The following is a 40,399-nucleotide window of genomic DNA, read 5'->3' on the forward strand; positions in this document are numbered from 1 at the left end:
GTACGCCCTCGACCGCGACGATCTCGATCTCTACGGTGCCCACGTCGTGGTCGACTTCTCGGTGCGGCTTCGCGACACGCTGAAGTTTGACTCGATCGAGGCGCTCGTCGAGCAGATGCGCCGCGACGTCGACGAGGCCCGCCGCCTGACCGCCGGCTGATCACCCCGGGGGCGCGGGGGCGCGGCCCGCGCATCGAGCGCGGTGGTGCCGCGGCGGTGGTAGCCTGACGTGTCGGCTCGGTTTCGGCGCGCTGCGCGCTGCCCACCGGCACTAACGGCGACTGTAGGCGCACACGGTCGTTCGTGGACATTCGTCCAGTCACGTGCGCCCGTAGAAGATCTAAGGAGAGCCGTGTCGCTCGACACCGCCGCCAAGAAGACGATCATCGCCGAGTACGGCACCGGCGATGGGGACACCGGGTCCCCCGAGGTGCAGATCGCGCTGCTGAGCAAGCGCATCAGCGAGCTCACCGAGCACCTCAAGACCCACAAGCACGACCACCACAGCCGCCGCGGGCTGCTGCTGCTGGTCGGCCGCCGGCGCCGCCTGCTCAAGTACCTCATGAGCAAGGACATCACGCGGTACCGCACCCTGATCGAGCGGCTTGGCCTGCGTCGATAGTGTGGAAGGGAGCGGCATCGCGCCGCTCCCTCTCTCATATCAGGGCAAAGGCCACCTTGATATGGAGGAACGCGGTCGGCGCGTCGTAGCGCGACCGGGCCCTTATTGAGCAGACTGGCCTGATGTGAAAGACAACTGAACAGCCGAAGAAGTGCCCCGCGTCCGCACAGCGCTGAACACGCGCGTCCCCGTGACGCCTGCGGGCCGGTCCTCGGTAGTGGCTTCCGGATGTCGACGGCGAGGTCGCCGTACAGCCCGGGTGCTTCGATCGAAGACCGGCGCTGCACATGACGGGGAGCCGGCAGGCACGATGCCAGGCACGAGCGAGCCGACCGCGAAGACGCCGGGCCGCTCGGCGAGTGCCTGAGCGTGCGAGACAGCACGGACGCGGGCGACCGACCCAAGAGGAGGTCCCCCGTGGAGGGTGTCCACAGCACGATAGCCGTTATCGACAACGGCTCGTTCGGCACGCGTTCCGTCCGGTTCGAGACCGGGCGGCTCGCGCGCCAGGCGGCGGGAAGCGCCGTCGTTTACCTTGACGACGACACGATGGTCCTGTCCGCCACGACCGCGTCCAAGCATCCCAAGGAAGGCCTGGACTTCTTCCCGCTCACCGTCGACGTCGAGGAGCGGATGTACGCCGCGGGCCGCATTCCCGGCTCGTTCTTCCGCCGCGAGGGCCGGCCGTCCGAGGACGCCATCCTCACCTGCCGCCTGATCGACCGCCCGCTGCGCCCGTCCTTCGTCAAGGGCCTGCGCAACGAGGTCCAGGTCGTGGCCACGGTGATGGCCCTCAACCCCGACCACCTGTACGACGTGGTCGCGATCAACGCGGCCAGCCTGTCCACGCAGCTCGCCGGGCTGCCCTTCTCCGGCCCGATCGGCGGCGTCCGCGTCGCGCTGATCAACGGCCAGTGGGTGGCGTTCCCGACCCACTCCGAGCTGGAGGGCGCGACCTTCGACATGGTCGTCGCCGGCCGCGTGCTGGAGGACGGCGACGTCGCGATCATGATGGTCGAGGCCGAGTCCACCCGCGACACCCTCAGGCTCGTCGCCGAGGGCTCCGTCGCGCCCACCGAGGAGACGGTGGCCGAGGGCCTTGAGGCGGCCAAGCCGTTCATCAAGGTGCTGGTCGAGGCGCAGAGCAAGATCGCCGAGGTCGCCGCGAAGGAGACCGCCCAGTACCCGATCTTCCTGGACTACCAGGAGGACGCGTACGAGGCCGTCGCCGGCGCCGTGAAGAGCGAGCTGGCCTCCGCGCTGACCATCGCCGGCAAGAAGGAGCGCGAGACCGAGCTCGACCGGGTCAAGGCGCTGGCGCTGGAGAAGCTCGGGCCCGACTTCGAGGGCCGCGAGAAGGAGATCTCCGCCGCGTTCCGCTCGCTCACCAAGAAGCTCATGCGCGAGCGCGTGATCAACGAGGGCGTGCGCATCGACGGCCGCGGCACCAAGGACATCCGCCAGCTCAGCGCCGAGGTCCACGTGGTCCCGCGGGTCCACGGCTCGGCCCTGTTCGAGCGCGGCGAGACCCAGATCCTGGGCATCACCACGCTGAACATGCTGCGCATGGAGCAGATGATCGACACGCTCAACCCGGAGCGCACCAAGCGCTACATGCACAACTACAACTTCCCGCCCTACTCCACCGGTGAGACCGGCCGCGTGGGCTCGCCCAAGCGCCGCGAGATCGGCCACGGCGCGCTCGCCGAGCGTGCGCTGCTGCCGGTGCTGCCGAGCCGCGAGGAGTTCCCGTACGCCATCCGCCAGGTGTCGGAGGCGCTCGGCTCCAACGGCTCGACCAGCATGGGCTCGGTCTGCGCCTCCACCATGGCGCTGCTGGACGCGGGCGTCCCGCTGAAGGAGATGGTGGCCGGCATCGCGATGGGCCTCATCGGCGAGGGCGACCAGTACGTCACGCTGACGGACATCCTCGGCGCCGAGGACGCCATGGGCGACATGGACTTCAAGGTCGCCGGCACCCGCGAGCTCATCACCGCCCTCCAGCTCGACACCAAGCTGGACGGCATCCCGGCCGAGGTCCTGGCCGGGGCGCTCAAGCAGGCCAGGGCCGCGCGGCTGGCGATCCTGTCGGTCATGCAGGAGGCGATCGACTCCCCGGCCGAGATGAACCCGACCGCGCCGCGCATCATCACGATCAAGGTCCCGGTCGACAAGATCGGCGAGGTCATCGGCCCCAAGGGCAAGATGATCAACCAGATCCAGGACGACACCGGCGCCGAGATCACGATCGAGGACGACGGCACGATCTACATCGGCGCCACCGACGGCCCGTCGGCGGAGGCCGCGCGCAGCACGATCAACTCGATCGCCAACCCGCACATGCCGGAGGTCGGCGAGCGCTACCTGGGCACGGTCGTCAAGATCGCCGCCTTCGGCGCGTTCGTCAGCCTGCTGCCCGGCAAGGACGGCCTGCTGCACGTCTCCCAGATCCGCAAGCTGCACGGCGGCAAGCGCATCGAGAACGTCGAGGACGTCATGAACGTCGGCGACAAGATCCAGGTGGAGATCGCCGAGATCGACTCGCGCGGCAAGCTGTCCCTGGTGCCCGTCGAGGTCATCGAGAAGGAGGACGCGGCCAAGGCCGAGAGCGGCGGCGGTGACGGCGACGACGACGGCGGTTCCCGCCCCGAGCCGGACTTCCGTGAGCCGCGCGAGGCCCGCGAGCCCCGTGAGGACCGCGGTGGCGACCGGCCGCGCCGCACCCGCACCCGCGGCGGACGGGACGATCGCAACTCGTGACGACCACGACTCTGCACCCGGGCAGGGACGGCGCCGGGGTGGTACGCCGCACCGTCCTCCCCGGGGGTCTCCGGGTGGTGACCGAGACCATGCCTACCGTCCGCTCCGTGGCGGTCGGCATGTGGGTCGGCATCGGATCGCGTGACGAGGCCCCCGAGCACACGGGGGCCACCCACTTCCTCGAACACCTGCTGTTCAAGGGCACTCCGACCCGCGACGCCCTGGAGATCTCCGCGGCGATCGAGGGCATCGGCGGCGAGATCAACGCCTTCACCGCCAAGGAGTACACCTGCTACTACGCGCGGGTCCTCGACGAGGACCTGCCGCTGGCGATCGACGTCCTCGCCGATGTCGTCACCTCCTCCCTGGTCACCGCCGAGGACGTCGAGTCCGAGCGCGGCGTGATCCTGGAAGAGATCGCCATGCACGACGACGACCCGTCCGACGCGGTGCACGAGGCGTTCTCCGCCCAGCTGTACGGGGACGTCCCGCTCGGGCGGCCCATCCTCGGCTCGGTCGAGTCGATCAACACGCTGTCGCGGGACCGCATCGCCGAGTACTACCAGAGCTACTACCTGCCCCCGCACACCGTGGTCTCGGTGTGCGGCAACGTCTCGCACGAGCGGGTCGTCGAGCTCGTCGCCACGGCGTACGAGCGGGCGGGCGCGCTCGGCGGCACGGCCCAGCCCGTGGCCCCGCGCCTGTCGGGCGAGGGCGCCGCGCCGCGCTCCGGCGTGCGGCTGGTCGACCGGCCCACCGAGCAGGCCAACCTGGTCCTCGGCACCACCGCGCTGTCGCGCACGGACGACCGGCGCTTCGCCCTCGGCGTCCTCAACGCGGCCCTGGGCGGCGGCATGTCGTCGCGCCTGTTCCAGGAGATCCGCGAGAAGCGCGGGCTGGCCTACTCGGCGTACAGCTACACCACGCAGTATGCCGACACCGGCCAGTTCGGTGTCTACGTCGGCTGCCTCCCCGGCAAGATCGACGACGTCCTGAAGATCTGCCGCGAGGAGATCTCCCGGGTCGTCGCCGAGAGCATCACCGAGGAGGAGATCGCCCGGGGCAAGGGCCAGATGCGCGGCGGGCTCGTGCTCGGCCTGGAGGACACCGGGTCGCGCATGTCCCGCATCGGCAAGAGCGAGCTCGTGTACGACACGCTGATGTCGGTCGACGAGGTGCTGGCGCGCATCGAGGCCGTCACCCCCGAGGAGGTCGACGCGATCGCGCGCGAGATCCTCTCCCAGCCGATGACGCTCGCCGTCATCGGCCCGTACGGCGACAAGGACTTCAGCTCCTTCATCGCCTGAACGGATCGCCTGCCCCTGCCGGTCCCGGGACGCAGGTCCCGGGCCGGTGCGGAGCCGATCGTGGTCGCGTCCGGGCGTGGCCGCACCCGCCCGGGTCTTCTCCGGAAGGCCCGGGTTTGGCGCTACGCTTGGACGTCGTGATCAGGGTTGGAGTTCTGGGCGCCCGCGGGCGCGTCGGTGTCGAAGTCTGCAAGGCCGTCCACGCGGCCGAGGACATGGAGCTCGTCGCGGCGGTCGACGCCGGCGACCCCATCGAGTCGCTCACGGCGGCCGAGGTGGTGGTCGACTTCACCCACCCCGACGTGGTCATGGACAACCTGCGGTGGTGCATCGAGCACGGCGTCCACCCGGTGGTGGGCACGACCGGCTTCGACGCCGCCCGCCTGGAGGTCGTGCGCGGCCTGCTGGCCGCCAACCCCGGCGTGAACGCGCTGATCGCCCCCAACTTCGGCATCGCCGCGGTGCTGATGATGCACTTCGCCCAGCAGGCCGCCCGCTACTTCGAGTCGGTCGAGATCATCGAGCTGCACCACCCGAACAAGGCGGACGCCCCCTCGGGCACCGCCCGGCGCACGGCCGAGCTGGTCGCCGAGGCGCGGCGCAAGGCGGGCCTCGGCGCGATGCCGGACGCCACGAGCTCCGAGCTGCCCGGCGCGCGCGGCGCCGACGTCGAGGGCGTGCACGTCCACGGAGTGCGCCTGGCCGGGCTGATCGCCCACCAGGAGGTCCTGCTCGGTGGCGACGGCGAGATCCTCACGATCCGCCACGACACGATGAACCGCTCCTCGTTCACCCCCGGCGTGCTGCTGGGCGTCCGCCGCGTCCGCGAGCTCCCCGGCCTCACCGTCGGCCTGGAGCACCTCCTCGACCTGTAACGCGTTCGCGGCGCCCGAACCCGCCGAACGGGCTAGAGCGCGAGACCGATCGTGAACAGCAGGCCGAAGGCGAGCTGGAGCCGCCCGGTGTGCTGGAGCGTGGCGATCAGCGCCCGCCCGTTCCCCCCGTCCCGTACGGCCCTGGCCGGCAGCAGGGCGAGCGGCAGCGCCAGCACGGTGAGCGCGGCGAACGGCCGGGCGAAGGCCAGGCCCAGGGCGATGACGAACGGGAGCAGCAGGCAGACGACGTAGAGCACGCGCGTCCGGGTGTCGCCGAGCACGACCGCCAGCGTGCGCTTGCCCGCGGGGCCGTCGGTGGCGATGTCGCGCAGGTTGTTCACGACCAGCAGCGCGCAGGCCAGCAGCCCGACCGGCACGGCCGCCGCGACCGCGAGCCACGGAAGCCGTTCCATCTGGACGTACGTGGTGCCCGCCACCGCGACCAGGCCGAAGAACACGAACACCGAGATCTCGCCGAACGCCCGGTAGCCGTACGGCCGTGAGCCTCCGGTGTAGAACCAGGCGGCGGCGATGGCCAGCGCGCCGACGATCAGCAGCCACCAGGCTCCGGTGGCCACGACCAGCGTCAGGCCCGCGACGGCCGCCGCCAGGAAGCACCCGAAGGCGGCCAGCAGCACCGAGCGGGGGGTGGCGACCCGCGAGCCGACCAGCCGCAGCGGGCCCACCCGGGCCTCGTCGGTGCCGCGCACGCCGTCGCTGTAGTCGTTGGCGTAGTTCACGCCGATCTGCAGGACCAGCGCGACCAGCAGCGCCACCGCGGCCCGCCACCAGTTCACCGCGCCGTACGAGATCGCCACGCCCGTGCCCACGGCGACGGGGACCACCGCCGCGGGGAGGGTGCGGGGCCGTGCCCCCGCCAGCCACTGAGCGGGTGTCGCCAACGTCGTTCCCTCTTCCGCCGATTCGGTCCGCGGCCGGAGGGCGGGGAACCCCCGTCCCAGGCCGGATTCGCCTATGCAGGGTATTTCATGACCTTCTGCCGACCCGCTCGCGGGCCGGTCGTACGACCGCGGGGTCGTCGGGGGTGATCAGCTGATGTCCGTGGCCAGGCGGATCATCTTCACCGGGCGGCCCATGTCCAGGACGCGCTCGGCCTCGTCCGGGGCCCACCCCGCCGACGCCAGGAACCCCAGCCGCGCGTGGTCGTCGGCGAAGACCCAGGTGACGACCGAGGCGTAGCCGTCCTCGCGCAGGTGGTCGACGGTGGCGTTGAGCAGCCTGCTGCCGTGGCCCCGGCGCGTGTGGTCGGGGTCGACGAGCAGGGTGAGCAGCTCGGCCGTGGTGGACGGATCGAGGTCCGGGTCCTCGGCGGGGGCGTGGGAGGCCAGCCCGACCACCCGCTGCCCGCCGGGCTCGCCGTGGCTCTCGGCGAGGGAGGTCAGAAGGTCCTCGGTCTCGACGGCCACCAGGAGGCGGTGGCGCGGCGAGGGCGGTGCGACGACGGCTTCCTCCCACTGGCGGCCCCACAGCTCCTGAGCCGCCGGCCCGGTCATCTGCTCAAGCGGCTCCTCGGGGATGAACCGGCCGTAGCCGCTCTTCCACGCCCTGATCTGGGTGGCCGTCACCGCCGGGACGTCTTCACGCCGCGCGGCCCGCACCCCCACGTCTGCCATACCGGCAGGCCTCCTTTCCTCGGCCTCCACACCGTATCCGGGTCCACCCGGCTACGAGGAACCGCCACCGATGATCGTCCGCCCGGGGGAACGCGCGTGATGACGTCGCCGTAGCGGGATGGGAGGCTCCGGTGAACGTTCGCGGAACGCCTCCACCCCACGAGCAGCCGGCACCCGCGCCGCCGGGTCGATCCGGGGCGCCCCCGTTGACCGCCGGGGATCTGTTCAGGTGTTCAGGACGAGCCCGGGGTGGTTCGCTGGCGGCGGGCGCGGTAGGCGCGGGTCTTGGTGCGGTTTCCGCACACCCGCATCGAGCACCACGAGCGCGAGCGGTTCTTGGAGGAGTCGATGAACGCCCACTGGCAGGTGCTGTCGGCGCACACCTTCAGGCGCGGCCAGGAGCCGTCGGCGTGCGCTCGCAGAACGGCCGTCGCGATCAGCCCCAGCCCTCGCGCCGCGCCGTCGGCGAGCGGCTCCGGCACGGGCGCGCCGTCCACCAGGGTGATCCGCAGGGGGAGCGCCGCGAGCGCGGCCTCCAGCCGGGCGGAGGCGGCCTCGGGGGCCGGGGCGAGGGCCGGGTCCGGGGGAGCGGGTGCCAGGCCCGCAGGGGCGGTCAGGTCCGCCGGGTCTACCGGGTCCGCCGGGGCGGGTACGGGCGGCGGGGTCTCAGGGGAGGAATGCTCGTGCCGCAGGGCGGTGCGCAGCCCTTCGCGCAGGTTGACGGCCAGCGCCCAGTCATCGTCCACGGCGCGGTCGGACTCGGAGATCAGCCCGTGTTCCCGCAGCCAGATGGCGAGCTCGGCGGGGGAGGCCAGCTCGTCGGTGTCGCCCTGGACGTCGTAGGTGTTCACGAAGTCGCGGAGCAGTTCGGCCGGCGCGTCCATGTCACCACTGTAAGCCAGTAGAGGGTTTCGCCTGGTATCGACGCCCTCGCCCCACTGTCACGGCCCGCATCGTCACGGGCGGGGACGGCAGCGCGCCGCCGGGCCTCGGGACGGGAACGGGAAGTCCCGCCGCGCCTCGGGACAGGGACGGCGAGCCCGCCGGCCGCAGGACAGGGGGACGGGCACCTCGTGCCTCGGGACGGGGGGACGGAGAGTGTCGCCGCGGCGTCAGGGCAGGTGGGCGTCCAGGGCCGTGCCGAGGCGGCGGACGCCCTCGGTCAGCTCGGCGACGTGCGCCGCCGCGATGTGCGTCACGCGGACGTGCGGCCCCGGAGGCTCGGCGGGGTGGTAGATCGCGCCGGGGCTCACCAGCACCCCGGCCCGCTGGGCGCTCTCGACCAGGGCGGTCTCGTCGACCTCGCGCGCAAGACGCACCCACAGGTGCAGGCCGCCCTGCGGGACCGGCCGGACCTCGGCGGACGGCAGGTGGCGGGCCAGGGCCGCCGCGAGCGCGTCCCGCCGCACCGCGATCTCCGCCGCCACCCCGGCCAGGTGACGGCGCCAGCCCGGCGAACCGAGGAACTCCAGCGCCGTCTCCTGCAACGGCCGGGCCACGAAGAACGACTCCACGAGCTGTGCGGCCTTGAGCCGGCGCGCCGCCGGGCCCCGGGCGATGACGGCGGCCACCCGCATGCTCGGTGCGGTGATCTTGCTGAGCGAGTTGACGTGGACGACCGTCCCATGGGTGTCCAGGGTGACGAGCGAGGGCGGCACGGCGCCCGTCGTCAGGTAGCGGGCGTAGTCGTCCTCGATCACGAACGCGCCCGCGGCCCTGGCGACGGCGAGGATCTGCTCCCTGCGCGCGGCCGGGACCACGGCGCCGGTGGGGTTGTGCAGGGTCGGCTGGCAGTAGAAGACCCGCGCGCCGGTGACCGCGAACGCCTCGGCCAGCAGCTCCGGCCGCACGCCGTCGCGGTCCATCGGCACGGCGACCGCGCGCAGCCCGGCGGCCCGCGCCGAGGCGAGCGCGCCCGGGTAGGTCGGGGTCTCCACGAGCATCGCCTCGCCGGAGGCCGCCAGGGCGCGGAAGGCGTGGGTGAGCGCGGCCTGGCCGCCGCTGGTGATCAGCACGTCCGCCTGGGTGACCCCGCCGCCGACCTCGGTGGCGAACCAGCGGCGCAACTCGGCGAGGCCGTTCAGCGGCGGCAGCGCCCAGGCGTCCGGACGGCGCACGGCGCGCGCGGCCGCGTTCGCCAGGGCCCTGGACGGGCGCAGGGCGGGGTTGAGGTAGCCGCCGGTGAGCGGGATGACCCCCTCGGGCGGCGGGGTGAGCAGGCCGCTGACGGCCGTGTCGTCCACGGACCTGTCGCCGAGCGAGACCGTCTGCCAGGACACGTCCGTGGCGTCCCCCGCCGTCGCGGAGGGCGGGGCGGCGGCGAACGCGCCGATGCCCGGCCGCGTGACCACCCTGCCCTCGGCCGTGAGCGCCGCCAGCGCCCGCGAGACGGTGACCGGGCTGACGCCGTGCCGCCGCGTGAGCTCCCGGCTGGACGGCAGCCGTCCCCCGGGACCGACCCGGGCGGCCTCCTCCCGCAGCAGCCCGGCGAGCCGGGCGATACTGCTATCGTCATCCATGAGAGAGCAGAATAGCGCTATCGTTCCCTCGGCAGTATCGCCGCATACGCCCGGTCGTGCGGAGGGCGAGCGCGCGGCGCCCGGTCCCGAGGGGCGACGGCCCGCGACGCCGGACGGCCCGGAAGATGCGGCAGCCCGTGGTCCTGAAGAGGCGGGGAACGGCGGCCTCGAAGGGACTGGAGGCGGGCGGCCCGCCCGGGCGGGCGATCCGGCCGGCCGTGACGCGCGGCGCGGCGGGGGCGTCTGGCAGGGCACGGCGCTCGCCGGGCTCGGGGTGCTGGCCTTTTCCGGGAGCTTTCCGGCCACCGAGTTCGCGATGCGGGGCTTCGACCCCTATCTGGTCGCCATCGGCAGGGCGGCCCTCGCCGCGCTGGTCGCGGGGGTCTGCCTGATCGCCGCCGGAGCCCCGCTCCTGCCGCCCCGCGCCCACCTGCGGTCGTACGCGGTCATCGGGCTCGGCGTGGTCTTCGGGTTCCCGCTGTTCAGCGGGCTCGCGCTGGACTCGGGGGCGAGCGTGTCGCACGCCGCCGTCGTGATCGGCCTGCTCCCGGCCGCCACGGCCGTGTGCGCCGTCCTGCGCGCGGGGGAGCGCCCACGCGCGCTGTTCTGGGCCGCCTGCGCCGCCGGGGCCGTGTCGGTGACGGTCTTCACGCTGAGCCGGGGAGGCGGGCGCCCGTCCCTCGCCGACCTGCTGCTGCTCGCGGCCCTGCTCTGCGCGGCGGCCGGGTACACCGAGGGCGGCAGGCTGGCCCGGCACACCCCGGGCTGGCGGGTGATCTCGTACGCGCTGGTGGTCGCGGCCCCGATCTCGGTGCCGGTCACGGTCGTGCTGGCCGTGGTCACGCCCTGGCATCCGACGGTGGCGGCTGTGGCGGGGTTCGCCTACGTGGCGCTGGTGTCGATGTTCCTCGGATTCATCCCGTGGTACGCCGGGCTCGCCCTCGGCGGCATCGCGCGCGCCGGTCAGACCCAGCTCCTGCAGCCGCTCGTGTCGCTGCTGTGGGCGTGGCTCCTGCTCGGAGAGCACTTCGAGCTCGCCACGATCGCCGGAGCGCTCGCCGTCCTGCTGTGCGTGGCCACAACCCAGCGCACGCGCGCCTGAACGCGCCCACAGGCCGTAAACCACCCCCCGCCCCCACCGGAATGCCACCAACCCTCAAAACCGCTTCCCAGCCCCGCACAGCGCCCTCGGAACCTCGTACCGTGACACCGCCGGTCAACGAGACCCCCGTGGCGGATCACCGTACGAGGCGCCGATTTCACCGACGTCCCTTCCCGCCGCCGCGGCGCCGTGAAGAGCCACTCCGTGCGGACGGGGGGAGAAGGGCCAGGCCACGCGGGCGGGCGGAAGGTCGGGCTCCCTCAGGCCCCGAGGGGGACGGAGTAGACGAGGCGGAAGCGGTCTCCGGGGACGACGATGTCGCTGGTCTCGACGGGGCGGTCGCCGGCCCAGTGGGTGCGCTCGACGTGGAGGACGTGGACGCCGGTGGGCAGGTCGAGCAGGTCGCTCTCGGTGGGCTGGGGGACGCGGGTGTGGACGCTCTCGCGGATGTCCGTGATCTTGACTCCGGCGGCGGACATGCGGGCCAGCAGGCTCTTGCGTCCGTTGGTGCCCTCCTCGGGGGCGGCCTGCCCCTTGCCGAGCTCGGCGGGCTCGTAGGAGGTGGCGAGCTGCATCGGCCTGCCCTCGGCGCGGAAGACGTAGCGCGTGCGGATCACCGGGTCGCCCGGGTCGAGTCGCAGGCGCCGGGCGAGGTCGCGCCCGGCTCGGACGGGCTCGCTGCGCCAGTCCCAGGTGGCGCGGTGGCCGCCCGCCTGCATGTCGGCGGCGAACGGGGCGTCGTGGTCGGTGTGGCGGGAGCGCTGGAGGGGATAGAGCACGGACTTCTCGCGGACGTAGTGGCCCGAGCCGACCCTGCCGATGATCAGCCCTTCGGCGGCCAGCACCCGTAATGCGTGGCGGGCGGCGGTCTCGCCCACGCGGAACCGCTGGGTGAGCTGGGCGCGAGACGGGATCGGCGCCCCGGGCGGCAGGGTGCCGTCGACTATCTGCGCCCGCAACTCTTCGACAACACGGAGGTACACCGGGTCGTTGCCAGTCATCCGTCCATCCCTGGGGGCGTTCGAGATCGTTTTCTTATCTTGCCGTAATCAGGAGACAACACGGAGTAATGGCGACGGGTTGGGGTCCCAACTTTACGGGCGGCCGTTCGCGGCAACCGGGCGGCGGCGCGGGCCGGTGCGCGGGCGCCTCGGTCGGCGGAACCGGCCGGGACGGCCTGCTCCGCCGGGGGTCTGGCGGAGTTCCGGAGGGACCTGCGGTGACGCGGCGCGCGGAGGGGCGCCGGGAGGCCGCCGGAAAATTCTCCTCAGAGTCGTGTAACACCCACGTAAGCCACGTCGATAGACGGACAGAGGTCGTCGATGTGTGTACCCCCGAGCACATATCGGCGGCCTCTATCCATCTCCCGGCATGGCCGGGCAACTACCGGCGAAGCCACTTAGACCCCACCGAACGCCCCTCGCGTGCGGAACCGGGGTGGCGGGGTCCACCGATCCCGCCGGATCCGGGTACCGTTCCGTCTATGGCATCGCCAACAGGAACCTCCGACGCGCCTTTCGGCCGCTTGCTGACCGCCATGGTCACCCCCTTCACGACGGACGGCGCCGTCGACGCCGAAGGCGTCCAGCGTCTGGCGACCTACCTTGTCGACGAGCAGGACAACGACGGCCTGGTAGTGAGCGGCACGACCGGAGAGTCCGCCACCACCACGGACGCGGAGAAAGAGCTGATCCTGCGCCTGGTGCTGGAAGCCGTCGGCGACCGCGCGACCGTCGTGGCCGGTGCCGGCACCAACGACACCCGTCACACGATCGAGCTGGCCCGGGCCGCCGAGCGCGCGGGGGCCCATGGCCTGCTGCTGGTGACGCCGTATTACAACAAGCCCCCGCAGGAGGGGCTGTACCAGCACTTCACGACCGTGGCGGACGCCACGGGCCTGCCGGTGATGCTGTACGACATCCCCGGGCGCACGGGCACGCCCATCGCCACCGAGACGCTGCTGCGCCTGGCCCACCACCCGCGCATCGTCGCCGTCAAGGACGCCAAGGGCGACCTGTTCGCCGGCGCGCAGGTAATGGGCGCCACGGGCCTCACGTTCTACTCCGGTGACGACGCCGCCAACCTGCCCTGGCTCTCGGTCGGGGCCGCCGGGTTCGTCAGCGTGGTGAGCCACGTCGTAGGCTCCGAGCTGGCCTCCATGATCCGGCTCTTCCGCTCCGGCCACGCCGAGGGCGCCCGTGACGTCAACCGTCGCCTGCTGCCCGTCGTGACCGGCATCATGACCCGCACCCAAGGGGTGATCATGACGAAGGCGGCCCTCGGGCTGCTCGGCAGGGACGCCGGCCCCGTGCGGCTCCCGCTCGTGGACGCGACCCACGAAGAGGTGGCCGCCCTGAGGGAGGACCTGCTCGCGGGCGGGGTCAAGCTGCCCGGCTGACGCCCGGGAGGCGCCCGCGAGGGGCCGTGAAGGGCGCCACGATGACGTGACCGCCGCGCGTCCGTCCGTCCAGACGGCACGGACGCGAGCGGCGGGGACAGGCAGGACCGCTACAGGCCGCGCAGTCGGCGCGGTGGGGAGGAACAGAGGGGTTTTGAGAATCGGAGACAGAAACCGTGGCCCGCGAGGCGCCGGACGGCTCGGCGAGGGAGCCGTGCGCGGGCGGGCCGCCGGATACGGGGGTAAAGCATGAGTCATCCGCATCCCGAGCTCGGGCCGCCTCCGGCGCTTCCGGAGAACGGCCTGCGCATCGTCGCGCTCGGAGGGCTCGGCGAGATCGGCCGCAACATGGCGGTGTTCGAGTTCGACGGCCGGCTGCTGGTGGTCGACTGCGGCGTGCTGTTCCCCGAGCCCGAGCAGCCGGGCGTCGACCTGATCCTGCCCGACTTCACCTACATCAGGGACCGCCTCGACGACATCGAGGCCGTCGTGCTGACCCACGCCCACGAGGACCACATCGGCGCCGTGCCCTACCTGCTGCGTGAGCGCGCCGACATCCCGCTGGTCGGCTCCCGGCTCACGCTCGGCCTCATCGAGAGCAAGCTGACCGAGCACCGCATCCAGCCGGTCAAGGTCGAGGTCGCCGAGGGCGTGCGCCAGCGGTTCGGGCCGTTCGAGTGCGAGTTCTTCGCGGTCAACCACTCGATCCCCGACGCGCTGGCCGTCGCGCTGAGGACGCCCGCGGGCATCGTCCTGCACACGGGCGACTTCAAGATGGACCAGCTCCCGCTCGACGGCCGCCTCACCGACCTCGGCGGGTTCGCCCGGCTCGGGTCCGAGGGCGTCGACCTGCTGATGTCGGACTCGACGAACTCCGAGGTGCCGGGCTTCGTGCCGAGCGAGCGCACGATCAGCCCGGTGATCGACGAGGTGGTCCGCAGCGCGAGCAAGCGCATCATCGTCGCCTGCTTCGCCTCGCACGTCCACCGCGTGCAGCAGATCTTCGACGCCGCCGAGGAGAACGGCCGCAAGGTCGCGCTCATCGGGCGGTCGATGGTCCGCAACATGGGGGTCGCGCGCGAGCTCGGCTACCTGCGCGTGCCGCCTGGCCTGCTGGTCGACTCCCGCGAGATCGAGGAATGGCCGCCGGAGGACGTCGTGCTCATCTGCACGGGGTCCCAGGGCGAGCCGATGGCGGCGCTGTCGCGCATGGCGAACCGCGACCACCCGATCCGGGTGGCCGACGGCGACACCGTCGTGCTGGCGTCGTCGCTGGTGCCGGGCAACGAGACGGCCGTCAACAAGGTCATCAACGGGCTCACCCGCTGGGGCGCGCGCGTGGTGCACAAGGGCAACGCCACCGTGCACGTCTCGGGTCACGCCGCAGCCGGCGAGCTGCTGTACGTCCTCAACCTCACCAAGCCGTCCAACTTCATGCCGGTGCACGGCGAATGGCGCCACATGCGCGCCCACGCCAAGCTCGCCGCGCTGACCGGCGTCCCCGACGACCACATCGTCATCGCCGAGGACGGCGTGGTCGTGGACCTGGTGGACGGCCGGGCGAAGATCGTCGGCAACGTGCAGTGCGGCTACGTCTACGTCGACGGCTCCTCGGTCGGCGCGGTCACCGACGTCGCGCTCAAGGACCGCCGCATCCTCGGGGACGAGGGCTTCATCTCGGTGGTCGTGGTGGTCGACTCGACCACGGGCAAGGTCACCGGCGGGCCGGAGGTCTACGCGCGCGGGTCGGGCATCGAGATCGAGGCGTTCGACGCGGTCATCCCGCTGATCGAGAGCGCGCTGGAGGACACCGCGGCGGACGGCGTCGCGGACCTGCAGCAGATGCGCCGGGTGACCCGCCGCATCGTCGGGCGCTGGGTCAGCGACACCTACCGCCGCCGGCCGATGATTATTCCGGTGGTCGTGGAGGTCTGACGCGGCGTAGGTTTCACGTGCCGGAACCCGAACCCGCGCACGAGGAGCCGTATGCCTGAGAACCAGGCCGGATCGCCGGTGAACGCCCCCGCCTCCACGGCCGGCGTCACCGGCACAGCCGCCAAGGTCGTCTACACGAAGTACGACGGGTCGCTCCACTGGCACCACGACGGGTGGCTGCTGGGGGAGGACGAGCACGGGGCCTGGCTCGGATGCCCGCCGCGCACGCGCGCGGCCCGGGGCGCCGAGCCGCCGGTCGTCTGGGAGGAGGCGTTCGTGATGCTGTTCCCGCGCGACGCCTGGTGGACCGCGACCTTCAACGACCGGCCGGCCAGGTGCGCGATCTACTGCGACATCACGACCGTGCCGCGATGGCTCGACGGGCAGGTGACGATGGTCGACCTGGACCTGGACGTGCTGCTGATGCGCGACGGGCGCCTGTTCGTGGACGACGAGGACGAGTTCGCCGAGCACCTCGTCCGCTACGGCTATCCGAGCGAGGTCATCGGCCGGGCGGAGAGCTCGGCCGCCTGGCTGATGGCCGCCATCGCCGCGGGCACCCCGCCCTTCGACGGCACCCACGAACGCTGGCTCTCCGGGGTCCGTTGAGCTAGGGCGGTCCCTCTCTCCGCGCGATCGGAGGGCGCGCCATGGGCACCGCGAATGGGCACAGTCCTTACCAGCGTGGACGGGCCGAAGAGAAGGCGGGGTCGGTCGTGCGCATGTAGCCTCCGTCGTCCCGGGTCCGGATGCCGCACTTCAGGTAGTTCTCGTGCATCACCGCCAGGGCGTCGCGGTCCAGCTCGACGCCGAGCCCCGGCCCGCGGGGCACCTCTACGGCGCCGTCGTGGAACCGCAGCGCCCCGGGCGCGACGACGTCCTGCCCCGCGAGCCACGGGGTGTGGGTGTCGCAGGCGTACGCCAAGGTCGGCACGGCCGCCGCGAGGTGCGTCATGGCGGCCAGGCTGATGCCGAGGTGGCTGTTGGAGTGCATCGACAGCTCCAGCCCGAACGTCGCGCACAGCCTGGCGAGCTGCGTGGAGCGCACGAGCCCGCCCCAGTAGTGGTGGTCGGCGAGCAGCACGCCGATGGCCCGGCGCTCGATCGCGGGCGGCAGGTGCTCGAAGGCCACCACGCACATGTTGGTGGCCAGCGGCATCCCCGCCTCGGCCGCGACCGCCGCCATGCCGTCCAGGCCCGGGGTCGGGTCCTCCAGGTACTCCAGCACGCCGGCGAGCTCCCGCGCGACCATGAGGGAGGTCTCGGGGGTCCACGCGGCGTTCGGGTCGATGCGGATCGGCAGCTCGGGGAAGGCGTCGCGCAGCGCGTGCACGGCCTCGATCTCCTCGGCCGGGGGACGCACCCCTCCCTTGAGCTTGAGCGAGCGGAAGCCGTACGCGTCCACGAGCAGCCGGGCCTGGGCGACCAGCCCCTCGGCGTCGAGCGCGGCCCCGAAGCCGTCGGGCTCCGCGCCGGGGTGGCCGGCCCATTTGTAGAACAGGTAGGCGCTGTAGGGGACGGAGTCGCGGACGGCGCCGCCGAGCAGGTCGGCGACGGGCCTGCCCGCGGCCCTGGCCTGGATGTCCACGCAGGCGACCTCGAACGGGGAGAAGACGCGGTCCAGGGTCTTCTCCTTGGTCGCCGTCCTCGCCGTGGCGTGCCGGGTGGTGACCTGGGCGCCCACCGAGGCGGCCACCTGGGCGTAGATCGCGTGATGGGCGTAGGCGTCGTGGCCGGGGAGCAGGCGCGCGGCCGCGCGCACCAGCTCCAGGTGGGCCAGGTCGCCGTAGGTCTCGCCGAGCCCGGTGAGGCCCTCGTCGGTGACGACCTCGACGACGGTGCGCAGCGCCCACGGCTGGTGGACGCCCGAGGCGTTGAGCAGCGGGGGGTCGCGGAAGGCGACCGGCGTGACCCGGACCTCCGTGATCCTCATGATCCACTGCTCGCGGGCGCGTCGAGGGCGGGCACCAGGTCGAGCCCGGCGGCGATGAGCTTCTCCAGCACGGCCAGGTGGCCGGGTTCGGGGTCGACGAGCGGCGGCCGTACACCGCCCACGTCCAGGCCGCGCAGCCGCACCCCCGCCTTGACCAGGGACACGGCGTACCCGGGGACGCGGTCGCGCAGCTCGACCAGCGGCCGGTAGAACCCGGACAGCAGCCGCCGCACGGTCTGCTCGTCGCCCGTGGTGATCGCCCGGTGGAAGCCGAGGGCGACCTCGGGGACGAAGCAGAACGCGGCCGAGGAGTACAGCCGCACGCCGACGCCGCGGAAGGCGGGCACGGTCATCTCGGCGGTCGGCAGGCCGTTGAAGAACGTGAACTCGCGGTCGGTGGCGTCGCGGACGGCCAGGATGATGCGTTGCAGCAGGTCGAGGTCGCCGAGCCCGTCCTTGAAGCCGATGACGTTCGGCACCTGCGCGAGCCGGGCCACCGACTCGGGGGTGTACCGGCTGCTGCCCCGCTGGTAGACGATCACCGGCAGGGCGGTGGCGGCGGTCACCTCGCGGACGTACCGCAGCAGGCCCTCCGGCGGGCCGGAGACGAGGTAGGGCGGTAGCAGCAGCAGGCCGTCGGCCCCGGCCCGGGTGGCGGCGGCGGCGCAGGCGCGGGCGAAGGGCAGGGCTCCGCCGGCGCCGGACAGCACGGGCACCCGCCCGGCCGTGGCCTCGACGGCGACGCGGACGACGCGCTCGTACTCGGGCAGGCTGAGGGCGTTGAACTCGCCGGTGCCGCAGGCGGCGAAGACGCCTCCGGCGCCCGCGCTCACGCCGTCGTCCACGTGCCGGGCGAGCGCCTCCTCGTCGAGCGAGCCGTCCGGGGAGAACGGGGTCACCGGGAAGAAGAGAACACCGTCAAGGCGCATGGGACTCCTCATCGCTTGGGTATCGCTTGGGTCGACGCGTGCGTCATGGCTGGGGGGAACGGGGATCGGGGTCGTCGTGGACGGCCGTTCCGGAACGGTCACGGGTCACCCCTTGACCGCTCCGGCCACGAGGCCGGACATGAAGGTGCGCTGGAAGGCGAGGTAGACGGCGAGGCTCGGCAGCAGCGCCAGCAGCGAGCCGGCGAGCAGGGCCCCCGGGCCGACGCTCGGGTCCGAGCGCAGCGAGGCGAGGGCCACCGTGAGCGTGTAGTCGTCGGGGGTCTCGGCGACGATGAGCGGCAGCAGGTACTGGTCCCAGATCATGGTGAAGCCGAAGATGACGATCACGCCGAGCGCGGGGCGGCACAGCGGCAGGATGATCTGCCCGAAGATCCGCATCTCGCTCGCGCCGTCGACCCGGGCGGCCTCCTCCAGCTCGGCGGGGATCTCCTTCATGAACTCGCTCATCACGAAGATCGAGAAACCCCAGCCGCCCAGGGGGAGGATCACGCCGAGCAGGCTGCCGCGCAGGTCGAGGTGCAGCAGGGGCAGGTCGCCGAGGACCAGCGAGAGCGGGATCGCGATGATCTCCTCGGGCAGCATCATCGTGGCGAGGATCGCCAGCAGCACCAGCGCCTGCCCGCGGAACCGCTTGCGCGCCAGCGCGTACGCCGCGAACACGCTCACCGCGACCTGGAGCAGCAGCGCGCCCCCGGCGATCACCACGGAGTTGAGGAAGAAGTGCCACAGGCCCTGCTCGGCGGCGACCTGGAAGTTCTCCAAGGTGGGGTCGTGGGGGATCAGGGACATGCGGCTGGGGTCGGCCCCGGCGTCGAACGCGCCGGAGAAGACGGCCAGCAGCGGCCCGCAGAACACGACGACCACGGCGGCGTACAGCAGCAGCCGGGTGGCCGAGGCGACGGGGTGGCGGCGGCCCCACCCCCAGCCGAGTGCGGTGTCGAACATTCAGATCTCCCTGCGCCTGCGGTAGACGGTCACGGCGACGGTGAGGACGAGGGTGGTGAGGAAGAGCAGCACCGAGGCGGCGGAGGCGAAGCCGAGGTCGCCGGCGTCGAAGCCGAGCGCGTAGATGCGGGTCATGACGACGTCGGTCGCCCCGGCGGGGCCGCCGCCCGTGAGCACGAAGACCTCGGTGAACACCCGCAGGCCGCGGATGCAGGCGAGCGTGACCAGGATCGTGATCACCGGGCGCAGCGCGGGGATCGTCACGTGGCGGATCCGCTGGAGGAGGCTCGCCCCCTCCAGCGCCGCGGCCTCGTAGTGCTGCCGGTCGATGCCCGCCAGCCCCGCCAGGATGATCATCATGTCGTACGGCGCGTGTTTCCAGACGCCGACGAGGATGACCCACCACAGCGCGGTGCGCGGGTCGTCCAGGAACTTCTCCGGGCCGAAGCCGAGCAGGCCGAACAGCGTGTTGAGCATGCCCTGGTCGCCCGCGAAGTACAGCAGCCGCCACACCTCGCCGACCACGGCGATGGCCGTCACCACGGGCAGGAAGGCGGCCGAGCGCACCACCCACAGCGTGCGCGCCTTGCCTTCCAGCAACAGGGCCAGCACGAACCCGAGGATCATGGCCCCGGCCGTCTGGGCCGTGGCCAGCACCAGCGTGTGGCCCATCGCGGAGCGGAAGGACTCGTCGGTGAAGACGCGGCCGTAGTTGGCGAGGCCGATCCACTCGTCCCCGAGGAAGGGGCGCACGTTGAAGAAGCTCATCCATAGCCCGCGCGCCATCGGGATGTACTTGAAGTAGAGGAAGAGGATCAGCGCCGGCGCCAGGAACAGCCAGGGGACGAGCCGCAGCCCGCGCGACCGGTGCGGGCGGCGGCGGTGGTCGGCGGCGGGGCGGGGCGGGGCGCCGGCACGTCCCGCCCCCGGCGAGCGCGCGCCGTCGTCCGCGATCGCCGTGCCGCCGGCGCGGGCGGTCACCCGGCGACCTTCTGCGTGGCGAGTTCGGTCCGGTAGTCGGCGGCGAGCTTGCCGAGGGCGCCGCGCACGTCGGCGTCACAGGTGGCGAACAGCGAGTTGAGCGTCTCCGAGGTCTTCTGGCGGAACGGCTGCCAGTTCGGGACCTGCGGGAACGTGCGGGCCGACTCCTGGTAGACCTTGGCGATCAGCGCCCAGCGGTCGTCCTTGCGCTCGGCGAGCATGTCGACGTTCTTGTTCACCGGGATGCGGACCACGGGGTTAGGCTGGGTGCCGTTCATGCCGAGGCGCTGGCCGTCCGCGCTGATCAGGAACTCGGCGAGCTTCTTCTGCCCGTCCTGCTGGGCGGACCCGGCCATGAGGTAGATGTTCTCGCCCTCGCCGAGGACGGTCGCGCCGCCGGGCCCGGCGGGGGCGGGGACCACCTCGTACCTGTCCTTGCCGAGGCTCTTGTCGAAGCGGCCCATCATGTACGGGCCGGTGAGGTAGATGCCCGCCTGTCCCTTCTCGAAGAAGGGGTGGGCGTCGTCGGTGATCAGCGTGAGCGCGCCGGGGACGACGACCTTGTCCTTGCAGAACAGGCCCTGCAGCTTGGTGACCGCGTCCACGCTCCGGGGGGAGTCGATGGCCGGGGTGAACTTCCCGGGCCCGGCCTGGGTGAGGAAGTCGCCACCGCCCTCCCAGAGGAAGGACGACGCCCACCAGGCGGTGTACCCGCGCTGGCTGGAGCCGGGGACGAGCATGCCGTAGGTGTCGGCCTGGCCGTTGCCGTCGGGGTCCTCGGCCTGGAATGCCTTGGCGAGGGAGACCAGGTCGTCCCAGGTCTTCGGGACGTCCTTGCCGAGCTTCTCGCGCCAGTCCTTCCGGATGAACAGGGCCATGGCCTGCGTGGAGAACGGGATGGCGTGCAGCTTGCCGTCCGCGCCGGTGGCCTGGCCCCACGCGCGGTCGACGATCTGGTCGGATCCGGCGATGGACGCCTTGTCGATCGTGCCGACCAGGCCCTGCGTGGTCGCGGGGCCGAGGAGGCTGGAGTCGTTGATGACGACGTCGGGCAGCTTCTTGGCCGCGGCGGCCTGCTGGATCTTCTGCTCGAAGTTCTCGTAGACCGGGACGTAGTCGACCTTGACGCCGGTCTTCTTGGTGAACTCCGCGATGACCTTGGTGTACACCTTGGCGGAGGCGGGGGTGGAGCGCGTCCAGAGCTGGAGGGCGGCGGCGCCTTCGGAGTCCGCCTTGGAGGCGCATCCGGACAGGACGGCCGTGGCCGTCAGGGCGGCGACGGCGAGCCCGGGGACGGCGCGCCGGCGGGTGAGGCGGAGGGGGGTGGCCATTTCACACTCCGTTCAAGGATGTGAACAGTGGATGTCTTCACGGGCGATCGGGGCGGGGCTATGGTCGTGCGTTCATAAGCTGGGATATCATTCACGTATATGAACAGTGCGAAAGTACGCCGCACCCGCCCCCCGGGTCAAGGGGGGTTCCGGCGATCCGTTGCCAGGCAACACGCGATCTTGACGAACCCCGCGTCGACGCCCGTACGGTTGCGGCATGGCTGAACACGTTCTCGTCACCGGAGCCGCGGGCCGCATCGGCAGGTGCCTCGCCGACGGGCTCCCCGCGCACGGTCACACGCTGCGGCTCCTCGACATGGTCCCGATCGAGGACACCCCGCACGAGGTCGTCGTCGGCGACATCACCGACCCGGCCGTGCTGGAGCGGGCCATGAAGGGCGTCACCGCCGTGGTCCACCTGGCCGGCATTCCTTCCACCTCGGCGTCCTTCGAGCGGCTGCTCACCGCCAACATCGAGGGCACCTACCGCGTCTTCGAGGCCGCGCGGGCGGCCGGGGCCGGGCGCCTGGTGTACGCCAGCAGCAACCACGCCGTCGGCTTCGTCCCGCGCAGCGAGATGGCGCCCGCCGACCCGCCCATCGCGCCCGACTCCCACTACGGGGTCTCCAAGGCGTACGGCGAGGCGCTCGGGCGCTACTACGCCGACCGGTACGGCATGCGGGTGGCCTCCCTGCGCATCGGCACCTTCGCGCCGCGCCCGCCGAGCCCCCGGTCGCTGTCCACGTGGATCAGCCCGGGCGACATGGTGCGGCTGGTGCAGGCCTGCCTCACCGCGCCCGACCTGACCTACGCGGCGGTGTGGGGCGTCTCGGCGAACACGCGCAGGTGGTGGGACCTGTCCGTGGGCAGGGCCCTGGGCTACGAGCCCGAGGACGACGCCGAGGCGTACGCCGAGGGCATGCCCGAGCTGGACCCGGATGATCCCGAGTACGCCTACGTCGGCGGGAATGTCGTCAGGGACTGACGGCGGGGCGGGGCGTCCCTAGGTGCGATGTCCCGCCGCCTGCGGGGAGAATGGACGCGACACTCGCGGCGAGGAGGACCGACATGACCGAGCAGGGAATCTCTGTGCCGCACGTCAAGTCCGCCGTGCGCACGGTCGAGCTGCTCGACTTCTTCGCCCAGTACCCGGGTCTGCACAGCCTGTCGGATCTTCAGGGCAAGCTCGGGTACCCCAAGAGCAGCCTGCACGCGCTGCTGCGCACGCTGGTGGGGCTCGGCTGGATCGAGACCGACGTCACCGGCACGCTGTACCGCATCGGCATGCGCGCGCTGCTGGTCGGCGCCACGTACATCGACGGTGACCCGGTGGTCCAGATCGCGCGCGACGCGCTGGACTGGCTCGCCGAGGTGACCGGCGAGACCGTCCACCTGGCACGCCTCGACCACTTCGACGTGGTCTACCTGGCGACCCGCGCCTCCCGGCACTACCTGCGGCCGTTCGCGCGGGTCGGCCGCCGCCTGCCGGCCAGCACCACCTCGCTGGGCAAGGCGATCCTCGCCACCCGCGAGGAGGACGAGGTCGCCGGCCTGCTGCCCGCCGAGCTGCCCCGCCTCACCAAGAACACCATCGACGACCAGGGCCGCCTCCTGGCCGACCTGCGCCGCATCCGCAAGCGCGGGTACGCCGTCGACCGCGAGGAGAACACCGAGGGCCTGCGCTGCTTCGGCGTGGCCCTGGACATCGCGCAGCCGCCCCGCGACGCCGTCAGCGTGTCGGTCCCCGTCCCCCGGCTGACGCCGGGACGCGACAAGGAGATCGCGGCCTTCCTGCTGGAGGCGCGCGACCGCATCGAGCTGGCCGCGCGGGGCGTGCGGCGCACCTACTGAGGCCTTTCCGCTCTCCTCCGCCGGACCCGGCCGGGCAAGATCCCCGTTGTGCCCGCTTGACCTCCACACATCCAAGGCTGTTCGATATAGCAATACAGCATTCTATGTAACGGGATGGAGGCATGGTGGAGGTACGGTACGCGACCGCACCCGACCAGGTACCGGGCATGACGACCGACCGGCTCAGGAGTCGATTCCTCGCGGAGGAGCTCTTCGTCCCCGGAGAGGTCCGCCTGGTGTACTCGCACGAGGACCGCATGGTGATCGGCGGAGCGCTGCCCGGGGAGGCCCCGCTCGACCTTCCCTGCCCCGACCCCCTCCGCGCCGAGTACTTCCTGGAGCGGCGCGAGCTCGGCGTGGTGAACCTGGGCGGTCCCGGCACGGTCACCGTGGACGGCGCCGCCCACGAGCTCGGCACCAAGGAGTGCCTGTACGTCGGCAGGGGCGCGCGTGCGGTCTCGTTCGCCGGCGGCGCCTTCTACCTGGTCTCCACCCCCGCCCACACCGCCCACCCCACCGTCAGGGCCACCCTGGACGACGCCGAGCCCGTGCGCCTGGGCTCCCAGGAGGGGTCCAATGACCGCACGATCAACAAGTACATCCACGCCAAGGGGATCCGGAGCTGCCAGCTCGTGCTCGGCGTCACGGTGCTGGAGCCGGGCAGCATGTGGAACACCATGCCGTGCCACACGCACGAGCGGCGCACCGAGGTCTACCTGTACTTCGACCTCCCCGAGGACCACCGGGTCGTCCACCTGATGGGCAGGCCCGACGAGACCCGCAACCTGATCGTCGCCGACCGCCAGGCCGTGATCTCGCCCCCCTGGTCGGTGCACTGCGGCTTCGGCACCAGCAACTACTCCTTCGTCTGGGCGATGGGCGGCGAGAACCAGGCGTACGACGACATGGAGCAGGTCGCGATCGGCGCGATGCGGTGATGTTCTCCCTGGAAGGCAGGACGGCGCTCGTCACGGGCACCCGTACCGGCATCGGCAGGGCCATCGCCGTGGGCCTGGCCAGGGCGGGGGCCGACATCGTGCTGCACGGCCACCGCGACGACCTGGCCGAGGTCGAGGCCGAGGTCCGCAAGGAGGGACGCGAGGCCTGGCGCTGGACGCTCGACCTGTCGGAGCCCTCCCGGGTGCCCGGCGAGGCCGAGGACCTGCTCGCGCGGCGGCAGGTCGACATCCTGGTCAACAACGCCGGCATCATCCGCAGGGCCCCCGCCGCCGAGCACGCCTACGCCGACTGGCGCGCCGTCCTGGACGTCGACCTGGACGCGGTGTTCCTGCTCAGCCAGGCGGTCGGCCGCTCGATGATCGCCCGAGGCTCCGGCAAGATCATCATGATCGCCTCGATGCTGTCCTTCCAGGGCGGCGTCAACGTGGCCGGGTACGCCGCCGCCAAACACGCCCTCGCGGGGCTGACCCGCTCGCTGGCCTGCGAGTGGGCCGCGCTGAACGTGCAGGTCAACGCCATCGCCCCCGGGTACATCGCCACCGACAACACCGGCGCGCTTCGCGAGGACCCGGACCGGGAACGCGCGATCAGGCAGCGCATCCCCGCCGGGCGCTGGGGCACCCCGCACGATCTGGTGGGCGCCTCGGTCTTCCTCGCCTCGCCCGCCTCCGACTACGTCAACGGGCACGTGCTCGCCGTGGACGGCGGCTGGCTCGCCCGATGACGCCGGGCACTCCCGGCGGCCGCCGCTCTTAGTAGGCTCGGGGCGTGGTCAGGGAAGGCAGCTCCATCGACAAGGCGCTGGCGGTGCTCGAGGCGATCGCCGAGCATCACCGCGTGACCGACATCGCGGCGGCGACGGGCGTCTCCAAGTCGACCGTCCATCGCATCCTCCAGTCGCTCGTCGAGTGGGGGTTCGCCCGCGCCGACGGGTCCGGGGGGTACGAGCCCGGGCCGCGCATCCTCACCCTGGCGGGCAAGGTCATGAGCCGGTTCGACCCCTCCCGCCAGGCGTCCGCCGCGCTGCGCGCGCTGCACGAGCGCACCGGCTACACGACCCACTTCGGCATCCGCGGCGGCGACGAGGCCGTCTACGTCGAGAAGCTCGAAGGGCGCAGGCCGTACCAGATGCCCTCGCGGGTGGGCATGAGCCTGCGCCTGCACAGCACCGCGATCGGCAAGGCCGTCCTCGCCGAGCTGGACGACGACGAGGTGCGGGCCATCGCCGCCCGCACCGGCCTGGCGCGGCTCACCGGCGCCACCCTCACCGACGTGGGGGAGTTGCTCGCCCACCTCGGCAAGGTCAGGGAGCTCGGCTACGCGATGGACGACGAGGAGAACGAGCCCGGCATCCGCTGCGTCGGCGCGGCCGTCTTCGACCACACCGGCCGGGTGCTGGGCGGCATCTCCATCTCGACGCTGGCCATGGACATGGAACGCGAGGCCCTGGAGGAGCTCGCCCCCGTGGTCGTCGCCGCGGCCCGGGACGTCTCCCTGGCCCTCGGCGCTCCGACCGGGGCGCTCACCCGCTGAGCTCGTTCCTGGTGGTGCCGGCGAGCAGGCGGTCGATCTCCTCGGGCGTCGCCACGCGCCCGGTGCCGCCCTGGCCCTCCAGGCTGATTGCCGCGGCGGCCGTGCCGGCGCGCACGGCCTCGCGCAGGGACGCCCCGAGGGCCAGCCGCGCGGCGAGCGTGCCGGCGAACGCGTCGCCCGCGCCCGTCTGGTCGACGATCGCCGCCGCCGGGATCGCGGGCACCTCCTGCGCAGTTCCCTGGCCGTCGGCGAGCAGCACCCCGTCGGGCCCGCGCGTGACGGCCACGGCCCGCGCCCCGAGCGCCAGGCACGCGCGCGCGGCCTCCGCGGGGTCGGCGGTGCCGAGGAGGGGCAGGGTGTCGCCCGGGCTGGAGGGGGTCACCAGGGCCACCCAGGGCGCGACGGAGGCGAGCGTCGCGGCGGCGGCCTCGGCGCCGGTCAGCCGCCACCGGTAGTTGGGGTCGTAGACGACCCTGCCCCCGGCGGCGTCCACGGTCCGCGCCGCGTGCAGCACGGCCCGCGCGCAGGACTCCGAGAGGGCGGCCGTGACGCCGCTGACCAGCAGGACGGCGGTCTCCTCCAGCGGGGCCGCCGCCAGGTCGTCCGGGCCCATGCGGGAGGCCGCGCTGCACGCCCGCATGTACGTGAACGCCCGCTCGCCGCTCGGGTCCGCGCCCACGGCGTAGGCGCCGGTCGAGCCCACGCCGCGCCGCATCCACCGCGTGTCGACGCCGTGCGCGGCCGCGAAGCGGATCAGCCGCTCGCCGAACTCGTCGTCGCCCACCAGCGTCACCAGCGCGACGTGCGCGCCGGTCGCGGCGGCGGCCACGGCGGCGTTCAGGGCGTCCCCGGAGAACGACAGCCGGAAGGTGTCCGCCTCGGTCAGCGGACCGGACGCCGAGAACTCGACCAGCGGCTCACCGACCACCATCACGTCCATGGCAGACTCCTTCTTGGTTCATGTAGCGGAATTTGGTTTCATGTGATGCAACAAAGTCGATTCGGAGGACATCATGCCAAACATCACCGTGGAACTCTTGTCCGGGCGTACCCTCGACCAGCGCCAGGACTTCGTCGCGGCCGTGACCGAGGCGGCGGTGGACATCCTGAACGCCCGCCGCGAGTCCGTGCGCATCGTCTTCTGGGAGATCGAGAAGTCCGACGTCGCCAACGGCGGCGTGCTGGAGTCGAACAGCGTTCATGGCCGCGCCACCGGCACGGCGGTTCGGGGCGCCTGAGAGTCGGTGTTCTTCCGCCGTCAGGCGCGAGGGTGAGGAACGATCCCTCGCGCCTGACGACTCCAGAACACCGCCGCGCCCCGAACGGGTCAGGCCGGGACGGGTGGGCGGGTGGGGGACTCGTCGGTCTGGAGGGAGTCGATCAGCGCGTCGCGGTCCGGGCGGTTCTCGGGCTTGAGAAGGCCGATCGCGACGTAGAGGACCAGGGACGTGACCAGCGGGGCCGCCACGACCAGGGTCTGGTTGGTGGAGGCGATCACCCATTTGAGCACGGCCCAGACGCCGAGGCCGGCCGCCCAGGAGACGATCGCCGCCGTCGGGCCGCTGCGCCGGAACCACGGGAGCAGGCCGAGCATCAGCGGGATCGAGATCGGCCCCATCGTGGCGGCCACGACGTCCACCACGATCTTCAGCACGACGCCCTGCCCCTGCGTGGTGATCGCGATCGTCATGCTGACCAGCACGAACAGGAACGTTGTCACCCGGGCCAGCTTCAGCGCGCCGGAGGCGTCCAGCGCCCTGACCCGGCGCACGAAGACGGGCAGGATGTCCCGGGTGATCACCGCGGAGATCACGTTGGCGTCCGAGGAGACCATCGCCATCGTGTGCGAGAAGAACCCCGCGAGCACCAGGCCGATGAGCCCGGCGGGCAGCAGCTCCTGCGCCAGGCGCACGTACGACTGGTCGGAGTCGGTCAGGCCCGGCACGATCAGCGGCGCGGCGAACATCGGGATGAAGAGCACGAGCGGCCACAGCAGCCACAGGGCGCTGGACAGCAGCGCGGCCCGCTTGGCCTGCGAGCCGGACGGCGCGCCCATGTACCGCTGGGCGAGGTTCCACATGCCGCCGTTGTACTCGAAGGTCTTGATCAGCAGGAACGCGAAGAAGTAGGTGGTCGTGTACGGCCCGGTCAGCGGGTCGCCGTGGCCCTCGGGGAGCTTGTCCCACATCGTCCACAGCGCGGACACGCCGCCGAGGTGGCCGAGCACGGCGGCGAACATGACCACGCCCGCGACGGCCTGGATGACGAACTGGCCGAAGTCGGTGAGCACGTCGGCCCAGAGCCCGCCCACCGTCACGTAGATCACGGTGACCGCGCCGGTGATCGCGATGCCGTACTGGATGGGGATGCCCGCGAAGCCCTTGAGCAGCACCGAGATGGCGACCCACTTGGCCGCGATGTCGACGACCTTGAGCAGCGCGCCGCTGTAGGCCATCACCTGCTGGGTCGGCAGGTTGTAGCGCCGGGTCAGGTACTCCAGCGGGGAGACCACGCCGTGCCTGGCCCTGAGCCTGTTCCAGCGGGCGGCGAACAGGAAGGCGCCGATGCCGACGCCGATGCCGATCGTCATCGCCCACCAGACGTAGACGGTGAGCCCGTAGTCGTAGGCGACGGCCGCGAACGCGACGAACATGACCGCGCTGTAGCCCGACATGTGGTGGGAGATCCCGGACAGCCACCAGGGGATGCGGCCGCCGGCGGTGAAGTAGTCGATGACGGTCCTGATGCGGTTCTTCGACCAGATCCCGATCGCGACCATGATCAGGAAGTAGGCACCTAGGACGAACCAGTCGAGTGCGGACATCTGTCCTCCTTCCAACGTCCCGTTGGAATGGAGGTTCCATTACATGAAACATGATGTCAATACATAGAACACAATCGTGTGCGGCGCGTCGTTCCCCGCGCGAGGGCCGCCTCATGCGTACCCTCGGTACCATGGCCACCCGTACGTCGAAAACCACCCCGAAGGGGTCGGCGAAGCGGTCCACCCCGTCCTCATCGTCCCGTCCCGCCTCCGCCAGGCGCCCGCAGGGGCGGGCCGCGGCAGGACGCCCGCACGGCCGCCAGGCGCGCCGTCCCGCCGCCGCGCCGCCGGACCCGATCAGCTGGGTCTTCATCGCCATCGGGAAGCTCTTCGTCGGCGTGTGGCTGCTCATCGCCAACGGCATCGGCACCGCCGCGCGGGCCTTCGGCAACCAGGCGCGCGAACTGGACCCGGCCCACCGCCGCGACGGCCTTGGCCTGGCCGTCCTCGGGGGCGCCATCGTCCTGGCAGCCATGACCTGGCGCACCTCGGCCCAGGGCACGTTCGCGACCGTCGTGGACGCCGTCCTGCGCGGCGCCGTCGGGTCCCTGGCCTGGGCGGTGCCGCTTCTGCTCGGGCTGGTCGCCTGGCGCCTGCTGCGTCACCCCGACCAGAACGCCGACACCGGCCGCATCATGATCGGCTGGACCGCGCTGCTGGCGGGCCTGCTCGGCGTCATCCACGTCGCGCACGCCACGCCGTATCCGTCGGGACCCGCCAAGACCGACGGCATGGACAAGGTCTCGGCCGCGGGCGGCATGATCGGCTTCATCGTCTCGGCGCCGCCCTCCAGCATCCTCCCGGCGTTCATCACGATCCCCCTGCTGCTGATGCTCTCGGGCTTCGGCGTGCTGGTGATCACCGCGACCCCGGTCCACCGCGTGCCCGAGCGGCTCGCCGAGATCCAGCACATGCTGTTCCAGAAGTCCTCCGACCGGGCCGCGCCGGGGGAGCCGGGAGAGAAGAAGCCCGCGCGGCGCTCGCGCAAGGGCGCCTCCGGGGGCAAGGGCGGCAAGGCGGCCGACGACGCCGAGCCCGCCGACCTGGTCAAGCCGTACGACACGCCGGTGGTCGCCGACGCGCCCGGCGCCCCTCCCCGCTCCGACCACTCCCCGGAGATCGTGCCCGGCCTGGTGGACGAGGAGGACGAGCCGCCGAGGCCCGCCGTCTCCGAGCCTCCCCACCCCTCGCCGGCCCCGCGCAAGGTCGAGCAGCTCGTGCTGTCCCCGCAGGCCGGCCCGTACGTCCTGCCGGACGTCTCCGCGCTGCGCCAGGGCACGCCCCCCAAGCCCCAGACCAAGGCCAACACTGTCGTGGTCAACGCGCTCACCAGCGTGCTGGAGCAGTTCGCGATCGACGCGCAGGTGATCGGCTTCACGCGCGGCCCGACGGTCACGCGGTACGAGATCGAGCTCGGCCCCGCCGTCAAGGTCGAGAAGGTCACCGCGCTCGCCAAGAACATCGCCTACGCCGTCAAGTCCGCCGACGTCCGCATCCTGTCGCCGATCCCCGGCAAGTCCGCGATCGGCGTGGAGATCCCGAACACCGACAAGGACCTGGTCAGCCTCGGTGACGTGCTGCGCTCGCAGGTCGCCCAGGCCGACCACCACCCGATGATCGTGGGCCTCGGCAAGGACGTCGAGGGGCGCACCATAGTGGCCAACCTGGCCAAGATGCCCCACCTGCTCATCGCGGGCGCCACCGGCGCCGGTAAGTCGGTCTGCGTCAACGGGCTCATCTCCTCGATCCTGATGCGCGCGACCCCGGACGAGGTGCGCATGGTGCTCGTCGACCCCAAGCGGGTCGAGCTCAACACCTACGAGGGCATCCCCCACCTGATCACGCCGATCATCACCAACCCCAAGAAGGCCGCCGAAGCCCTCGAATGGGTCGTCGGCGAGATGGACCGGCGCTACGACGACCTCGCGGCCAGCGGCTTCCGGCACGTGGACGAGTTCAACAAGGCGGTCCGCGCGGGAAAGCTGGTGCCCCCGCCGGGCAGCGAGCGGGTCTACCAGCCGTACCCCTACCTGCTCGTGATCATCGACGAGCTGGCCGACCTGATGATGGTCGCCCCCCGCGACGTCGAGGACTCGATCGTCCGCATCACCCAGCTCGCCCGCGCCGCCGGCATCCACCTGGTCATCGCCACCCAGCGCCCCTCGGTGGACGTCGTCACCGGCCTGATCAAGGCCAACGTGCCGTCCCGGCTGGCGTTCGCGACGTCCTCGCTCGCCGACTCCCGGGTCATCCTGGACCAGCCGGGCGCCGAGAAGCTCGTCGGCCAGGGCGACGCGCTGTTCCTGCCCATGGGCGCCAGCAAGCCGATGCGGCTGCAGAACGCGTTCGTCTCCGAGAAGGAGATCCACGACGTCGTCGCGCACTGCAAGGCCCAGATGCAGGTGGAGTACCGCGACGACGTCGCCGCGACCGCGACCGCCAAGCGCGAGATCGACGAGGACATCGGCGACGACCTCGACCTGCTCGTCCAGGCCGCCGAGCTCATCGTCACCACGCAGTTCGGCTCCACCTCGATGCTCCAGCGCAAGCTGCGCGTCGGCTTCGCCAAGGCCGGCCGCCTGATGGACCTGCTGGAGAGCAGGAACGTCGTGGGCCCGAGCGAGGGGTCCAAGGCGCGCGAGGTGATGGTCAAGCCCGACGACCTGCCCGGCCTGCTCGCCGACTTGCGGGGAGAGTGACCCCTCCGCGACCGATCCCCTCGGTAACTGGTTGAATGTGAATGGCTACGCATCGTCGGAATACGGGCGCGTAGCGCAGGTGCACGGCGAGGGGGACGTATGAGCATTGGAGTGACGCTGGCCGCGGCACGTCACGCGGCGGGCATGACGGTCGCTCAGCTGAGCGGCCGCACGCGTATCCGGGAAACGGTCATCTATGCCATCGAGCGGGACGACTTCTCGCTCTGCGGCGGCGACTTCTACGCAAGAGGTCACGTCCGCAACATCGCCAAGACTCTCGGGCTGGATCCCGACGCGATCGTGCACCAGTTCGACGAGGAACACGGCGGGGTTCCGCTGCCCGTGCGCGCCGCCGCGGTCTTCCAGGCCGAGAGCACGATCAAGCTCCGCGAGCGCCGCAGCCCCAACTGGTCGACGGCGATGGCGATCGCGCTCGCCATCGTCGCCGTCTTCGGGGTCGCCCGGGTGATGAGCGGGTCCGGCGACACCACCACGGACCCCAAGGCCGCGGTCCCCAAGGCACCGGTGCCCGCTGCCGGGCCTGCGGGGGACGCGAAGAAGGCCGCCAAGCCGGTGAGCGATCTCGTCACGCTCCAGGTCAAGGCGACCAAGCCCTCCTGGCTGGAGGTCAGCGACGGCAAGGGCAAGCAGATGTTCCGCGGCACGCTGCCCGCCGGGCGCACCTCGACGTGGAAGGCCCACAAGGAGGTGCGGGTCACGATCGGCAACGCGGGCGGCGTCGACCTGGAGGTCAACGGCAAGCACCTGGGCGTGCCGGGGAAGATCGGCCAGCTCGTCCACAAGTCCTTCGGTCCCGAGACGCCGGGTTCGCGGTGACCGCGGCGTGACATACTCTCTGACCTGATCTGACCTGATCTGACCGGCCGGTTCCGAGGCCGCTCCGGCACTGTTCCGGCACCGGTCCGGCACTGGTCCGAGCCTGTTGTGCGACCCGCCGCGCGGCGCGGCCCGTCCGCGCGGCCCGCCCGTGATGATCAACGGGGGCCGCGCGGGGTGTCCGCGTGCGCGAGTACGGGGGGAGTGCGTCAGACGGTGGCCAACTCCCGATACCGTAGAGTCCATCATGTCTTCCCGCCGAACCGCATCGCTGATCACACTGGGCTGCGCGCGCAACGAGGTCGACTCCGAGGAGCTCGCCGCGCGCATGGAGGCCGCCGGGTGGAGCCTCGCCGACGATGACCCCGACGTCATCGTCGTGAACACCTGTGGCTTCATCGACTCGGCGAAGAAGGACTCCATCGACACGCTGCTCGCCGCGTCCGACTCCGGGGCCAAGGTGGTCGCCGCGGGCTGCATGGCCGAGCGCTACGGCAAGGAGCTCGCGGACGCGCTGCCCGAGGCCTCCGCCGTCATCTCCTTCGACGACTACGCCGACATCGGCGCGCGGCTGGACGATGTGCTGGAGGGCAGGCCGCTCGGCGCCCACAGCCCGCGCGACCGCCGCACGCTGCTGCCGATCACCCCGGTCGAGCGCTCCGCGTCCACGGCCGCCGTCCCGGGTCACGGAGAGGCCCTGCCGGACGGCGTGGCGCCCGCCAGCGGCCCGCGCGCGCTGCGCAAACGGCTCTCCGGCGGCCCCATGGCCCCGCTCAAGCTCGCCTCCGGGTGCGACCGCCGCTGCTCCTTCTGCGCCATCCCGGCGTTCCGGGGCGCCTACGTCTCGCGCGCCCCCGAGGACCTGCTGGCCGAGGCCGCCTGGCTGGCCGGGCAGGGGGTGAAGGAGCTCGTGCTCGTCAGCGAGAACTCCACCTCCTACGGCAAGGACCTGGGCGACCTGCGGGCCCTGGAGAAGCTCCTGCCGCGCCTGGCCGCCACCGAGGGCGTCGAGCGGGTCAGGGTCAGCTACCTGCAGCCCGCCGAGCTGCGTCCGGGCCTGCTGGAGGTCATCGCCGGCACCCCCGGCGTGGCCCCGTACTTCGACCTGTCGTTCCAGCACGCCAGCGGGTCGGTCCTGCGCAGGATGCGCCGCTTCGGCGATCCTCGCCGCTTTCTGGACCTGCTGGAGTCGGTTCGCGCGCACGCGCCCGAGGCGGGCGTGCGCTCCAACTTCATCGTCGGGTTCCCCGGCGAGACCGAGGCCGAGTTCGCCGAGCTGGTCGCCTTCCTTGAAGAGGCCCGGCTGGACGTCGCGGGAGTCTTCGGCTACTCCGACGAGGACGGCACCGAGGCCGCCCGTCTCGGGGGCAAGCTGGACCAGGAGACGATCGACGAGCGGGTCGCCGCGCTGACCGAGCTCGCCGAGGAGCTCACCGCCCAGCGGGCCGAGGAGCGCATCGGCACCGAGGTCGAGGTCCTCATCGAGGAGGACCTGGGCGACGGCGGCTACGAGGGCCGTGCGGCCCACCAGGGGCCCGAGGTGGACGGTTCGGTGACCGTCCAGGGCATCGGCCTGCTCCCCGGCCAGATCGTGCGCGCCACGGTCGTCGACGCCGAGGGGGTCGACCTGATCGCCCGCATCAAGGCCTCGCCATGACGAAACAGCCGGAGGCCGGCACCGAGCCGATCGCTCCCTCCCCGGCTCGGCGCGTCAGCCCGTGGAACGTCGCCAACGTGCTGACCGTCCTCCGGCTCGTGGTCGTCCCCTTCTTCGTCGTCTGCATGTTCGTGGACGGCACGGGCTGGCGGTGGGCCGCGCTCGTGGTCTTCCTGCTCGCCTCGCTGACCGACCAGCTCGACGGCTGGCTGGCCCGCAAGTACGGGCTGATCACCGACTTCGGCAAGATCGCCGACCCGATCGCCGACAAGGCGCTGATCGGGGCGGCGCTGGTCACCCTGTCGCTGCTGGACGAGGTGTCCTGGTGGGTGACCGGCGCGATCCTCGTCCGTGAGGTGGGGGTGACGGCGCTGCGCTTCGCGGTGATCCGGCACGGCGTCATCCCGGCGAGCTACGGCGGCAAGGTCAAGACCGTCCTGCAGATCGCCGCCATCGCCCTGTACATCCTGCCCGGCGTGCCCGAGCCGCTGCGGTGGGCGGTCCTCGGGGCCGCGGTGGCGGTCACCCTGGTGACCGGGGCCGACTACGTCGTCAGGGCCGTACGGCTGCGCAAGGTCGCCCAGAAGGCGCGGGGCGGATGAGCGGGGCGCTCGCCGCCGAGGTGCTGTCCCTCCTGGTCCGCCGGGGGGCGACGGTCGCGGTGGCCGAGTCGCTCACCGGCGGCCTCATCGGCGCCACGCTCACCACGCCGAGCGGGGCCTCGGCCGCGTTCCGGGGCGGGGTGATCGCCTACGCGACCGACCTGAAGGCCGGCCTGCTGGACGTCCCGAAAGATCTACTCGATCGGGAGGGGGCGGTCCACCCGGAGGTCGCCTCCGCGATGGCCGCCGCGGTGCGGAAGCTGACCGGTTCCACCTACGGGCTCGCGGTGACGGGGGTGGCGGGGCCCGACCCCCAGGACGGCCGGCCGGTCGGCACCGTCCACATCGCCGTGGGGGGACCGGAAGGGCGTTTCTGGGGCCGGGATGTGGTTCTTTCCGGATCCAGGGAAGAGATCCGTAAAAGTACTGTGCGGGAGGGTTTGGATCTCCTGCGAGGTGTGCTGGAGGCCGATGTGGGGGAACATTCCGGATGATTACCGCGTTACGTCACCAGCGAACATGCTCTTCACGGTCTGCCGCCCCGTTGGTCGATGCGGGTACGGTGGAGCTGTGAGTGAGGTCCGTGACCCATCGGTGAGGAGCAGGTCCGGCGAGCGCCCGGCGAAGGCGCCGAGCGAACCCATGATGACGGCGAGGAGCATGTACGAAGGGCATCCGAAGAACGGGCGATATGAACCGACCGCGCGGAGTGTCGTGAAGACCCCTGCGCCCGGGAGGGAGCGACAGATGGTCCTGCTGCGTCAGCTGCTCGGTGACGTGCTGCGGCGGCTGCGGGTGCGGCAGGCGCGCACCCTTCGTGAGGTTTCCACCCTGGCCCGTGTCTCCCTTGGCTACCTGTCCGAGGTTGAACGCGGTCAGAAGGAAGCGTCCTCCGAGCTGCTCGCGTCGATCTGCGGCGCCTTGGGCGTGCCTCTATCGCAGGTGCTCCGCGAGGTGTCCGACCAGTTCGCGCTGGCCGAGCTTCAACACGCGCCCGTGCTGGCCGATGCGCCCGAGCACGAGCGTCTTCCGATCGCCGAGACCGTCTCCACCACGATCTCGGGCCCAGAGTTCGACGGTTTCCCCGAAGTCAAGGACATGGTCGCCGCGTAGGTCCGCGGTCGCCCCCTTCGTCCTGGCCCGCGGCCGTCACGACGCCGTGACTCCGCGATGGCACGTCCGGACGCCCCCGGTGAGCCGGCCGTTTCAACGCGGCTGGCAGGCGGGGCAGTAAAAGACCACTCGTTCGTATGGCTGCGCCCCGAGCTCGCCGCTGACCACCTTCCCTCCGCAGCGCAGACAGGGTCTCCCGGCCCGGCCGTACGCCCACAGGCGCCTGCGCGGGCGCCGGTCGCCCGTCGTCAGGGGGCCTTCCCTTTCGTCCTTGCTCGCCTCCAGCAGGTGATGGGCGAGCGTCATCATCTTCGTCAGGTCCGGTACGTCCCCGGCGGGCGTGAAGGGCGAGATCCCCGACAGGAATAGCGTCTCGGCGCGCCAGATCGTGCCGATTCCCGCCACGTTGCGCTGGTCCAGCAGCGCTTCTCCGATCATCACCTCGGGTCGCGCCGCGATGTTCAGCGCCGCCCGCGCCGCGTGCCCGTCCTGCCAGCCCGGGTCGAGCAGGTCGGGCCCGAGGTGCCCGACCACGCGGTCCTCGTGCGCGGTGGCCAGCAGGTCCACCATGCCGAGCCTGATCCCCACCGCCTGCCACCGCGCGTTGGCGAGCACGAGCCGGACGACGTCCCGGCCGCCCGGCGGGCGGGTCCCCGCCGGCTGGACGCGCCAGGTCCCTTCCATGCGCAGGTGGGTGTGGACGGTCAGGCCGCCCTCGACCCGGGTGAGCAGGTGCTTGCCCCGGGGGACGGTGGTCAGGACGGCGCGCCCCGCGAGGTCCGCGGTGGCGTACCGGGGCACGCGGAAGTCCGAGCGGGTCAGCACCCGTCCGTCGAGGGCGGCCCGCAGCTTGACGGCCGTCCGGTAGACCGCGTCGCCCTCGGGCATGACACGCTCAGTCCCAGGCGGCCGGGTCGGCGGCGAGCTCCATCACGCGGTGCGGCAGGCTGTCGGAGGCGATCTGGTCCAGGGTGACCTCCTCCAGGATCGCGCGCTCGCTGGCGCGCAGGGCGATCCAGACCTGCTGCAGGGAGCGGGCGGCGCCGCGGTAGCCGACGTGCTCGGGGCGCTCGCCCCGGACGTTGGCCAGTGGGCCGTCCACGGCGCGGATCACATCGGCCAGGGAGATCTCGGTGGCCGGCCTGGCCAGGACATACCCGCCCTCGGGGCCCCGCTGGCCGCGGACCAGTCCGGCCCGGCGCATCTGGAGGAGGATGTTCTCCAGGTACTTGGGGGGCATTTCCTGTTCCTTGGCGAGCTCGCCCACGGTGGTGGGACCGCTGCCGGAGGCGGCGAGCTCGGCGGCGGCGCGAAGGGCGTAGTCGACACGGGCGGAAAGACGCATGTTATCGATTATCCCGCCTGCTAAAGCGTGGTTAGCCGCAACCGCACCACAACAGGCAGATGATCTGAGAAAGGTACGGTCGGAACCTCGGCCGTGACCACCTGGAGACCCCGGGAGACCAGCACGTGGTCGATGCGCTTCGCCGGGTGATCGGCCGGTGAGGTAGGGGGATCCCCGAGGGCGATCAGGGGGTCCGAGAGCCCAGCGCCCTCCAGCACGCGCATCTCCGGGTCGTCCGGGGTGGTGTTCAGATCGCCCGCCAGCACCACGGGCCGAGGCTCGGCCGGCACCCTCCCCTCGGCTAGATCCCGCGCCAGCGCCGCCACCTCGGGGGCCTGGCCGGGAGGCGCCTGGAGGTGGGTGTTGAGGATGCCCACCTCCGTCCCGCCGACGCTGATCACCGCCGCCTGGGCCTGCGCGCCCGTCGGATGGTCGTGGCGGCCCAGGGGGAAGGACTCGACGCGCTTGACCGGCAGCGACGTCAGCAGCGCGTCACCCCAGAGGGCGTCCGCCGCCGGCGCGAAGTAGTACCGCATGCCGAGCCCCTTCGCGACCCGCGCCAGCTCGTCGTGGCCGCCGTTGAGCAGCCAGCCGCGGTCCACCTCGCTGAGCAGCACCACGTCGGGACGCCGCGTGCGCGCCCAGGCGGCGATCCGGTCCAGGTCGAGCGTGCCCTTCAGCCCGAACCCCATGCGGATGTTGTAGGCGATCAGGGTGAACTCGTTCCCCGTCACGGTGCGGACGGGCGGCAGGGGACGCCAGGACACGGCGGCCGTGACCACCGCCACCGCGAGCGCCAGGCGCGCGGCCCCGCGCCCGGGCGGCCGCCTGACGGGGACCCGGGCACCTCTGACGGCGACCCGGGCACCTCTGACGGCGACCACGGCGACGACGACCGCCAGCGCGCCCGGCACGACGCCGTTGGGGAACCCGAGGTCGGCGTCGTAGGCCGCGTAGTAGAGGAAGACCGCGACGAGGAACAGCAGCATTCCGCCGAGCGCCCCGAGCCCGGCCCTGCGCGGCGAGGAGGCGCGCGGCAGCCCCGCCAGGCCGAGGCAGGCGCCGAGGGCCAGCGCGGTCACGGCCGCCGGGATCGCGGACGGCCAGACGATCATCGCGGCCGCCGACAGGGGGAGCAGCGCGACGGGGATCCACCGCCGGGCGGGCGGGCGCCAGGCCAGGGAGACCATGCCGAGCTGGGCGACGACCATCAGAGCCGTCACGACCGCGACGTACGGGGCGGGCCCCTGGGCACCCCTGGGATCGGCCAGGCCGGTCGTCGCGAGGTACATGCCCCACAGGACCATGGCCGGGCCGAACGCGAGCCAGACGCCGGGGGAGGCGAGGTCGTCCTCCACCCCGGTCGCGACCCGCAGGGCCCACAGGAACGTCGCGCAGAGCGCGAGGACGCCCAGCCAGGGCAGCGGCCCGTCCCGCCACACCAGGTCCATCTGGCCGAGCAGCAGGTGGACGATGGCCGAGGCCGCGAGCCCCCCGGCCAGCATCGCGGGGACCCGCTCGCGGGCCACCGTGATCGCGCAGCCGTACAGGAAGGCGATGCCGAAGGCGACCCCCGCCCCCGCGACGTAGAGCTGCGGCGCGCCGCCGTCCGTGGCCTGGAGCGCCAGCCGGGCGGCGACCAAGAGGACCGCCGCGCCCGCGAGCAACCGGCGGGGCCCCGCCACCCGGGCGATCGGGACGGCGGCGACCGGCAGCACGAACCACAAAGTCGCGAAAAGTCCCATCTGTTCGGGCGGGGTGTCCCCGGCGCGGCCGAACAGCGTGATCAGCGAGGGCAGAAGGACGCGCAGCACGTCCGTCAGCAGCAGGATGCCGAGGACCGGCCCGGCCGCGGGCGCCCCTCTCAGCAGGGACGACGCGAGCCGGGACCCGCGAGGGACGCGGGCGGGGGCTTCGGTGAGAGGATCGTGCACGGGGACTCCTCGGCGCGGACTTCTGTGATCCTCAGGGCAATCGGGAGCGAAGGCAAGGGCGGCGAACGGAGCGAGCGGCGCACCGCCGAGCCGTCCCCGACCTGCGGTGCCGCTAAACTGGCAGGAAGCTTTACTGAGGAATGGTTGTGTCACACCACGCCGCTGGTTTGTGATAAATCAAACGGGGACCGACGACAAGAGAGCATGCGATGGAGCGACGTCCTGGCGTGCCCAGGTTGCTACGGGAGATCAACGACCGGGCCGCGCTGGAGCTGCTGCTCTCCTCGGGCCCGCTGACCAGGGGACAGATCGGCGACATGACCGGTCTGTCCAAGGTCACCGCCTCTCAGACCCTCTCGCGGCTCGAGGAGCGCGGGCTCGTCGAGGTGGTCGGAGAACAGGCGGGGAACCGGGGGCCCAATGCGGCCCTTTACGGGGTTATCGCCTCCTCCGCCTATGTGGCGGGACTCGACGTGGGCCCCGATTCGGTGACCACCGCGATCGCCGATATCAACGGGGAAATCGTGGCAGAAGTGTCGGTTTCCCCCAATGGGCACGACGATCCCGTCGCGCTCGTCCACAACGCGGTCGTGAAGGCCTGTCGCTCGGGCAAGGTCGCCCTGTCGCGCCTGAAGGGCATCGTCATCGGCACCCCGGGTGTGGTCGACCCGCGCAGCGGCGACGTCCGGTTCTCCTTCGACCTGCCCGGCTGGCACGAGGGCAGCCACCAGGCGCTCGCCCGTGACCTTCGGCGGCCCGTCACGATCGAGAACGACGTGAACCTCGCCGCGATCGCCGAGCGCTCCGAGGGCGCGGCCAAGAACGTCGACGACTTCGTCCTGCTGTGGGTCGAGCGCGGCGTCGGCCTCGCCGTCGTCCTCGGTGGCAGGCTGCACCGGGGCCGGTCGGGAACCGCGGGCGAGATCGGCTACCTGCCGGTGCCCGGCGTGCCCCTGGCCGGGGACGTCAAGGCGGTGCCCGGACGGATGCCGTCGCTGGCGGGCGGCCTGCAGTCCCTGATCAGCGCCGAGGCCGTGGCCGAGCTCGCCGAGCAGCAGGGCTTCCCCGACCGCTCGGCCGCCGACGCCGTCCGCGCGGCCGTCGAGAGCGGCGAGGCCGGCTCGGCGTTCCTGGACGAGCTCGCCCACCGCCTGGCCCTCGGCGTCGCGTCGGTGTGCGTCGTCCTGGACCCCTCGCTGGTCGTGCTGAACGGCGAGGTCGGCAGGGCGGGCGGCGCCGCGCTGACCTATCGGGTCGAGGAGGCCGTGGCGCGCATCTGCCCGATCCGTCCCGAGGTCGTGGTCAGCGAGGTCAAGGTCCGGCCGGTGCTGCGCGGGGCCATCCTCGCCGCCCTCGACCGCGCCCGCGAGGAACTCTTCGCGTCCTAGTGGCCGAGCCTTCGGCACGGCGGTTCGGGGGTCGCGTGCCGAATGGGTGAGGTGGCCATCGGGGGAACACCGGGTGAACTGATCCGCGTCGCCTGAGGTATATGCCGTGCTGTGACCAGAATTGAAACCAGGTGACGAGGAACGGAGTGCCTGGTGGTCGCGCTGGACTGGCTGGGGCGATTGGTCGCCTTCCTCGGCGGCGCGGGGCCCGTTCTGTTCGGGATCGCCCTGCTGGTCGCGACCCCCTTCCTCGACCGCCTGCTCGTCCGGCGCAAGCGTCTCGGCTTCCGCGTGCTCTCCTCAAAGGCCCGCATCTTGACTCCGTCCAGCAGCAGGTCACCGGGGAGGTCGGGGACCAAGGTCA

The 40,399-nt window shown here is 72.0% G+C and carries 38 protein-coding genes (1 of these 38 running past the window's edge); 23 read left to right on the forward strand and 15 right to left on the reverse strand.

Going from position 1 to position 40,399, the window contains the following annotated elements; genetic code table 11:
- The 5 genes from DQ384_RS03170 to dapB all read left to right on the forward strand — a co-directional run.
- On the forward strand, positions 1–160 hold the 3' end of the coding sequence (locus DQ384_RS03170; protein WP_114027152.1) for a bifunctional riboflavin kinase/FAD synthetase. It extends 791 nt beyond the left edge of the window; 160 of the gene's 951 nt are visible here — the last part of the coding sequence; its start codon lies off the left edge, out of view; its stop codon occupies positions 158–160.
- A 192-nt stretch (positions 161–352) separates the two neighbouring features.
- Positions 353–622 (forward strand): 30S ribosomal protein S15, encoded by a 270-nt coding sequence (gene rpsO, locus DQ384_RS03175; protein ID WP_114027153.1) that lies wholly within the window; start codon positions 353–355, stop codon positions 620–622.
- 417 nt (positions 623–1,039) lie between these two features.
- A complete protein-coding gene (locus tag DQ384_RS03180; RefSeq protein WP_114027154.1) occupies positions 1,040–3,382 on the forward strand; it encodes a polyribonucleotide nucleotidyltransferase in 2,343 nt (780 codons plus the stop codon).
- Positions 3,379–4,689, forward strand: coding sequence for a M16 family metallopeptidase (locus DQ384_RS03185; protein ID WP_114027155.1), 1,311 nt, complete (start codon positions 3,379–3,381; stop codon positions 4,687–4,689). The genes DQ384_RS03180 and DQ384_RS03185 overlap by 4 nt, the downstream gene beginning before the upstream one ends.
- Positions 4,690–4,826: 137 nt before the next feature.
- Complete coding sequence (dapB, locus tag DQ384_RS03190) at positions 4,827–5,564, forward strand: 4-hydroxy-tetrahydrodipicolinate reductase (RefSeq protein ID WP_114027482.1); 738 nt, start codon at positions 4,827–4,829, stop codon at positions 5,562–5,564.
- Positions 5,565–5,596: 32 nt separating this feature from the next.
- Here the strand turns inward: dapB and DQ384_RS03195 are convergent, their stop codons facing one another.
- The 4 genes from DQ384_RS03195 to DQ384_RS03210 all read right to left on the reverse strand — a co-directional run bounded on the left by DQ384_RS03195 (position 5,597) and on the right by DQ384_RS03210 (position 9,717).
- Entirely contained in the window at positions 5,597–6,466 is an 870-nt protein-coding gene (locus DQ384_RS03195; RefSeq protein ID WP_114027156.1) for a 1,4-dihydroxy-2-naphthoate polyprenyltransferase, read from the reverse strand.
- Between the two features lie 147 nt (positions 6,467–6,613).
- On the reverse strand, positions 6,614–7,198 hold the full coding sequence (locus DQ384_RS03200; protein WP_114027157.1) for a GNAT family N-acetyltransferase: 585 nt from the start codon (positions 7,196–7,198) through the stop codon (positions 6,614–6,616).
- 233 nt (positions 7,199–7,431) lie between these two features.
- Positions 7,432–8,082, reverse strand: coding sequence for a CGNR zinc finger domain-containing protein (locus tag DQ384_RS03205; RefSeq protein ID WP_114027158.1), 651 nt, complete (start codon positions 8,080–8,082; stop codon positions 7,432–7,434).
- Positions 8,083–8,310: 228 nt separating this feature from the next.
- On the reverse strand, positions 8,311–9,717 hold the full coding sequence (locus DQ384_RS03210; protein ID WP_114027159.1) for an aminotransferase-like domain-containing protein: 1,407 nt from the start codon (positions 9,715–9,717) through the stop codon (positions 8,311–8,313).
- Between DQ384_RS03210 and DQ384_RS03215 the strand changes: the two genes are divergently transcribed.
- Complete coding sequence (locus tag DQ384_RS03215; protein ID WP_114027160.1) at positions 9,716–10,819, forward strand: DMT family transporter; 1,104 nt, start codon at positions 9,716–9,718, stop codon at positions 10,817–10,819. The two genes, DQ384_RS03210 and DQ384_RS03215, sit on opposite strands and share 2 nt — an antisense overlap.
- A 260-nt stretch (positions 10,820–11,079) precedes the next feature.
- Here the strand turns inward: DQ384_RS03215 and DQ384_RS03220 are convergent, their stop codons facing one another.
- Complete coding sequence (locus tag DQ384_RS03220) at positions 11,080–11,820, reverse strand: GntR family transcriptional regulator (protein WP_114027161.1); 741 nt, start codon at positions 11,818–11,820, stop codon at positions 11,080–11,082.
- A 482-nt stretch (positions 11,821–12,302) separates the two neighbouring features.
- Here DQ384_RS03220 and dapA point away from each other — a divergent pair, with 482 nt between their 5' ends.
- The 3 genes from dapA (at position 12,303) to DQ384_RS03235 (ending at position 15,761) form a co-directional block, all read left to right on the forward strand.
- Entirely contained in the window at positions 12,303–13,217 is a 915-nt protein-coding gene (dapA, locus tag DQ384_RS03225) for a 4-hydroxy-tetrahydrodipicolinate synthase (RefSeq protein WP_114027162.1), read from the forward strand.
- Between the two features lie 249 nt (positions 13,218–13,466).
- The gene (locus DQ384_RS03230; RefSeq protein ID WP_114027163.1) at positions 13,467–15,152 is read left to right on the forward strand and encodes a ribonuclease J; all 1,686 of its coding nucleotides are present in this window, start codon (positions 13,467–13,469) and stop codon (positions 15,150–15,152) included.
- Between the two features lie 51 nt (positions 15,153–15,203).
- Positions 15,204–15,761: a ribonuclease FAU-1 family protein gene (locus DQ384_RS03235; RefSeq protein ID WP_114027164.1), complete on the forward strand. Its 558-nt coding sequence runs from the start codon at positions 15,204–15,206 to the stop codon at positions 15,759–15,761.
- 67 nt (positions 15,762–15,828) lie between these two features.
- Here the strand turns inward: DQ384_RS03235 and DQ384_RS03240 are convergent, their stop codons facing one another.
- From DQ384_RS03240 to DQ384_RS03260, 5 genes are all read right to left on the reverse strand, one after another.
- Positions 15,829–17,085 carry a glucarate dehydratase family protein gene (locus tag DQ384_RS03240; protein ID WP_114027165.1) on the reverse strand — a complete coding sequence of 419 codons (1,257 nt, stop codon included), beginning with the start codon at positions 17,083–17,085 and terminating at the stop codon, positions 15,829–15,831.
- Positions 17,082–18,014 carry a 5-dehydro-4-deoxyglucarate dehydratase gene (locus DQ384_RS03245; protein WP_114027166.1) on the reverse strand — a complete coding sequence of 311 codons (933 nt, stop codon included), beginning with the start codon at positions 18,012–18,014 and terminating at the stop codon, positions 17,082–17,084. Before DQ384_RS03245 ends, DQ384_RS03240 begins: the two co-directional genes overlap by 4 nt.
- A gap of 105 nt (positions 18,015–18,119) precedes the next feature.
- Positions 18,120–18,980, reverse strand: a complete 861-nt coding sequence (locus DQ384_RS03250) for a carbohydrate ABC transporter permease (RefSeq protein WP_114027167.1) — start codon at positions 18,978–18,980, stop codon at positions 18,120–18,122.
- Positions 18,981–19,961, reverse strand: a complete 981-nt coding sequence (locus DQ384_RS03255; protein WP_245966224.1) for a carbohydrate ABC transporter permease — start codon at positions 19,959–19,961, stop codon at positions 18,981–18,983.
- Positions 19,958–21,292: an ABC transporter substrate-binding protein gene (locus tag DQ384_RS03260; RefSeq protein ID WP_114027169.1), complete on the reverse strand. Its 1,335-nt coding sequence runs from the start codon at positions 21,290–21,292 to the stop codon at positions 19,958–19,960. Before DQ384_RS03260 ends, DQ384_RS03255 begins: the two co-directional genes overlap by 4 nt.
- Before the next feature lie 217 nt (positions 21,293–21,509).
- Between DQ384_RS03260 and DQ384_RS03265 the strand changes: the two genes are divergently transcribed.
- From DQ384_RS03265 to DQ384_RS03285, 5 genes are all read left to right on the forward strand, one after another.
- On the forward strand, positions 21,510–22,277 hold the full coding sequence (locus DQ384_RS03265) for an NAD-dependent epimerase/dehydratase family protein (protein ID WP_114027170.1): 768 nt from the start codon (positions 21,510–21,512) through the stop codon (positions 22,275–22,277).
- 83 nt (positions 22,278–22,360) lie between these two features.
- Positions 22,361–23,143, forward strand: a complete 783-nt coding sequence (locus tag DQ384_RS03270) for an IclR family transcriptional regulator (protein ID WP_114027171.1) — start codon at positions 22,361–22,363, stop codon at positions 23,141–23,143.
- A 122-nt stretch (positions 23,144–23,265) separates the two neighbouring features.
- Complete coding sequence (gene kduI, locus DQ384_RS03275) at positions 23,266–24,081, forward strand: 5-dehydro-4-deoxy-D-glucuronate isomerase (protein ID WP_114027172.1); 816 nt, start codon at positions 23,266–23,268, stop codon at positions 24,079–24,081.
- Complete coding sequence (locus tag DQ384_RS03280) at positions 24,081–24,827, forward strand: SDR family oxidoreductase (RefSeq protein ID WP_114027173.1); 747 nt, start codon at positions 24,081–24,083, stop codon at positions 24,825–24,827. The genes kduI and DQ384_RS03280 overlap by 1 nt, the downstream gene beginning before the upstream one ends.
- Before the next feature lie 44 nt (positions 24,828–24,871).
- A complete protein-coding gene (locus DQ384_RS03285; RefSeq protein ID WP_114027174.1) occupies positions 24,872–25,636 on the forward strand; it encodes an IclR family transcriptional regulator in 765 nt (254 codons plus the stop codon).
- On the opposite strand, the gene DQ384_RS03290 is transcribed toward DQ384_RS03285, so the two are convergent.
- A complete protein-coding gene (locus DQ384_RS03290) occupies positions 25,626–26,576 on the reverse strand; it encodes a sugar kinase (RefSeq protein ID WP_114027175.1) in 951 nt (316 codons plus the stop codon). The genes DQ384_RS03285 and DQ384_RS03290 overlap by 11 nt on opposite strands.
- Before the next feature lie 73 nt (positions 26,577–26,649).
- Between DQ384_RS03290 and DQ384_RS03295 the strand changes: the two genes are divergently transcribed.
- A complete protein-coding gene (locus DQ384_RS03295) occupies positions 26,650–26,874 on the forward strand; it encodes a tautomerase family protein (RefSeq protein WP_114027176.1) in 225 nt (74 codons plus the stop codon).
- 89 nt (positions 26,875–26,963) lie between these two features.
- On the opposite strand, the gene DQ384_RS03300 is transcribed toward DQ384_RS03295, so the two are convergent.
- Entirely contained in the window at positions 26,964–28,460 is a 1,497-nt protein-coding gene (locus tag DQ384_RS03300; protein WP_114027177.1) for a sodium:solute symporter family protein, read from the reverse strand.
- 131 nt (positions 28,461–28,591) lie between these two features.
- On the opposite strand from DQ384_RS03300, the gene DQ384_RS03305 reads away from it, so the two are divergent.
- The 6 genes from DQ384_RS03305 (at position 28,592) to DQ384_RS03330 (ending at position 35,368) form a co-directional block, all read left to right on the forward strand.
- Positions 28,592–31,159: an FtsK/SpoIIIE family DNA translocase gene (locus tag DQ384_RS03305; RefSeq protein ID WP_114027483.1), complete on the forward strand. Its 2,568-nt coding sequence runs from the start codon at positions 28,592–28,594 to the stop codon at positions 31,157–31,159.
- Positions 31,160–31,258: 99 nt separating this feature from the next.
- Positions 31,259–31,996: a helix-turn-helix domain-containing protein gene (locus DQ384_RS03310; RefSeq protein ID WP_114027178.1), complete on the forward strand. Its 738-nt coding sequence runs from the start codon at positions 31,259–31,261 to the stop codon at positions 31,994–31,996.
- A 247-nt stretch (positions 31,997–32,243) separates the two neighbouring features.
- Positions 32,244–33,653, forward strand: coding sequence for a 30S ribosomal protein S12 methylthiotransferase RimO (gene rimO / locus DQ384_RS03315; protein ID WP_114027179.1), 1,410 nt, complete (start codon positions 32,244–32,246; stop codon positions 33,651–33,653).
- Positions 33,650–34,255: a CDP-diacylglycerol--glycerol-3-phosphate 3-phosphatidyltransferase gene (gene pgsA / locus DQ384_RS03320; RefSeq protein ID WP_114027180.1), complete on the forward strand. Its 606-nt coding sequence runs from the start codon at positions 33,650–33,652 to the stop codon at positions 34,253–34,255. The genes rimO and pgsA overlap by 4 nt, the downstream gene beginning before the upstream one ends.
- Positions 34,252–34,749 (forward strand): CinA family protein, encoded by a 498-nt coding sequence (locus DQ384_RS03325; RefSeq protein ID WP_114027181.1) that lies wholly within the window; start codon positions 34,252–34,254, stop codon positions 34,747–34,749. The genes pgsA and DQ384_RS03325 overlap by 4 nt, the downstream gene beginning before the upstream one ends.
- Positions 34,750–35,002: 253 nt before the next feature.
- Positions 35,003–35,368 carry a helix-turn-helix domain-containing protein gene (locus DQ384_RS03330; RefSeq protein ID WP_114027182.1) on the forward strand — a complete coding sequence of 122 codons (366 nt, stop codon included), beginning with the start codon at positions 35,003–35,005 and terminating at the stop codon, positions 35,366–35,368.
- Between the two features lie 93 nt (positions 35,369–35,461).
- Here the strand turns inward: DQ384_RS03330 and DQ384_RS03335 are convergent, their stop codons facing one another.
- The 3 genes from DQ384_RS03335 to DQ384_RS03345 are packed head-to-tail and all read right to left on the reverse strand — an operon-like array spanning position 35,462 to position 38,647.
- Positions 35,462–36,256, reverse strand: a complete 795-nt coding sequence (locus tag DQ384_RS03335) for a DNA-formamidopyrimidine glycosylase family protein (RefSeq protein WP_114027183.1) — start codon at positions 36,254–36,256, stop codon at positions 35,462–35,464.
- Between the two features lie 7 nt (positions 36,257–36,263).
- Positions 36,264–36,713: an RrF2 family transcriptional regulator gene (locus DQ384_RS03340; protein ID WP_114027184.1), complete on the reverse strand. Its 450-nt coding sequence runs from the start codon at positions 36,711–36,713 to the stop codon at positions 36,264–36,266.
- A 20-nt stretch (positions 36,714–36,733) separates the two neighbouring features.
- Complete coding sequence (locus DQ384_RS03345; RefSeq protein ID WP_114027185.1) at positions 36,734–38,647, reverse strand: endonuclease/exonuclease/phosphatase family protein; 1,914 nt, start codon at positions 38,645–38,647, stop codon at positions 36,734–36,736.
- 209 nt (positions 38,648–38,856) lie between these two features.
- On the opposite strand from DQ384_RS03345, the gene DQ384_RS03350 reads away from it, so the two are divergent.
- Both DQ384_RS03350 and DQ384_RS42050 read left to right on the forward strand, forming a co-directional pair.
- The gene (locus tag DQ384_RS03350) at positions 38,857–40,035 is read left to right on the forward strand and encodes an ROK family transcriptional regulator (RefSeq protein ID WP_114027186.1); all 1,179 of its coding nucleotides are present in this window, start codon (positions 38,857–38,859) and stop codon (positions 40,033–40,035) included.
- Positions 40,036–40,188: 153 nt separating this feature from the next.
- A partial coding sequence (locus DQ384_RS42050) for a hypothetical protein (protein WP_220182759.1) occupies positions 40,189–40,399 on the forward strand: 211 nt, incomplete at its 3' end.

It is taken from the genome of Sphaerisporangium album (assembly GCF_003323745.1).
GTDB classification, from domain to species: domain Bacteria; phylum Actinomycetota; class Actinomycetes; order Streptosporangiales; family Streptosporangiaceae; genus Sphaerisporangium; species Sphaerisporangium album.

Coding starts and splice junctions, on each gene's coding strand:
- DQ384_RS03350 (WP_114027186.1), top strand. CDS start 38,857: ATGGAGCGACGTCCTGGCGTGCCCAGGTTGCTACGGGAGATCAACGAC.
- DQ384_RS03325 (WP_114027181.1), top strand. CDS start 34,252: ATGAGCGGGGCGCTCGCCGCCGAGGTGCTGTCCCTCCTGGTCCGCCGG.
- DQ384_RS03245 (WP_114027166.1), bottom strand. CDS start 18,014: ATGCGCCTTGACGGTGTTCTCTTCTTCCCGGTGACCCCGTTCTCCCCG.
- DQ384_RS03215 (WP_114027160.1), top strand. CDS start 9,716: ATGAGAGAGCAGAATAGCGCTATCGTTCCCTCGGCAGTATCGCCGCAT.
- kduI (WP_114027172.1), top strand. CDS start 23,266: ATGGTGGAGGTACGGTACGCGACCGCACCCGACCAGGTACCGGGCATG.
- DQ384_RS03230 (WP_114027163.1), top strand. CDS start 13,467: ATGAGTCATCCGCATCCCGAGCTCGGGCCGCCTCCGGCGCTTCCGGAG.
- DQ384_RS03200 (WP_114027157.1), bottom strand. CDS start 7,198: ATGGCAGACGTGGGGGTGCGGGCCGCGCGGCGTGAAGACGTCCCGGCG.
- pgsA (WP_114027180.1), top strand. CDS start 33,650: ATGACGAAACAGCCGGAGGCCGGCACCGAGCCGATCGCTCCCTCCCCG.
- DQ384_RS03335 (WP_114027183.1), bottom strand. CDS start 36,256: ATGCCCGAGGGCGACGCGGTCTACCGGACGGCCGTCAAGCTGCGGGCC.
- DQ384_RS03220 (WP_114027161.1), bottom strand. CDS start 11,820: ATGACTGGCAACGACCCGGTGTACCTCCGTGTTGTCGAAGAGTTGCGG.
- dapA (WP_114027162.1), top strand. CDS start 12,303: ATGGCATCGCCAACAGGAACCTCCGACGCGCCTTTCGGCCGCTTGCTG.
- DQ384_RS03305 (WP_114027483.1), top strand. CDS start 28,592: ATGGCCACCCGTACGTCGAAAACCACCCCGAAGGGGTCGGCGAAGCGG.
- DQ384_RS03265 (WP_114027170.1), top strand. CDS start 21,510: ATGGCTGAACACGTTCTCGTCACCGGAGCCGCGGGCCGCATCGGCAGG.
- DQ384_RS03210 (WP_114027159.1), bottom strand. CDS start 9,717: ATGGATGACGATAGCAGTATCGCCCGGCTCGCCGGGCTGCTGCGGGAG.
- DQ384_RS03205 (WP_114027158.1), bottom strand. CDS start 8,082: ATGGACGCGCCGGCCGAACTGCTCCGCGACTTCGTGAACACCTACGAC.
- DQ384_RS03235 (WP_114027164.1), top strand. CDS start 15,204: ATGCCTGAGAACCAGGCCGGATCGCCGGTGAACGCCCCCGCCTCCACG.
- DQ384_RS03250 (WP_114027167.1), bottom strand. CDS start 18,980: ATGTTCGACACCGCACTCGGCTGGGGGTGGGGCCGCCGCCACCCCGTC.
- DQ384_RS03290 (WP_114027175.1), bottom strand. CDS start 26,576: ATGGACGTGATGGTGGTCGGTGAGCCGCTGGTCGAGTTCTCGGCGTCC.
- DQ384_RS03280 (WP_114027173.1), top strand. CDS start 24,081: ATGTTCTCCCTGGAAGGCAGGACGGCGCTCGTCACGGGCACCCGTACC.
- DQ384_RS03340 (WP_114027184.1), bottom strand. CDS start 36,713: ATGCGTCTTTCCGCCCGTGTCGACTACGCCCTTCGCGCCGCCGCCGAG.
- DQ384_RS03300 (WP_114027177.1), bottom strand. CDS start 28,460: ATGTCCGCACTCGACTGGTTCGTCCTAGGTGCCTACTTCCTGATCATG.
- DQ384_RS03270 (WP_114027171.1), top strand. CDS start 22,361: ATGACCGAGCAGGGAATCTCTGTGCCGCACGTCAAGTCCGCCGTGCGC.
- rimO (WP_114027179.1), top strand. CDS start 32,244: ATGTCTTCCCGCCGAACCGCATCGCTGATCACACTGGGCTGCGCGCGC.
- DQ384_RS03240 (WP_114027165.1), bottom strand. CDS start 17,085: ATGAGGATCACGGAGGTCCGGGTCACGCCGGTCGCCTTCCGCGACCCC.
- DQ384_RS03330 (WP_114027182.1), top strand. CDS start 35,003: ATGGTCCTGCTGCGTCAGCTGCTCGGTGACGTGCTGCGGCGGCTGCGG.
- DQ384_RS03260 (WP_114027169.1), bottom strand. CDS start 21,292: ATGGCCACCCCCCTCCGCCTCACCCGCCGGCGCGCCGTCCCCGGGCTC.
- DQ384_RS03295 (WP_114027176.1), top strand. CDS start 26,650: ATGCCAAACATCACCGTGGAACTCTTGTCCGGGCGTACCCTCGACCAG.
- DQ384_RS03310 (WP_114027178.1), top strand. CDS start 31,259: ATGAGCATTGGAGTGACGCTGGCCGCGGCACGTCACGCGGCGGGCATG.